This window comes from Curvibacter sp. CHRR-16 (assembly GCF_018474005.1).
Taxonomy (GTDB): Bacteria; Pseudomonadota; Gammaproteobacteria; order Burkholderiales; family Burkholderiaceae_C; genus Allorhodoferax.
The window spans coordinates 344,536-401,311 of record NZ_JAHCSH010000004.1; the positions used below are offsets into that span (position 1 = coordinate 344,536).

Annotated in this window: 54 protein-coding genes (1 of these 54 cut by a window edge); 38 read left to right on the forward strand and 16 right to left on the reverse strand. The window is 59.6% G+C overall.

Annotation, left to right across the window (positions count from 1 at the left end):
* A protein-coding gene (locus KIK84_RS11250) for a GNAT family N-acetyltransferase (protein ID WP_250207939.1) crosses the window boundary here: on the forward strand, positions 1–162 show its final stretch. Its footprint begins 303 nt before the window's first position; 162 of the gene's 465 nt are visible here — the last part of the coding sequence; the start codon falls outside the window, past its left edge; it ends in the stop codon at positions 160–162.
* 31 nt (positions 163–193) lie between these two features.
* Here the strand turns inward: KIK84_RS11250 and KIK84_RS11255 are convergent, their stop codons facing one another.
* Positions 194–1,780: an LA2681 family HEPN domain-containing protein gene (locus tag KIK84_RS11255; protein ID WP_214123186.1), complete on the reverse strand. Its 1,587-nt coding sequence runs from the start codon at positions 1,778–1,780 to the stop codon at positions 194–196.
* 106 nt (positions 1,781–1,886) lie between these two features.
* Positions 1,887–3,803: a glutamine--fructose-6-phosphate transaminase (isomerizing) gene (gene glmS, locus KIK84_RS11260; protein ID WP_214123187.1), complete on the reverse strand. Its 1,917-nt coding sequence runs from the start codon at positions 3,801–3,803 to the stop codon at positions 1,887–1,889.
* 151 nt (positions 3,804–3,954) lie between these two features.
* Here glmS and KIK84_RS11265 point away from each other — a divergent pair, with 151 nt between their 5' ends.
* The 3 genes from KIK84_RS11265 to KIK84_RS11275 are packed head-to-tail and all read left to right on the forward strand — an operon-like array spanning position 3,955 to position 5,518.
* Positions 3,955–4,437, forward strand: coding sequence for an Lrp/AsnC family transcriptional regulator (locus tag KIK84_RS11265; RefSeq protein ID WP_214123293.1), 483 nt, complete (start codon positions 3,955–3,957; stop codon positions 4,435–4,437).
* Positions 4,434–4,886, forward strand: a complete 453-nt coding sequence (locus KIK84_RS11270; RefSeq protein ID WP_214123188.1) for a PACE efflux transporter — start codon at positions 4,434–4,436, stop codon at positions 4,884–4,886. The genes KIK84_RS11265 and KIK84_RS11270 overlap by 4 nt, the downstream gene beginning before the upstream one ends.
* Positions 4,887–4,903: 17 nt before the next feature.
* The gene (locus tag KIK84_RS11275; protein ID WP_214123189.1) at positions 4,904–5,518 is read left to right on the forward strand and encodes an NUDIX domain-containing protein; all 615 of its coding nucleotides are present in this window, start codon (positions 4,904–4,906) and stop codon (positions 5,516–5,518) included.
* Here the strand turns inward: KIK84_RS11275 and KIK84_RS11280 are convergent.
* Positions 5,509–6,288 carry a sensor histidine kinase gene (locus tag KIK84_RS11280; protein WP_214123190.1) on the reverse strand — a complete coding sequence of 260 codons (780 nt, stop codon included), beginning with the start codon at positions 6,286–6,288 and terminating at the stop codon, positions 5,509–5,511. The genes KIK84_RS11275 and KIK84_RS11280 overlap by 10 nt on opposite strands.
* Before the next feature lie 28 nt (positions 6,289–6,316).
* Entirely contained in the window at positions 6,317–7,756 is a 1,440-nt protein-coding gene (gene glmU, locus KIK84_RS11285; RefSeq protein WP_214123191.1) for a bifunctional UDP-N-acetylglucosamine diphosphorylase/glucosamine-1-phosphate N-acetyltransferase GlmU, read from the reverse strand.
* 25 nt (positions 7,757–7,781) lie between these two features.
* Here glmU and KIK84_RS11290 point away from each other — a divergent pair, with 25 nt between their 5' ends.
* Together KIK84_RS11290 and KIK84_RS11295 are read left to right on the forward strand one after the other, a co-directional pair.
* A complete protein-coding gene (locus tag KIK84_RS11290; RefSeq protein WP_214123192.1) occupies positions 7,782–8,669 on the forward strand; it encodes a DUF6279 family lipoprotein in 888 nt (295 codons plus the stop codon).
* Positions 8,670–8,761: 92 nt separating this feature from the next.
* Entirely contained in the window at positions 8,762–9,904 is a 1,143-nt protein-coding gene (locus KIK84_RS11295; protein ID WP_214123193.1) for a GGDEF domain-containing protein, read from the forward strand.
* A 32-nt stretch (positions 9,905–9,936) separates the two neighbouring features.
* Here KIK84_RS11295 and KIK84_RS11300 read toward each other — a convergent pair whose 3' ends face one another.
* Complete coding sequence (locus tag KIK84_RS11300) at positions 9,937–10,533, reverse strand: 5-formyltetrahydrofolate cyclo-ligase (protein ID WP_214123194.1); 597 nt, start codon at positions 10,531–10,533, stop codon at positions 9,937–9,939.
* Positions 10,534–10,542: 9 nt separating this feature from the next.
* On the opposite strand from KIK84_RS11300, the gene KIK84_RS11305 reads away from it, so the two are divergent.
* A complete protein-coding gene (locus tag KIK84_RS11305; RefSeq protein WP_214123195.1) occupies positions 10,543–12,546 on the forward strand; it encodes a lytic transglycosylase domain-containing protein in 2,004 nt (667 codons plus the stop codon).
* Here KIK84_RS11305 and KIK84_RS11310 read toward each other — a convergent pair.
* On the reverse strand, positions 12,543–13,949 hold the full coding sequence (locus KIK84_RS11310) for an aminotransferase-like domain-containing protein (protein ID WP_214123196.1): 1,407 nt from the start codon (positions 13,947–13,949) through the stop codon (positions 12,543–12,545). The two genes, KIK84_RS11305 and KIK84_RS11310, sit on opposite strands and share 4 nt — an antisense overlap.
* A 96-nt stretch (positions 13,950–14,045) precedes the next feature.
* Between KIK84_RS11310 and KIK84_RS11315 the strand changes: the two genes are divergently transcribed.
* From KIK84_RS11315 to KIK84_RS11355, 9 genes are all read left to right on the forward strand, one after another.
* Positions 14,046–14,282, forward strand: coding sequence for a hypothetical protein (locus KIK84_RS11315; RefSeq protein WP_250207922.1), 237 nt, complete (start codon positions 14,046–14,048; stop codon positions 14,280–14,282).
* A 9-nt stretch (positions 14,283–14,291) separates the two neighbouring features.
* Positions 14,292–14,663: a TfoX/Sxy family protein gene (locus KIK84_RS11320; protein WP_214123197.1), complete on the forward strand. Its 372-nt coding sequence runs from the start codon at positions 14,292–14,294 to the stop codon at positions 14,661–14,663.
* A gap of 27 nt (positions 14,664–14,690) precedes the next feature.
* Positions 14,691–15,281 carry a GNAT family N-acetyltransferase gene (locus tag KIK84_RS11325; RefSeq protein ID WP_214123198.1) on the forward strand — a complete coding sequence of 197 codons (591 nt, stop codon included), beginning with the start codon at positions 14,691–14,693 and terminating at the stop codon, positions 15,279–15,281.
* 30 nt (positions 15,282–15,311) lie between these two features.
* The gene (locus tag KIK84_RS11330) at positions 15,312–15,995 is read left to right on the forward strand and encodes a glutathione S-transferase family protein (protein WP_214123199.1); all 684 of its coding nucleotides are present in this window, start codon (positions 15,312–15,314) and stop codon (positions 15,993–15,995) included.
* Positions 15,996–16,144: 149 nt separating this feature from the next.
* Positions 16,145–19,750, forward strand: a complete 3,606-nt coding sequence (locus KIK84_RS11335; RefSeq protein ID WP_214123200.1) for an ATP-binding protein — start codon at positions 16,145–16,147, stop codon at positions 19,748–19,750.
* Between the two features lie 13 nt (positions 19,751–19,763).
* A complete protein-coding gene (locus KIK84_RS11340) occupies positions 19,764–21,131 on the forward strand; it encodes a multifunctional CCA addition/repair protein (protein WP_214123201.1) in 1,368 nt (455 codons plus the stop codon).
* Between the two features lie 28 nt (positions 21,132–21,159).
* A complete protein-coding gene (locus KIK84_RS11345) occupies positions 21,160–21,855 on the forward strand; it encodes a response regulator transcription factor (RefSeq protein ID WP_214123202.1) in 696 nt (231 codons plus the stop codon).
* Positions 21,852–23,249 (forward strand): sensor histidine kinase, encoded by a 1,398-nt coding sequence (locus KIK84_RS11350; RefSeq protein ID WP_214123203.1) that lies wholly within the window; start codon positions 21,852–21,854, stop codon positions 23,247–23,249. Before KIK84_RS11345 ends, KIK84_RS11350 begins: the two co-directional genes overlap by 4 nt.
* A 47-nt stretch (positions 23,250–23,296) precedes the next feature.
* The gene (locus KIK84_RS11355) at positions 23,297–25,933 is read left to right on the forward strand and encodes a bifunctional diguanylate cyclase/phosphodiesterase (protein ID WP_214123204.1); all 2,637 of its coding nucleotides are present in this window, start codon (positions 23,297–23,299) and stop codon (positions 25,931–25,933) included.
* A gap of 9 nt (positions 25,934–25,942) precedes the next feature.
* Here KIK84_RS11355 and KIK84_RS11360 read toward each other — a convergent pair whose 3' ends face one another.
* From KIK84_RS11360 to KIK84_RS11375, 4 genes are all read right to left on the reverse strand, one after another.
* Complete coding sequence (locus KIK84_RS11360) at positions 25,943–27,016, reverse strand: ABC transporter ATP-binding protein (RefSeq protein ID WP_214123205.1); 1,074 nt, start codon at positions 27,014–27,016, stop codon at positions 25,943–25,945.
* 5 nt (positions 27,017–27,021) lie between these two features.
* The gene (locus KIK84_RS11365; protein WP_214123206.1) at positions 27,022–27,876 is read right to left on the reverse strand and encodes a carbohydrate ABC transporter permease; all 855 of its coding nucleotides are present in this window, start codon (positions 27,874–27,876) and stop codon (positions 27,022–27,024) included.
* Between the two features lie 19 nt (positions 27,877–27,895).
* On the reverse strand, positions 27,896–28,774 hold the full coding sequence (locus KIK84_RS11370; RefSeq protein WP_214123207.1) for a carbohydrate ABC transporter permease: 879 nt from the start codon (positions 28,772–28,774) through the stop codon (positions 27,896–27,898).
* Positions 28,775–28,852: 78 nt separating this feature from the next.
* Positions 28,853–30,103 carry an ABC transporter substrate-binding protein gene (locus KIK84_RS11375; RefSeq protein ID WP_214123208.1) on the reverse strand — a complete coding sequence of 417 codons (1,251 nt, stop codon included), beginning with the start codon at positions 30,101–30,103 and terminating at the stop codon, positions 28,853–28,855.
* A gap of 193 nt (positions 30,104–30,296) precedes the next feature.
* Here KIK84_RS11375 and KIK84_RS11380 point away from each other — a divergent pair, with 193 nt between their 5' ends.
* Entirely contained in the window at positions 30,297–31,658 is a 1,362-nt protein-coding gene (locus KIK84_RS11380) for a diguanylate cyclase domain-containing protein (protein ID WP_214123209.1), read from the forward strand.
* A gap of 16 nt (positions 31,659–31,674) precedes the next feature.
* Here the strand turns inward: KIK84_RS11380 and KIK84_RS11385 are convergent, their stop codons facing one another.
* The 3 genes from KIK84_RS11385 to KIK84_RS11395 form a co-directional block, all read right to left on the reverse strand.
* Entirely contained in the window at positions 31,675–32,658 is a 984-nt protein-coding gene (locus tag KIK84_RS11385) for an ROK family protein (protein WP_214123210.1), read from the reverse strand.
* Positions 32,659–32,660: 2 nt separating this feature from the next.
* Positions 32,661–33,029, reverse strand: coding sequence for a phosphomannose isomerase type II C-terminal cupin domain (locus tag KIK84_RS11390; protein WP_214123211.1), 369 nt, complete (start codon positions 33,027–33,029; stop codon positions 32,661–32,663).
* A 104-nt stretch (positions 33,030–33,133) separates the two neighbouring features.
* Positions 33,134–34,279, reverse strand: a complete 1,146-nt coding sequence (locus KIK84_RS11395; RefSeq protein WP_214123212.1) for a class I SAM-dependent methyltransferase — start codon at positions 34,277–34,279, stop codon at positions 33,134–33,136.
* 72 nt (positions 34,280–34,351) lie between these two features.
* Between KIK84_RS11395 and KIK84_RS11400 the strand changes: the two genes are divergently transcribed.
* From KIK84_RS11400 to KIK84_RS11415, 4 genes are all read left to right on the forward strand, one after another.
* Complete coding sequence (locus KIK84_RS11400; protein ID WP_502757554.1) at positions 34,352–34,768, forward strand: dihydroneopterin aldolase; 417 nt, start codon at positions 34,352–34,354, stop codon at positions 34,766–34,768.
* A 26-nt stretch (positions 34,769–34,794) separates the two neighbouring features.
* Complete coding sequence (gene ttcA / locus KIK84_RS11405; RefSeq protein WP_214123213.1) at positions 34,795–35,739, forward strand: tRNA 2-thiocytidine(32) synthetase TtcA; 945 nt, start codon at positions 34,795–34,797, stop codon at positions 35,737–35,739.
* Between the two features lie 89 nt (positions 35,740–35,828).
* Complete coding sequence (locus KIK84_RS11410; protein ID WP_214123214.1) at positions 35,829–36,401, forward strand: DUF4136 domain-containing protein; 573 nt, start codon at positions 35,829–35,831, stop codon at positions 36,399–36,401.
* A 29-nt stretch (positions 36,402–36,430) separates the two neighbouring features.
* Positions 36,431–37,099, forward strand: a complete 669-nt coding sequence (locus tag KIK84_RS11415) for a histidine phosphatase family protein (RefSeq protein ID WP_214123215.1) — start codon at positions 36,431–36,433, stop codon at positions 37,097–37,099.
* Here KIK84_RS11415 and KIK84_RS11420 read toward each other — a convergent pair.
* Positions 37,083–37,916, reverse strand: a complete 834-nt coding sequence (locus KIK84_RS11420; protein WP_214123216.1) for an undecaprenyl-diphosphate phosphatase — start codon at positions 37,914–37,916, stop codon at positions 37,083–37,085. The two genes, KIK84_RS11415 and KIK84_RS11420, sit on opposite strands and share 17 nt — an antisense overlap.
* Before the next feature lie 169 nt (positions 37,917–38,085).
* Here KIK84_RS11420 and KIK84_RS11425 point away from each other — a divergent pair, with 169 nt between their 5' ends.
* The 3 genes from KIK84_RS11425 to KIK84_RS11435 are packed head-to-tail and all read left to right on the forward strand — an operon-like array spanning position 38,086 to position 40,812.
* Positions 38,086–39,249: a branched-chain amino acid ABC transporter substrate-binding protein gene (locus tag KIK84_RS11425; RefSeq protein ID WP_214123217.1), complete on the forward strand. Its 1,164-nt coding sequence runs from the start codon at positions 38,086–38,088 to the stop codon at positions 39,247–39,249.
* Between the two features lie 40 nt (positions 39,250–39,289).
* On the forward strand, positions 39,290–39,880 hold the full coding sequence (locus tag KIK84_RS11430) for a DEAD/DEAH box helicase family protein (RefSeq protein WP_214123218.1): 591 nt from the start codon (positions 39,290–39,292) through the stop codon (positions 39,878–39,880).
* Positions 39,877–40,812 carry a glutaminase gene (locus KIK84_RS11435; protein ID WP_214123219.1) on the forward strand — a complete coding sequence of 312 codons (936 nt, stop codon included), beginning with the start codon at positions 39,877–39,879 and terminating at the stop codon, positions 40,810–40,812. The genes KIK84_RS11430 and KIK84_RS11435 overlap by 4 nt, the downstream gene beginning before the upstream one ends.
* Positions 40,813–40,834: 22 nt before the next feature.
* Here KIK84_RS11435 and KIK84_RS11440 read toward each other — a convergent pair whose 3' ends face one another.
* Positions 40,835–41,251: a hypothetical protein gene (locus KIK84_RS11440; protein WP_214123220.1), complete on the reverse strand. Its 417-nt coding sequence runs from the start codon at positions 41,249–41,251 to the stop codon at positions 40,835–40,837.
* Positions 41,252–41,562: 311 nt separating this feature from the next.
* Between KIK84_RS11440 and KIK84_RS11445 the strand changes: the two genes are divergently transcribed.
* Positions 41,563–42,510: a hypothetical protein gene (locus KIK84_RS11445; RefSeq protein WP_214123221.1), complete on the forward strand. Its 948-nt coding sequence runs from the start codon at positions 41,563–41,565 to the stop codon at positions 42,508–42,510.
* 7 nt (positions 42,511–42,517) lie between these two features.
* On the opposite strand, the gene hutC is transcribed toward KIK84_RS11445, so the two are convergent.
* Positions 42,518–43,252 (reverse strand): histidine utilization transcriptional repressor HutC, encoded by a 735-nt coding sequence (gene hutC / locus KIK84_RS11450; RefSeq protein ID WP_214123222.1) that lies wholly within the window; start codon positions 43,250–43,252, stop codon positions 42,518–42,520.
* 107 nt (positions 43,253–43,359) lie between these two features.
* Here hutC and hutU point away from each other — a divergent pair, with 107 nt between their 5' ends.
* From hutU to KIK84_RS11515, 13 genes are all read left to right on the forward strand, one after another.
* Positions 43,360–45,063 carry a urocanate hydratase gene (gene hutU / locus KIK84_RS11455; protein ID WP_214123223.1) on the forward strand — a complete coding sequence of 568 codons (1,704 nt, stop codon included), beginning with the start codon at positions 43,360–43,362 and terminating at the stop codon, positions 45,061–45,063.
* 20 nt (positions 45,064–45,083) lie between these two features.
* Positions 45,084–46,628 (forward strand): histidine ammonia-lyase, encoded by a 1,545-nt coding sequence (hutH, locus tag KIK84_RS11460; RefSeq protein ID WP_214123224.1) that lies wholly within the window; start codon positions 45,084–45,086, stop codon positions 46,626–46,628.
* The gene (locus tag KIK84_RS11465; protein WP_214123225.1) at positions 46,616–47,290 is read left to right on the forward strand and encodes a HutD/Ves family protein; all 675 of its coding nucleotides are present in this window, start codon (positions 46,616–46,618) and stop codon (positions 47,288–47,290) included. Before hutH ends, KIK84_RS11465 begins: the two co-directional genes overlap by 13 nt.
* On the forward strand, positions 47,287–48,567 hold the full coding sequence (gene hutI, locus KIK84_RS11470; protein ID WP_214123226.1) for an imidazolonepropionase: 1,281 nt from the start codon (positions 47,287–47,289) through the stop codon (positions 48,565–48,567). The genes KIK84_RS11465 and hutI overlap by 4 nt, the downstream gene beginning before the upstream one ends.
* A 6-nt stretch (positions 48,568–48,573) precedes the next feature.
* Entirely contained in the window at positions 48,574–49,596 is a 1,023-nt protein-coding gene (gene hutG / locus KIK84_RS11475; RefSeq protein ID WP_214123227.1) for a formimidoylglutamase, read from the forward strand.
* Between the two features lie 148 nt (positions 49,597–49,744).
* Complete coding sequence (locus KIK84_RS11480) at positions 49,745–51,397, forward strand: methyl-accepting chemotaxis protein (protein ID WP_214123228.1); 1,653 nt, start codon at positions 49,745–49,747, stop codon at positions 51,395–51,397.
* Between the two features lie 44 nt (positions 51,398–51,441).
* Complete coding sequence (locus KIK84_RS11485; protein WP_214123229.1) at positions 51,442–53,277, forward strand: glutamine--tRNA ligase/YqeY domain fusion protein; 1,836 nt, start codon at positions 51,442–51,444, stop codon at positions 53,275–53,277.
* On the forward strand, positions 53,274–54,638 hold the full coding sequence (locus tag KIK84_RS11490) for a serine/threonine-protein kinase (RefSeq protein ID WP_214123230.1): 1,365 nt from the start codon (positions 53,274–53,276) through the stop codon (positions 54,636–54,638). The genes KIK84_RS11485 and KIK84_RS11490 overlap by 4 nt, the downstream gene beginning before the upstream one ends.
* Positions 54,631–55,335, forward strand: coding sequence for a PP2C family protein-serine/threonine phosphatase (locus tag KIK84_RS11495; RefSeq protein ID WP_214123231.1), 705 nt, complete (start codon positions 54,631–54,633; stop codon positions 55,333–55,335). The genes KIK84_RS11490 and KIK84_RS11495 overlap by 8 nt, the downstream gene beginning before the upstream one ends.
* Positions 55,336–55,390: 55 nt before the next feature.
* Complete coding sequence (locus tag KIK84_RS11500) at positions 55,391–55,537, forward strand: hypothetical protein (protein WP_214123232.1); 147 nt, start codon at positions 55,391–55,393, stop codon at positions 55,535–55,537.
* Positions 55,538–55,644: 107 nt separating this feature from the next.
* On the forward strand, positions 55,645–55,863 hold the full coding sequence (locus KIK84_RS11505; RefSeq protein WP_214123233.1) for an addiction module protein: 219 nt from the start codon (positions 55,645–55,647) through the stop codon (positions 55,861–55,863).
* Positions 55,860–56,162: a type II toxin-antitoxin system RelE/ParE family toxin gene (locus KIK84_RS11510; protein ID WP_214123234.1), complete on the forward strand. Its 303-nt coding sequence runs from the start codon at positions 55,860–55,862 to the stop codon at positions 56,160–56,162. The genes KIK84_RS11505 and KIK84_RS11510 overlap by 4 nt, the downstream gene beginning before the upstream one ends.
* Positions 56,163–56,376: 214 nt before the next feature.
* Positions 56,377–56,724 carry a nucleotidyltransferase domain-containing protein gene (locus KIK84_RS11515; protein ID WP_214123235.1) on the forward strand — a complete coding sequence of 116 codons (348 nt, stop codon included), beginning with the start codon at positions 56,377–56,379 and terminating at the stop codon, positions 56,722–56,724.
* Positions 56,725–56,776 lie beyond the last annotated feature (52 nt).

Here is a 56,776-nt window from a genome sequence, read left to right on the forward strand (position 1 = left end):
GCAGGGCGAATGCTTGTAGAGCAAGTCATCCGATTTGCGCGGGAACAAGGCTGCATTGACCTGCAGTGGCAAACACCGCACTGGAACACTGGCGCTATCCGCTTTTATCATCGGCTAGGTGCCGGTTCGCAGACAAAGGAGCGATTTACGTTGGGGCTGTGAATCAGGGGTGCTGCGAATTGCGAAAGCCAAACTAGTTTGGGTCCCGCCGCTTTCGCCTATCGTTGAGGCCGAAGATTGGCATAGAGCCAATGAGCTGCGGCGGCATTGCGAGTCGCTTCCTCCGCTCTTCGACGCCAATTGCCATGGAAACATAGAACAGCGCGGATCGAGCCATTTGCATGACACGTATTGTTTTGGCTTCGAGCTCATCACTGCCGATGGATATACCGAATCCGCTGCTGCTCTCCCCGGTAATCATGAATGGCTTAGCCCAACCTTCGCTCACACGCAGATAGGTGTGTTCTAGGGCATTGCGGATGACGTGCAATTCACGAGCATCAGCAGCAGTGGTCTGTTTGAGCTGCTCGTCGAACAACTCCTTCGATAGCCAGTACAAGCCACGCAATGGCAGGTTATCCAATTGGTCGAACTGAGGTAACAGGCGTGCTTTGCCCTCGACCATCCACACGTTCTTGAAGCTAATCTTGTCTTGTGTCTTCCCCAGTTTCCAGTAGCGATCAACGAGAAAGGCGACCTTATCAAGCAGAGAATACGCGACGCGAAAGGCCGTACGGACCCGCTCGCTTGCCAGCGAATAGAGCGGATAGTCGAGAGTGTCAGTAAGTGCGACATTGCGATCAGAGAAGTGCACACGTGTACTGCTCAAACCGTCGAACAGCATGAAGCGTGCAGACACGTACTCCTGCTTCATCTGACTGAAGAAGCCAACGATTGGCGGGGGAAGGTGCCCGTCCGAACGATCACCAATTCGTTCGATCAGAGGCGGCAACATAAGGTCATCGGTGGATGCGGCAAGATGCGGGCCCAGGTCGTTCAATGGGCTCAAAAAGAGACGGTGTTTCAGACACCATCGGCGATAAGCTCGCTCACTCTTTGATCGGCCTTCGTTGCCTTGATCAAGGCACTGAATCGCCCGAACCGCATCAACATCGACCGCGCGACCGAGTGTCATTGCCTGATCAGCAAAGTAAGCAGTTGCGCCTTGCGAATCAACTGATTCGAAAAATGAGTCCCTGCCCAGCGCCAGATGGAGGCTGTCTACCGCATGCAAAGCAAGGATCGCTCGCTCTCGGTCATCCATCAACATTCCAACATAACTTTTGAGGCCACAGCCTCTGTTTCCCCAAGCCTTCGCAAAGTTTGGGATGATCTGTAAGGCGGCGTCCCATACTGCGATTGCATCAATTGTTCGCCCAACCATGTTCAGTAGATTCGCCTGATTGGTGAGAATCTGGCACCGACGAACCTTATCGAGGCTTGCAAAGCCGACGTGATTTGCAGCACGGGAGAGAGCAAGCAACTCTGCTTGCCGTTCCTTCGACTCCCAAGACCATGATTGGCGAACGTTTGCTATGAGCGACAGCGCGGCCCAGGCGTTAGCTCGAAAGTACTCGATCAACGCACCGTCTGTGGCGATGAGTTCACGGTCTGCGAGTTCGTCAAGCAGGTAGAGAGCACGTTTGGCGCCGCGCTCGAAGGACGCGTCAGTGGCATCGTCTATCAACTGGCCGATATGCTCCAGTGCCTCTGCAGCACTCATTTTCGCTATGCTGCGTTCGCACAGCTTTTTGAGTTGATTGAAATCTGGATGGGTCATTACCTTGGACGCTTCATCAAGGGCTATTTTTCCTAGCACTCCGCATAGTCCCAAGGGCTACTACCGATAGCAATAGTAGATGGCGAGATCACAGTACCCCATCCCCTCACTCCACCGTCACACTCTTAGCCAGGTTCCGCGGCTTGTCCACATCCGTGCCGCGCGCGCAGGCGGTGTGGTAGCTCAGCAGTTGCAGGGGCACTACGTGCAGCAGGGGCGATAGCGCGCCGTAGTGTTCGGGCATGCGGATGACGTGCACGCCCTCGCTGCTCTCGATGCGGGTATCCGCATCGGCCAGCACGTACAGCACGCCGCCACGGGCGCGCACTTCTTGCATATTGCTCTTGAGCTTTTCCAGCAGCGCGTCGTTGGGGGCAACGGTGACCACGGGCATTTCGCTCGTCACCAGCGCCAGCGGGCCGTGTTTGAGCTCGCCTGCGGCATAGGCCTCGGCGTGGATGTAGGTGATCTCTTTGAGCTTGAGTGCACCCTCCATGGCGATGGGGTAATGCAAACCACGGCCCAAGAACAGGGCGTTTTCCTTGCGGGCAAAGTCGTCGGCCCAGGCCATGATTTGCGGCTCCAAAGCCAGCACGGCTTGCAGGGCGGCGGGCAGGTGACGCAGGGCTTTGATGTGCTCGGCCTCTTGTGCATCGGTCAGGCGGCCTTTGGCTTGGGCCAGACACAGCGTCAGCAAAAACAAGCCTGCCAGCTGGGTGGTAAAGGCCTTGGTCGATGCCACGCCGATCTCCACCCCGGCGCGGGTCACGTAGGCCAAACTGCACTCGCGCACCATGGCGCTGGTGGCCACGTTGCAGATGGTCAGCGTGTGCTTCATGCCCAGGCTCTGGGCGTGGCGCAGCGCGGCCAAGGTGTCGGCGGTTTCGCCGCTTTGGGTGATGGTGACGACCAGCGTGTTGGGGTTGGGCACGGACTCGCGGTAGCGGTATTCGCTGGCTATCTCCACCTGCGTGGGCACTTTGGCAATGCTCTCCAGCCAGTACTTGGCCGCGCAGCCGCTGTAGTAGCTGGTGCCGCAGGCGAGGATGAGCACCGAGTCGATCTGCTGGAACACGCGGGCGGCGTTCTGGCCGGGGGCGTGGTTCATGGCGGCTTCAAACAGCTCGGGCACGATGCCCTCTATGCCTTCCAGCGTGTCGGCAATGGCGCGGGGCTGCTCGAAGATTTCCTTTTGCATGTAGTGGCGGTACGGCCCCAGCTCGGCTGCACCGCTGTGGGCTTGCACGGTGCGCACGGGGCGCTGTGCGGGGGCCACGGCCTTGTGCTCTTTGTCCACCAGCCAGTATTTGCCCAGCTGGATGTCCACCACGTCGCCCTCTTCCAAGTAAACAATCTGGTCAGTCACGCCCGCCAGCGCCATGGCGTCACTGGCCAAGAAATGCTCTTGCCCGTCTTGGCCCACGCCCAAAATGAGGGGCGACCCGGCGCGTGCGCCGATGAGGCGGCCCGGCTCGTCCTTGTGGAACACGGCGATGGCATACGCGCCGTGCAGTTGGGCGGTAGCGGCCTTCACGGCCTCGAACAAGTCGCCGCTGTACAGGCTGTCCACCAAGTGGGCGACGACTTCGGTGTCCGTCTGGCTGGCGAACACATAGCCCTTGGCCTGCAGGGCAACGCGCAGTTCTTCGTAGTTTTCAATAATGCCGTTGTGCACCAGTGCCACACGGCCAGCGCGGCTGGCTGCGTCTGCGCCCGCGCCGTGGCTGAAATGGGGGTGGGCGTTGTGCACTGCGGGTGCGCCGTGGGTGGCCCAGCGGGTGTGGGCGATGCCCAGTTGGCCTTGCAGGCCGGTGGAGTTGATCTGCTCTTGCAACTCCGCCACGCGGGAGGTGGAGCGGGCGCGCTGCAGGCCAGCTTGTGCGCCGCCTTGTGTGCCGTTATTGCCTTGGGCATACACGGCCACGCCGCAGGAGTCGTAACCCCGGTATTCGAGCCGCTGCAAACCCTGCACCAGCACGGGAACCACATTGCGCGTTGACACTGCACCGACGATGCCACACATAGCCACTCTCCTTGAAATACGTTGACCAAGCCTATTAGCGATGGGCTCCATGCTAGCCACGCCAAAAGAAATTAATTTTTGTTTTTCTTTTATTTTTGTTTTTATATTTCACAAATAACTGCGATTGAAATTTTCATTCAAAATGCTGCACATGAAGGAAGAAATAACACTGGATGCCATAGACCTGCAGTTACTGGCCGTGCTGCAGCAAGACGCCTCGCTGAGAAACCAAGCGCTGGCCGAGCGGGTGCATACCTCGCCCCCCACCTGCCTGCGCCGCGTCAAGCGCCTGCACGAGGCCGGGCTGATAGAGCGGCAAATCGCCGTCCTACAACCCGAGCGCGTGGCGGCGGTGGTCGGCCACGGCATCACCGCGCTGGTGGAAGTCACGCTGGATAGGCAAGACGCGCAGAGCATGGATGCCTTCGAGTCCCTGGCCTGCGCCGAGGCCACCGTGCAGCAGTGCTACCGCGTCTCACCCGGGCCGGACTTTGTGCTGGTGGTGCACAGCAGCGACATGCCGGCCTACCAGCAGCTATGCCAGCGCCTCTTTACCGCCAATGCCAACGTGCGCAATGTGAAGAGCTTCTTCAGCCTCAAACGCGCCAAGTTTGGTGCCACACTGCCGCTATGACTGCTCCCCTCCCCTCGCACCGCAAAAGCCTGCGCGAGCGCATCGTCCACGCACTGCTGTTTGAAGTGATTGCCGTGTGCCTGTGCTCCCCGCTGTTCGCGTGGTTTACCGACCATGGCGTACTGGACATGGGCTTGCTCAACCTCGCCATATCGCTCATGGCGCTGGTATGGAACATGGTGGTGACCCGCGTGCAAGACGGGCTACTGGCCACCTATATGCTGGACAAAACTTGGCGCGTGCGCATTGCCCACGCACTGGTGCTAGAGGGCGGGCTGGCCGTGGGCTCCATCACGCTGGCCGCTTGGTGGCTGGACATCAGCCTGTGGCAAGCTTTTGTGCTGGACATGGGCATCTTGCTGTTTTTCATGCCCTACACGGTGGTCTACAACTGGCTCTACGACCGCTTGCGCCACCACTTTATTAGCCCCTCTACCGCCTCTCACTAACCCATCTTGCCCCCACCATGAAACCACAAGCCGCCCCCATTCCAGCCGATACGGATCGCGTGCGCATCGTGCGCAGCGAGTTGCTCTCCGACAGCTGGTACACGTTGAGAAAAACCACCTTTGTTCTGCGGCTGCGCAATGATCAGTGGCAAGAGCAAGTGCGCGAAACCTATGACCGGGGCAACGGTGCGACGCTGCTGCTGTTCAACCGTGCGCAGCAGACAGTGGTGCTGACACGGCAGTTTCGCTTTCCCAGCTTTGTGAACGGCAACAGCGACGGCATGCTGATAGAGACTTGCGCGGGCCTGCTCGATGGCGACGATGCCGAGAGCTGCATCCGCCGCGAGGCCGAGGAGGAAACGGGCTACCGCATCCGCGCACCCCGCAAGGTGTTTGAGGCCTATATGAGCCCAGGCTCCGTGACCGAGAAGCTGCATTTTTTTGTGGCCGAGTACGAGGCGGCGGACCTCGTGGGAGCGGGTGGCGGCCTGCACCATGAGGGTGAAGACATCGAGGTGCTGGAACTGCCCCTGCAAGACGCACTGGCCATGGTGCGCGATGGCCGCATCCAAGATGGCAAAACCATCATGCTGCTGCAACACGCAGCGCTGATGGGCTTGGATCAGCTCTGAACCGACTCGGTAGCTGCGGCAGGCAGTAGCTCCAGCGTGGCGGTGAAGCCCGCATCGGGCACACCGTGCAGGTGCAAACTAGCGCCCATGCGCTGCAAAGCCTTACGGGCTATGGCCAAGCCCACGCCTTGGCCTGGGTAGGCAGTGGCAGAGTGCGCACGCGAAAACACCTTGCCCAAGCGCACGCAGGCTTCGGTAGGGCAGCCAGCGCCGTTGTCTTGTACCAGCAGCTTGATAGTGTCTGCATCTGCATCCACCGTGATGCGCACCCACGCGTGGGGACGGCCTTGGGTGAATTTGACTGCGTTGTCTAGCACCGCTTGCAGTGCGGTGCGCAGCATGCCAATGTCAGCTTGCACCAACAGGTCTGCAGGCACTTGCACCTGCCATTGCACAGCGGGACTAGCGCCGTGCTGCAGCTTGTCAACCAACTCGGCCACCAGCACGGCCAAAGGCACAGGATGAATGTCCAAGTCAGCGGTGCCAATGCGGCTAAAGGCCAACAGACCATCGAGCATGCCACCGAGCTTGTGGGCTGAATCGGTAACGGTGCGCAAAAAGCTTTGGTGCTCGGGGTCGAGCGTGGGACCGGCCTCGTCTTGCACGATTTGGGCAAACGACACAATGTGCCGCAACGGCGCACGCAAGTCGTGCGAGACGGCGTAGGCAAAGTCTTGCATCTCTTGCCGCTGGGCTGCCAATTCGGCTTGCAAGTCGGCCAAGGCTTTATGCAACGCAACGGTGTCAAGGGGCTGCTCTACTGCACTCATGCTCACACTTTCAGCTAGGGTTAAAGCCTTATTTGCGCACTTTTTGTGGTCGTTGCCAATTGGGAATGCTGAGCTGTTTGGCCCGTGCCACAGTCAAAGCCCCCGGCTCGGTGCTCTTTGTCACGGTAGAGCCACCGCCCACCGTACCACCGGTGCCGATAGTTACAGGAGCCACCAGCACACAGTTGCTGCCCACGTGCACATCGGCCTCGATCACGGTGCGGTGCTTGTTGGCACCGTCGTAGTTGGCTGTGATGCTGCCTGCGCCATAGTTCACGCGCTCGCCCACCGTGGCATCGCCAAGGTAAGCCAAATGGTTGGCTTTGGCACCGGCGGCGAGGCTGGAGTTTTTCACTTCCACAAAATTGCCAATATGCACCTCTTGCCCCAAATGCGCACCAGGCCGCAGGCGGGCAAAGGGCCCCACCAAAGCACCGGCCCCCACAGTCACGCCGAGCTTTTCCCCGTCGATGTGGGTGAAAGGGTGGATCACCGCGCCATCATGGATCACACAGTTGGCCAGCACACAGTGCGCTCCTATGCGCACGCCTTGCCCCAAGGTCACTTGCCCTTCAAAGACGCAATTGACATCGATGCTGACATCGCGCTCGCACAGCAAATCACCGCGCACATCGATGCGCGCAGGATCGGCCAAGCGCACACCCTGCTCCATGAGGCGGTGGGCTTGGCGCAACTGGTAAGCACGCTCCAACTCGGCCAATTGCACAGGGCTGTTCACTCCCGCCACTTGCAGCGCATCGTCAATCTTGTAGGCCACTACTGGCGCGCCCTCTTGCACGGCAAAGCGCACGATATCGGTCAGGTAGTACTCGCCTTGGGCATTGTTGTTGTCCAACTGGGCCAGCCAGCGCTTCAGGTCTACAGCCGGAACGGCCATGATGCCGCTGTAGATCTCGGTGATGGCACGCTGTTCTTCGGTCGCATCCTTGTGCTCCACAATGGCCTGCACTTGACCATCGGCACCACGCACGATGCGCCCGTATCCGGCTGGGTTGGGCTGCTCCAAGGTAAGCAAAGCCATGTGCTGGCCATCGGTGGCCTTGAGCACGTGGTACAGCGTATGGGGCATGGTGAGCGGCACATCGCCACTGAGGATAACGACCATGCCGTCGTCGGCCAAATGCGGCAAAGCTTGCTGCACCGCATGCCCAGTACCCAGTTGAGGCTCTTGGCGAGCAAACTGCAAATCAAAGTCGGCTGCAAAGCCAGTTTTATTGGCGCAGGCTGTCTCCACCTCGGCAGCTCCATGACCAGTAATGACTACCACCTTGCGCGCCAACAATTCCGCCGCTGTATCCAGCACGTGGTGCAACAAGGGTTTTCCGGCCAGCGCGTGTAGCACTTTGGGCAAAACACTTTTCATGCGTGTGCCTTTACCCGCCGCCATAATGACCACATCCACGGCAGGTGCCGCTACTACATAGCTTGCTTGTTGTTTGGTGTTCATAAACCTATCTACGTTGGTTCTATCTATGGTGCTTTCCAAACGGCTATCTAACCACTGGCTGCACGCTGCCCGCATTATCAGCCTGCTGACTGTTGCATCTGTACTGGTTGCCTGCAGCGCCACACGCTATGCCTACAACCAAGCCCCCCCTTTGCTCAATTGGTGGATAGATGGTTGGTTTGACTTTTCAAACGAGCAAGAAGCCAAGGTCAAGGACAGTTTGGTGCAGTTGCACAACTGGCATCGCACCCAAATGCTGCCCCAGTGGGGAACCATGCTGCAGCAACTGGCAGACGATATGCCAAACAACATGACGCCAGAACGCATTTGCTACTGGGGCGATCAAATGCAGCAGCAAATCGACAAGCTGGCCCAGCAAGCCATTGTGTATGCCACACCGATTGTTCCGACCATGGGTCCACGGCAGTGGAAGCAGCTTGAGAAAAAAATTCGCGAGCGCAACGAAGATTGGCAAAAGGAGTGGATGCTTCCCACCTTACAAGCCCAATTAGACCATCGCTACACCACCTTGTTTGAGCAAGCAGAAAAGTGGTATGGCCCCTTGGACAAAACACAGCAGCAACTCATGCGCAGCAGCTTGGAGCAGTCGGTCTGGAATGCCCAACAACAGCTCGATCAAGTCATGCAACGGCAGCGCGATTTGCAAAAAACCCTGCGCAGCCTACAAGGTGCTACGCCACAAGCCAGTCAGCAAGCCCTGCAAGACTTGTGGGCACGCAGCCAGCAACCTATGAACGACAACGACCGTATCTATACCGAAAAATTGCGCCAAGAGATGTGCCAAACCATCGCTAAATTCCATAACAGCACCAACGCCGAGCAACGCCGCTTTGCCCAAAAGGTGTTATTGGGTTACTTAGAAGATGTACAAGCACTGGTTTCGCAACGCTAGTTACAACCACACCACCCCCAGCCTCTTCGCACATTGCATTCCAGAGCACCATGTTGATCGATTTGCGGACATTCATGATTCTGGGCTGCACCATGTCTGGCGTCGTAGGGGCTGTGCTCATGGTGGCTTACTACAGCTTTCCCAAGCGCATCCAAGGCATTCAGTACACCGCATGGGGTAATTGGTGCATGTTCATCGCAGGACTGGGTTTCGGTTTGCGTGGCATCGCGCCCGATTGGCTCTCCATCGTCGTGGCCAACGGCATTTTCACCATCGGCTACTGGTTCATGCTGGCAGCCGTGCGCAGTGTGAAAGGACTCGCTCCACTACCCCAAAAGCCTGCCTTAGTCGGGTTGCTGATTTTCTCGCTACTCATCACTTACTGGACCTATGCAGAGCCCAGCTTTGATAAACGCACCATATTGGCAGCGGGTGTCGGCCTGCTGCACTTCATAGCCCAAACCATCACCAGTTGGCGCACGCACCAGCGCATGACAGACTATTTCTTCACAGGTCTGATGGTGCTAGGAATCGCTGTAGCCGGTACCCGTGTAGCAGGCAGCGCTTGGCAGCTACTGCACAACGGTGCTGATGCTGGCTTTTTCACCCCCAACACAGTGCAACTAATTTATCTCAGCGGTTTCATCTTGCTGTCGTTCTTGCACGCATTGGGTTTTTTGCTCATGGTGACGCAAAAGCAGCAAAACGAACTGGTGTGCCAAACCCATATCGACCCCCTCACCGGTGCCTACAACCGACGCGCCCTTACCGAAGTACTGCCACAGCAACTGCGCAAGCCCGACAGCACCAGCGTAGAAGTTGCCGTCATCATCTGCGACTTGGATCATTTCAAATCCATCAATGACGCCTACGGCCACGAGGTGGGCGACCAAGTGTTGGCCCACTTTGCCCAACTGGCAAGCGAACTCAAACGCAAAAACGATATGCTGGTGCGTATGGGTGGTGAAGAGTTTGCCTTGGTGTTACCAGAAAGCACCCGCACCCAAGCCATGGCGCTGGCCGGACGCTTGCATGCTGCCCTGAACCAACGCCAAGCAGACTTGGTGCCCCACTACACAGCCAGCATGGGCGTGTATGCAGACACACTGAACAACAACGACCTGGTCAATGCAGCTAGCAGCATTCGCGAGCTTTTGCGGCACACCGACACAGGCACCTACTTGGCCAAGCAGCGTGGCCGCAACCGCATAGAGATTGTGCAATTTGCCGCCTGATAGCCTAGGCGGCCCATGGCTCATACAGCCCGCTAGACAGGCCAGACCACGCCGTGGTCGTTGAGAATCGCATCCAGCGGCACATCGTGTGCTTCAGGCTCCAAATCGTCCACAAAGCCCGACGCAAACCCCAGCCCCACAGTAAACGGCTTGGGATTCAAACTGCCCAACATGCGGTCGTAAAACCCGCCACCATAGCCCAAACGGTAGCCACCGGGGCCATAACCCAAGCAAGGCACAAACAACAGGGTGGGAAACAACAGCTCGGTGTCTTTGGGCTTAGGGATACCGTAGGCATCTTCTTCCATGGGGCAGCCCGGATACCACGCATGGAAGGTCATGGTCTTGTGCTCGCGATTGACCACTGGCAAACCAATGCGGCGGCGCTGCGGCTGATCCATCAGCTCGCCATCTTCTTTCCAGCGGTGCAGCGAGGGCAAGGGATCGAACTCACCTTTGATGGGCCAATAGGCCCCGATCACCGTGTCGGGACGCGTAACCAACCAAATGCGCATCACGCTTTGCAGCAACTCCGAGCGCTGCAATCGGTCAGGAATATTTTGGCGAATTTCCAGCAGTTGTTTGCGAAGGGCTTTTTTCTGATCGGCTTGGGGCGAAGACTTGTCCATAATTCCGTCATGCAGTTTTCAGCCATTCTGACATCAGTAGCGCTTGCCAGCGCCTTGGTGTTCCCGTTTTATTCGTCCGCCGCAGCCCAAACCCGCGATGCTGTGGCATTGACCCAGCAAGACCAAACTTTTTTGGACATGGCCCAGGCCTACCGCAACCGCGATGCGCGGCGCATGGCCAACCTGCTTGCGGCATTGCAAGGCCATCCGCTGGAGGTATGGGCAGCCTACTGGGAGCTGTCCAGCCGCCTCAATGACGCGCCAGCGGCTGACATAGAGGCCTTTATGACGCGCTACAGCGGCAGCTACCTCGAAGACCGCTTGCGTGCCGAATGGCTGCAGCAGTTGGGCAAAAAGCAAGACTGGGCCACCTTTGAACGCGAGTTGCCTGCCTACCGCATGAACGACGAGCGCGCCATCCGCTGCTACACATGGCAAGCGCACAGCGTGCGCGGCGTGGACACCAGCCAAAGTGTAGCCACCGACTGGCTGGGTGCCAAAGACAACGACGATGCCTGTGCCCAAGCGGCAGAAGCCCTGGTGAAAGCACGCAAACTCAAACCCTTGGTGGTGTGGCAACGTGCCCGTTTGGGCATGGAAATGGACCGCTTGCGCGTCAGTACCCAAGCCTTGGACATGCTGGACAAAAGCTGGAGCAAAACGGCCAGCAGCATCTACGACAACCCCAAGCGCTTTTTGAACGACAAAGTCACCGCCCTGCGCCTGCAAACGCGCGAGTTGGTGTCGCTGGCCCTGATCCGCTTGGCCTACCAAGACCCCGATGCCGCGGCCACCGAAATGGACAAACTGCGCTGGCGTGCCCAGCTCAGCCACGAAGAACGCAACTGGCTCTGGGGCGTGATTGGCAAGCGCGCTGCGCAAAAACTCTCCCCCAAAGCGCTGGGCTATTTCGAGCAAGGCCAGTGGGTGGAAATGCACGAAGACCACCTCGCTTGGGCTGCCCGCGCCGCCCTGCGCGCCGGGCGCTGGGACGCCGTTCTCACCATCATCAGCAGCATGAACCCCGCCCAACGCAGTGACCCGGCTTGGGCCTACTGGCTGGCCCGCGCCCAACTGGCGCGCGCCAGCAGCAGCCCCACCGACCCGCTGCGCGTAGAAGCCCAGCGTAGCTTGAACAGCTTGGCCAGCACCAAAGGCTTTTACGAAATGCTGGCACTGGAAGAAACCGGGCAAAAAATCACTGTTCCACCCAAGCCTGCACCGCTCACAGCCGATGAACGCCAGCTAGCCGCCAACAGCCCCGGCCTGCAACGCGCCCTCTACGCCATCCGCTTGGGCCTGCGCACCGAGGGCGTGCGCGAGTGGAACTACTCCGTGGGCCGCAACTTGGACGACCGCAGCCTGCTGGCCGCTGCCGAACTGGCTTGCCAAGCCGAGATTTGGGACCGCTGCATCAACACCAGCGAGCGCAGCAAAGCCATCTTTGACGCGCAGCAACGCTTTCCCATGCCGCACAAAGCCGCCGTGCTGGCGCGCACCCAGCAAATCGGCCTAGACCCTGCGTACGTGTACGGGCTGATCCGGCAAGAAAGCCGCTTCATCATCGACGCCCGCTCGGGCGTAGGAGCGGCAGGCCTTATGCAAGTGATGCCCGCCACCGCCAAATGGACAGCCAAAAAACTGGGCATGACCGACTACGGCAACCACCTCATCCATGACCGCGACACCAACATCGCTATCGGCACGGGCTACCTCAAGCTGGTGCTCGACAGTTTTGAGGGTTCCATGCCGCTGGCCGCTGCAGCCTACAACGCTGGCCCCAGCCGCTCACGCACATGGCGCGGCCAAGATGGTGCTCCGACACTGGAAGGTGCCATCTGGGCTGAAAATGTGCCTTTTACCGAAACGCGCGACTACGTGAAAAAAGTACTGGCCAACACCACGCTGTACGCCGCCCTCATCACTGGCCAACCCCAGTCACTCAAAGCCCGTATGGGCATGGTCGGACCACGACCTGTGGGCAGTGCTGAAGCGGGTTTGGATTTGCCTTAAGGCCTGAGCAAAGCGCCAAGCTGCTGCAGTGCGGCAGCCAGTTCCGCCAAGTCATGAAACCCGTAGTTCAGGCGCAGGTGGTGGTGAAAGCGCTGGTTGGCTGAGAACAATTGCCCCGGCGCTACGCTGATTCCAGCGTCAGCCGCGCGTCGGTGTACATCAAGGGCGTTGATCTCGGGTGGCAACTCCACCCACAAAAAATATCCACCCTGTGGTCGGGTGACTTTGGTACCCATGGGGAAATAGCGGGCAATACAACGCAAGGCGGTATTGGCGTTGTCCTCCAGACGCAGGCGCATTTGCCGCAAATGCCTGTCAAAACCACCGGTTTCGAGATAGGCCGCAATGGCCAACTGCGAGGGCACAGCGGTTGCCAGACTGGACATGAGTTTGATACGCCCGATAGCCTGGGCAAACCGACCCGCAGCCACCCAACCTACCCGGTAGCCGGGAGCCAGGCTTTTGGAGAAAGAGCTGCAATGCAGCACAAGTCCCTCTGTATCAAAAGCCTTGGCAGGGGGCGTGCGGTGGTGGCCGAAATAGAGTTCGCCATAGACATCGTCCTCGATCAAAGGCACCTGGTGCTGTGCCAGCAAACGCACCAGTGCCTGCTTGGCCTCTACCGGCATAAGACTGCCCAAAGGGTTTTGAAACTGCGGCATGAGCCAGCAGGCTTTGACCGGGTGCTGGCGCAACACGTTGGACAAAGAGTCGAGGTCAACGCCAGTGCGCGGGTGGGTAGCCACCTCGACCGCCCGAAGCTTCAAACGCTCCAGAACCTGTAGCGCGGCATAAAAGGTTGGCGACTCCAGCACGACTACATCACCAGGCTGCGTGATGGCTTGCAAAGACAGGTTGAGGGCTTCCATCGCCCCGTTGGTGATGACCAGTTCGTCCGGCTTTAAGCGATGGCCTGCAGAGCCATAGCGCAAAGCGATCAGTCTGCGCAAGGATTCATCGCCAGCCGTGAGGTGCTCTATGAGCCGGGCCGGCGGCAGATTTCTCATCTGCGGGGTGAGTGCCTTGGCCAGCTTATCAAGCGGAAAGAGGTGCGGTGATGCAAAAGCTGACCCCAAAGGCGCCATGTTCACGTTGCGGCTACTGCCCAGCACGTCAAACACCAAGCCACTGATAGCCACCGGATGTGACTCTGCAGCGGGCGTGGCCGTATGGGGCTCAGGGGCTTGGGGGCCTGTGTGCTCGTTGACGTAGTAGCCCGAGCGCGGGCGGCAGTGAATCAGGCCGCGCGACTCCAGAAGGTTGTATGCCTCAAACACGGTGGAAGCACTGACCTTGCGCTGCTGCTTGGTCTGGCGCACCGATGGCAGGCGTGCGCCCGGGGGCAGTACGCCCTGCCGGATCAGATCGGCGATTTCATCGGCGTATGCTTCGTAGAGTTTCATGACCAAACTGATATGGTATTTTTCCCATTATCTGAGTCTTTCATATCAGATGCAGGTGCGGCATAGTCGAACAAAGCGCCAAACAACATTCCGGAAATGCTCAAAATGATCGATTTAGTCCCCGTCTTTTTCATCGCGTTCAAAGCCATTGTTTTTGGCGTGTGCATGTTTCTTGCCATCAAATGGCACTATGACCAGGACAGGAAAAGCAAAGCGGCGCGCGCCCTGCTGCTGACCGGTGCCAAAGTGATTGCCGTGCTCACACTCTTGACCATAGTTCTTGTCTACGCAACCCTCACACTCGGGCAAAAGCTGGGGCTCAATTTGATGTAAAAATCACCCATGCCCACCGCCCAAGCGACCATAGATTTTTTGCAGGATCAGCTCTCAAGCTTGCCACTGGTGAGCACGCACAAGATGTTTGGCGAGTACTGCCTGTACGTAGCAGGCAAGCCCGTGGGCTTGGTGTGCGACAACCAGCTCTTTCTCAAACCCACCGACCCAGGCACCGCCTTGCTGCACGCGGTAGTGCATGGCCACCCATTTCCCGGTGCCAAGCCGCATTTGCTGATCACCGCCGACCAATGGGAAGAGCGCGACTGGCTGTGCAGTGTGGTGCAGGCGACGGACCAAGCGCTGCCAATGCCTAAACCAAAATCCCAGCCCAAAGCGCCGAGATCGCCTAAGGCCAAGCGGTTCAAGATGGCCCCGTAAGTCGCCTCGCTTGCACACCGCCATACCATGCCCCATGCGATTCTTCGTGAGATACCCAGCGTATTGCAATCGCAGCGGCTCATCTTGCGCTGCCCACAAGCGGGTGATGGTGCATTAGTCCACTTAGCCATTGTGGAATCCCTCGTCGCGTTGCGGCAATTCCCTGCCTCACTGCCATGGGCGATGCGTGAACAGTCCATCGAATCCTCTGAGATTTTTTGCCGCACGGCCCACGCAGACTTTCTGGCCGGTAAAGGCTTTGCTTACTTGGTGCTTGATAAGACGGACTCCAAGCTGATCGGTTGTGCTGGCTTGCACCGCCCCGACTGGGATATGTCGCAGATTGAAATAGGTTACTGGTGCCGCAGCTCACAAACGGGTCATGGCTACATCTCAGAAGCAGTGCGAACACTGACAGACATCGCCCTGCACCACCTCCCCATCACCCGAGTCGTACTGGTTACGGACGAACACAACCACCCATCCATGGCTGTTGCCCACCGCACGGGTTTTACGCTGGAGAGCACGCTGCCAAGTGTCATTCCAATACCTGACTCCAACCTGCGCACAGACATCCGGCGCTATTCTTATGTTTATCATGGTGGGCTCCCCCCCTGAACCGACGCTACCCCACAAGAAAGTTACCCCATGCTCAAACTCTTCATCGGCAACAAAAACTACTCCTCTTGGTCCATGCGCCCCTGGGTGCTACTCAAGCAAACAGGTATACCGTTTGAAGAGGTGATGGTGCGTTTTGATTCGTTTGCGGCCGATTCGCGCTTCAAGACCACGCTGCAGGGCGTCAGCCCCACGGGCAAAGTGCCGGTACTGCAAGACGGTGACTTGCTGGTGTGGGACACGCTGGCCATTGCCGAATACCTGGCCGAACGCTATGCCGACAAATTGCTCTGGCCCGCCAGCAGCGAGCGCCGCGCCGTGGGGCGCAGCATTTGCGCCGAGATGCACAGCGGCTTTACCGCCCTGCGCTCGGCCTGCCCCATGAACATTGAAGCGCATTTGCCCGACGTGGGTGCCCTCATCTGGCGCGACAAGCCCGCAGTGCGCGCCGATGTGCAGCGCCTGCACAGCATGTGGGAAGGTCTGCTCGCCCAATACGGCGGCCCGTTTTTGCTGGGTGACTTCAGCATTGCAGACGCTTACTACGCCCCGGTGTGCACCCGGCTGCAAACCTACGGGTTGCCCCTGTCTGGCACCGTGAGTGGCTATGTGCAGCGCGTGCTCAGTGCCCCCGGCGTGCAAGCGTGGGTGGCAGAGGCTTTGGGGGAGAAAGATTTTCTGGACTTTGAGGAACCCTACCGCCTGCAGCGTTGACCGCAGGCGGCAGGTTTCTCTGACTGACATGACGGAGGGCCCTGGCTTGTTGGGTCTCTCCCCGCCTCCCTGATCTTGCAGCGTGACAGATTCAGTGGTGCGTATAGTAAGCAGCTTGCGTTCACACACCGTTCACTACTGCCACATAAATGCCCGTTTTGCCTGCGTCTACCGAGCACCCCACACCGCCTTCGCGACACGGCCTGCATGTGGGCGTGCTGGGGCGTTTGGTCGTGCACTACGACGGACAAGCCTTGCCCGACTTTGGCTATGACAAAGCACGTGCCCTGCTGGCCTATTTGGTAGTGGAAAGTGGCGAGCACGGTCACAGCCGTGACAAGCTGGCCAGCCTGTTTTGGCCTGACAGCAGCAGCGCAATAGCCCGCGGCAACCTGCGCCGCACCCTGCATCAAGTGCGCAGCGTGCTGGCAGACACCCGTCATGAGTGGCTGCCCAGTGACCGCCAACATCTGGGTTTTGACCACCGCAGCCCCTACCACCTAGACCTAGAGCAATTTCTAGCCCCCCTCCCGCCCTGCCCAGCCGACAGCCCCTACACCGCTGACGTGGTTGAACAGTTGGAGCAGCGCCTCTGCCTGTACCGAGGCCCTGTGCTCGATGGCCTGCACTTGCCCGACACCCCCGACTTTGAGCACTGGCTAGAGAGCCAACGCCAGCACTGCCACCGCCAGCGCCAACAGCTGCTGGCGACCTTGGCCCAACTGCACGAGCAGTTGGGCCAGATCGAACGTGCCCACGCCTTGCTGCTGCAAGAGATAGAACACGACCCGTGGGCCGAAGATACACAGCGCCGCCTCATGCGCTTGCTGGCACGCCAGCAACGAACCAGTGCCGCGCTGGCCCAGTTTGAGCAATACCGCGCCCAACTGCTGCGTGAGCTGGACTTGGAGCCCGAACCGCAAACCCTGGCCTTGGTGCAAGCCATACGGCGCGGTGAGCTGAGCACCCCCCCTGCCACACCCGTGCGCCGCCCAGCCCCCATGCAGCGCCGCCAAGTGTGCGTGCTGGCCTGCGAACTGCAAACCGACGAACCACACGATGAACTGGCCGCCGACTGGCTGGCCGAGCAGCACAGCCTGTGCATGGACACCATGAGCGAACACGGCGGCCAAGGCTATGCCCTGCGTGCAGGCTGGGTCATGGCGTACTTTGGCCACCCACAGGCGCAGGAAAAAGCCCCCATCAAAGCGCTAGAAGCCGCATTGGCACTGTGCCAACGCCTGGGCCAGCAGGCTGGCCTGCGCCTGCACATCGGCGCGCACAGCGGCTGGATGCTGCACGACCCACGTGTGCAACTGCCCGACACCACCGGCATCATCACCCGCCACGCCAGCGAGTTGGCCTTGCACAGCCCGTGGGGCCGGGTGGCGGTCAGCCCCGAACTGCAGCGGCAAGTGGAAGGCTACTTCCGCTTTGAACCGGCTGCAGAAACCACCAGCCCCAAAAGCAGCCCCCACTACCAATTGCTACAAAGCCGCAGCCCCGCGCGCGATCGGCTACAGGCACGCAGCCAACTCAGTCCACTGGTGGGCCGCCAACGCGAAATGCGCCTGCTGCAAGCGCTGTGGGAGCGCAGCCGCCAAGGCCTGCGCCAGTGCCTGCACATTGGGGCGGAACCGGGCATGGGCAAATCGCGCCTGATCCACGAACTGGCACAACGCATCATGCAAGCGGGAGGCCACTGCGTGGTGCTGCACTGCCAAGCCGAGTTGCAGCACACGCCCTACCACCCTTTTGCCGACTGGCACCACCCCCAGCAAGACCTGCTACTGGCCAAAGCCAACGCCTTGGCCCACCACCGCCCCCTGCTGTTGGTGCTAGAGGACATCCACTGGGCCGACCAAGCCACACTGGACTGGATACAGGCATGGCTGCAGCAGCGTGGCACGCCGCACTTGCTGCTGCTCAGCAGCCGCTCGGTGCAAGCACCATGGCCCGGTATCAAAACCTTGGCCTTGCCCCCCCTGCAGCCCCGGCAGGTAGAGCAACTCATACGCCACACCGCTGGTCGCCAAAGCGTACCCGCCCAGCAGCACAAAGCCATCGTGCAGCGCAGCGACGGCGTACCCCTGTACGTAGAGGAAATGGTGCGCAGCCTGCAACTTGGCAGCCCTCCCAGCGGCCTCGGCACAGGCACGCTGGCCAGCAACAGCGTGCCCAACAACATCTGGCACCTGCTGGCCATGCGGCTGGAATCGGTAGGCAGCGCGTTGCCCGTAGCCCAGCAGGCCGCCGCCATAGGGCGCGAGGTGTCCCCTCCACTGCTGAGCGCCCTGCACGCAGCGCTGCATGGTTTGGGCCACGATGCCGCCCAAGCCAGCGTGCAGCAAGCGCTGCAGCAACTGGAGCAAACCCAGCTCATGGAACGACTGGAACACCCCAGCGGCCACTACCGTTTTCGCCACGTGCTGCTGCAAGACGCGGCCAACCACACCCTGCCCGTGCCCCTGCGCCGCAACCTGCACAGCGCGCTGGTGCAGCTGTACCAAGGGCCATTTCAGGCCATGGTGCAAGACCAACCCGAGCGCTTGGCCCACCACTTGGCGCAAGCCGGCCAAGCACTGGCAGCTGCCCAATGCTGGCTGCAAGCAGGGCAATGGGCCGTGCAACGCTCCTCGTACGCCGATGCCATCTTCCACTACCAAGCCGCGCTGCAGCAGCTACCCGCGGCCAGCAAACCGCATGCGCCCGAGACCGATACCACCAGCCTAGAGCTGGCACTGCAAACCGCGCTGGGCACGGCACTGGCCTGCACCCAAGGCTACGGTAGCCCGGCAGCGCATGCCTGCTTTGTGCGCGCCCAGCAGCTCAGCCGCCTGCACCAAGATGAACTGGCCAGCTTCCCCATGCTCTGGGGGCTGTGGCTGGGCAGCAGCTCCAACCCTGCCAACGGCGCGCCGCTGGAGTACGCGCAGCGCCTGCTGCAACTGGCGCAAACCGCCAACGATGCCGAACTGCTGATCCACGCCCACTACGCCTGCGGCAACAGCCTGTACCGTTTGGGGCACTACGACCAAGCCCTGCACCACCTGCAGCAGAGCATGGCACGGGGCCAAGAACGCCCCTGCACCCAGTACCCCGAACGCCTGCGCCAGTACGGCGAAGACAGCGCCCTCTCGGCCCAGTGCTTTGTGGCGTGGATACTGTGGCTACAAGGCCATGCCGAGCCTGCCCTGCAGCAGGCACAGCAGGCCGTGGAGCAGGCCCGCGCGCTCAAGCATGCCCACACGCTGTGCTTTACCTTGGCCTGCCACGCAGTGCTGCTGCGCATGCAACATGACGCTGAAACCACCCAAAGCGTCGCCCAAGAGCTGCTGCACTGGGGCAACGAACACCAACTGGCTCTGTGGCAAGTGGCCGGCACCGCCTTGGCGGGCTGGGCCAGCGTGTACTTGGGTGACCCAGCTGGCCTGCCCTACATAGAGGCCGGATTGGCCGGCTGCCGCGTGGCCATGCCAGGCATTGAAACCATCTTCCAAGGCATCTTGGTCGATGCGCTGTGGCAACTGCAGCGCTGGAGCGACTGCGCTACCCAAGCGCAGCAAGCCATTGCCTGTTGCCAAGCCCAAGCGGATCACCACCTCGAACCCGAATTCTTGCGCCTGCTGGCCCTGTGCCATCTGCGCATGGGCCACAGTGCCACCGGCCCGGTGGCAGACTGGCTGGCACAAGCGGCCCAATTGGCACGCCAGCAAGGTGCGCAAGCCTGGCTTGAGCGCCTAGACTTGGCCTAAAGAGTATTTCCCCATGACGCACAAGCACGATCCGCATCCATCCCCAGCACCCCAGCACGCCCCTGCTGGTGCAGTGCAACACGCCTCTGTGTTGGTGCCCGGTCAAGCCTATTTGGTGGGTGGTGCCGTGCGCGACGCACTGCTGGGCTTGCCCGTGCAAGACTGCGACTGGGTGGTAGTGGGCAGCACACCGCAGGCCATGGAGGCTGCGGGCTTTGTGCCCGTGGGGCGGGACTTTCCCGTGTTTTTGCACCCCCACAGCAAAGAGGAATACGCCTTGGCCCGCACCGAGCGCAAACAAGGCCACGGCTACCGCGGCTTTGTGGTGCTGGCCGCTCCCGACGTGACCTTGGAGCAAGACCTGTCGCGGCGCGACCTTACTATCAATTCGATAGCAGCCCCAGCTTATCTGGCAAGCTCTACAGGCCAATTTGATGCCCAAACCCTGCGCCAGCAGCGTGACCAACTGGTAGACCCCTACGGCGGCCAAGCCGACTTGGCGGCCAAAGTGCTGCGCCACGTGACCGAGGCCTTTTCCGAAGACCCGGTGCGCATCTTGCGGCTAGCGCGCTTTGCCGCCCGTTTGAGCGACTTTAGCGTCGCCCCCGAAACCCTGGCGCTGATGCAGCGCATGGTGGCCGACGGCGAGGTGGACCACCTCGTGCCCGAGCGCGTGTGGCAAGAGCTGGCCCGCGGCCTGATGGAGCACCACCCCTCGCGCATGCTGCAGGTGCTGCGCGACTGCGGTGCCCTGCAGCGCCTGCTGCCCGAGGTGGATCGGCTCTGGGGCGTGCCGCAACGCGCCGACTACCACCCCGAAGTGGACACTGGTGCCCACCTGCTGCTGGTGCTAGACCGCGCGGCCACGCTCAACGCCCCACTCCCGGTGCGATTGGCTTGCCTCACGCACGACTTGGGCAAAGGCACCACGCCCGCCGATGTGCTGCCACGCCACATCGGCCACGAAGAGCGCAGCGCCAAGCTGCTGCGCCCCCTGTGCCAGCGCCTGCGCGTGCCCACCGACTGCGTGGAGCTGGCCGAGGTGGTGGCGCGTGAGCACGGCAACATCCACCGCAGCTTGGACCTCTCGCCTGCCGCCACCGTGCGCCTGCTGGAGCGCTGCGACGCCTTTCGCAAGCCCGAGCGCTTTGCTCAGGTGCTGCTGGCTTGCCAATGCGATGCCCAAGGCCGCTTGAACCTGCACGACAGCCCCTACCCGCAAGCGGCGCGCCTGCAAACAGCGCTGGCCACCGCTTTGGCCGTTCCCACCGACACCCTAGCGCGCGACGCCATCGCCCGTGGTGCCAAAGGGCCACAGATTGGCGAGGCGATCAGTAAAGCACGGGTTGCTGCTATAGCGCAGCAACGCCCTGCTTGTTAAGCTGGCACATCACCCGTTTTTTGTACTTATGGCTCACCTGTTGATAGTGGAAGATGACGAGTTGCTGCGCGATGCGCTGCAAGCCCAGCTGGGCCATGCAGGCTACACCCTGTCGGTAGCCAGCGATGGCGAGCAAGCCCAGCAGATACTGCTAGCCCAGCGCTTTGATGCCGTGGTGCTCGACTTGGGCTTGCCGGGCATAGACGGTCTGCAAGTGCTGCGCTGGATACGCCAGCGCTTGGCCGCGCTGCCGGTGCTGATACTGACGGCCCGCGATGGTCTGGACGACCGCGTACAAGGCCTTAACGAAGGCGCGGATGACTACCTGACCAAACCCTTTGACTTGGCTGAACTGCTGGCACGCCTGCAAGCCATGCTGCGGCGCGCCCGCTTACCCGCTTTCGGTGGCAGCTTGCAAGTGCAAGCCCCCGGTGCAGCGCGCCTGCGCCTAGACCCCGACAAACCACTGGCATGGTTGGACGAACAAGCACTGGATGTGACACACCGCGAATGGTCGCTGCTGCGTTTGCTGTTGGACAACATGGGCCAAGTCATCAGCCGCGAAGATGTGCTTACTGTGTGGCAAACCGTGCCCTCTGAAGGTGCCACGGGCTCGAATGCGCTGGAGGTCTATATCCACCGCCTGCGCCGCAAGCTGCAGGATTCGGGCTTGAACATCCGCAATGTGCGCGGCTTGGGCTACTTGCTCGAAACCACCCCATGACACCAGCGCCCCTGCGCCCCCACACCACCAACCAACGCTTATCCCTGCAGCGCCAGTTGCTGCTGTGGCTGCTGTTACCGCAGCTACTGCTGTGGTTGGTGGGCGGGCTGCTGGCTTTCAGCGTGGCGCTGCGCTATGCCGAAAAAGTCACCGACCAATCGCTGAGCCAATCGGTTCGCTCACTGGCACGGCAGGTCAAGCCCATAGGGTCGGGGCTGCTGATTGACTTTCCCCGTGCCGCACAAGCCATGCTCGAGCAAGACCCACAAGACCGTGTGGTGTACATGGTGTCCTCTCCACCGGGGCAGTTTTTGCTGGGTAACCTCTCGCTGCCCGGCCCCCCACCGGGCCATAGCGTGCCTGACGACCAACCGTTGCTCTACGAGACCACCATCCAAGGCAAAGCCATGCGCGTGGCGTCCATCGAAACCGAATTTGGCGATGAACCCAACCCGCAGCGCCTGCGCGTGCAAGTGGCCAAAAGCCTGACCGAGCAGCAGCGCATAGCCCAAGAACTGGTGCGCGACGTGTTTGTGCCCCTGCTGGGGGTGCTGGCTTTGCTCAGCGTACTGGTGCATGCCGGCATACGGCGTGGCTTACAACCCCTGCAGCGACTAGAAGCCCAGCTAGCCCACCGCACGCACACCTCGCTCTCGCCACTGGAACTGCAAGAAGCGCCGCAAGAGGTATCGTCACTGGCCACCACACTCAACACCCTGCTGGCCTCTTTGCAACGCAGTCTGGGACAAGAAAAACGCTTTTTGAACGATGCCGCACACCAGTTGCGCACCCCCTTGGCCGGGCTGATCAGCCAGACCGAACTGGCCCTGCGCGAGCAAGACCCACAGGCGCTGCACGAACGTTTGCTCAAAGTGCACAGCGGTGCACAGCGCAGCGCGCATTTGGTGCACCAGCTCTTGTCGCTGGCGCGCACCGAAGCCGACATTGAACTGCAAAGCACCGACTTGGCAGCCTTGGCCCGTGAAGTGGCCCGCGAGTGGATTCCACGCGCTTTGGCAGCAGGCATGGACTTGGGCTACGAGGGAGAACAGCACCTGGTCGTTCCGGCTAACCGTCTGTTACTACGCGAAGCACTGTCTAACTTGTTAGATAACGCGCTGCGCTATGCTGGATCTGGACACAGCGTCACACTGCGTGCCAGCCAACAGGCAAAGCAGGCTGTATTGGAAGTGGAAGACGATGGTCCTGGCCTGAGCAGCGAACAGTTGGAACACGTGTTCGAACGTTTCTGGCGGGCCAGCGAACAACCCCAAGGCTGCGGTCTAGGACTGGCTATCGTGGCAGAGATATTGCAACGCCACCGTGGCAGTGCCCAAGCCCAGACGGTGTTGCCGCATGGTTTCCGGGTGAGCTTGCGCTTACCAATGGCTTAGGCCCGTACGGCTCTGTAACAGGATTGACTCACAACAAGCGAGACACTGTGCCACCAAACACTACACCCACCGAGTTTCAGCACTGGCAGCTGGCGCTGGACAGTGTGCATGAAGGCATTTGGAGCTGGGATCTGACCACCGATGTCTACTGGGCATGCGAACGCTGGCACAGCATGCTGGGCTACAGCCGCACTGAACTGCAACTCAGCCGTGCGGAGCAGCTCCAGTATTTGGTGCATGAAGACGACTGGCCTGTGCTGCAAAGCAGCCTGTTGGAATACGTGAATCAACGCCCCCCCATGTTGGTAGTGTCCATGCGTTTGCGGTGCAAAAACGGGCGCTGGAAACGCGTGCTCTGTCGTGGCAAAGCCACCCTGTGGAGTGAGCGGGGTCAAGTATTGCGCCTGCATGGACTGCACACCGACCTGGAAGCCTTGCACAACGCCATGCCCAGTTTGGTCGTTCCGCTGCACAACCTGCCCAACACCACGGTACTGCCATCCCCTCCCACGCTCAATTGGAGCGGGCCAGAGCAGCGCTTCTCCGATTTCTCAGAACTGAGCAAGGCACACCATGGAAGTGGCCTGATGGATGCCATGCTCAATGACTTGCAGCACATTGCCCGTGTGGGGTGTGCCGTTGCCGATTACGAAACCGGCGAAGTATTCTGGACTTTGGGGGTCTACTTGGTGGTAGAGGCTGATCCGGCTACTTTTGTACCGAACACCCAATCGATACGGCAATTCCTGACTGCCCACAGCCGCAAAATGCTGCTGCAAAGCTTCAAAGACCCACAGCAACCGGAGCGGCATGAAGGGATTTATGAGCTGCTCACAGCCACTGGTCGCCTTATCTGGGTGCGCTCCATCGCCCACATGACATGGGCCGATGGCCGCGTTGCCACCCGCACCGAGGTGCTCCAAGACATCACCGAGCAGGTGCTGCTGGAACGCATGCTGCGAGACAGCGAAGCCACATGGCGCCATGCGCTGGACAGCTCGGGAGATGGTATTTGGGAGTGGCACATCCAAACATCCACCATGATCTACTCCGAGCGCTTACTGGCGCTCTACAACTTGGACGTCCAAGAACTGGGCTCCTCGGTTGAGGAGATGTTGGCCTACATCCATCCCGATGACATTGGCCCCATGCAGCAAGCGCTGCGCGACCACTTGCAAGGCAAAACCCCGCGCTACCACTGCGAACATCGGGTACTGACCAAGAGTGGTTTGTGGAAATGGGTACAAGCGCTGGGCACAGTGATCAGCCGCGATGAACATGGCAAGCCACTGCGTATGGTGGGAACACACACTGACATCAGCACCCGCAAAGAGGCCGAAGAAGCGCTGCGCCACCAAGCACTGTATGACTCCCTAACGGGCTTGCCCAATCGCGTCTTGCTGCGCGAGCAGTTGAGCCAAGCCATGCAGCAAAGCCAAATAACCGGGCAGCAACTGGCTTTGATGTTCATCGATTTGGATTATTTCAAAGAGGTCAACGACACCTTGGGCCATGACCACGGCGATGCCCTGTTGGTCAAAGTAGCGCACCGCTTGCTGAGCTGCCTGCAATCGCAAGACACACTGGCCCGCATGGGCGGCGATGAGTTCACCATCTTGGTTCCTAAAGCCGACGATCTGGAAGAACTGGAAAAGGTGCTGAAAAACCTGCTCATGAGTGTGATGCAAGGCTTCAAGCTGGGGGATGAGTACCGTTTCATCTCCGCCAGCATCGGCGTCACCCTCTACCCCCGTGATGGCAGCGACATTGAAACCCTGCTGCGCAACGCCGACCAAGCGCTGTACTTGGCCAAAGGCGCGGGGCGCTCGTGCTACCGTTTTTTCACGGCCAAGATGCAGGAGGATGCACAGCGTCGCGCCCGCATCGCCAACGATTTGCGCATTGCCTTGCACGAGGAGCAGTTCCATCTGGTCTACCAGCCCATCGTCGATTTGGACAGTGGCCGCGTCTACAAAGCCGAGGCCCTGCTGCGCTGGAAACACCCACGCCATGGGCTGATAGACCCCGAAGAGTTCACCCCTATCGCCGAGAGCAGCGGCCTGATTTTGGAATTGGGCGATTGGGTCTTTTTGCAAGTGACCCGGCAAGTGCAGCACTGGCGCCTGACGCTGGCAGAGGACTTCCAGCTCAGTCTGAACAAGTCACCCGTGCAGTTCCAGCGCGGCCATATGCACCACGACTGGGAAAAGTCCCTGCGCGAACGCCACATACCGCCGCAAGCATTGGCCGTAGAAATCACCGAGAACATCTTGGTGGACAGCGATAGCTCGGTATCACAGCAGTTGCACAACATGGTCAAGTGCGGCATGCAAATCGCACTCGATGACTTTGGCAAGGGCTACTCCTCACTGGCTTACTTGCAGCGCTTTGACATCCAGTACATCAAGATAGACAGGCAGTTTGTGCGCAACCTCAAGCCCGACTCCAAGGACTTGAGTCTGTGCCAAGCCATGATTGCCATGGCCCATGCACTGGGCATACGCACGGTGGCCGAAGGGGTGGAAACGCGCCAACAACTTGACCTGCTGCGGCTAGCAGGCTGCGATTTCGCACAGGGCTATTACCTCGCTCGACCCATGTCGATTGAGGCATTTGAGACCTTTTACACCACCTTGGAGGACGGGCTCATCGACCTCGATGCCCCACGTCCTAATGCCCACTAAAGCGCGCTTTCACAGCGCCAAGCGCACGCCGCTGTGGGCGTCAAACCAGTTGTTGTGGCGGCTGCTGATGGATAGGCCCACGGTATCGCCCACCTGCACGGGGGTGCTGGCCGCTTCGCGCACCGTCAAGGCACCGGCTTCGGTTTGCACCACCACATAGGTGTCAGCCCCGGTGGGTTCCACCAGCGTCACTTGGCCGCGCCATGCAGCGTCGTCTGCCAAGTGGATGTGCTCAGGGCGTTGGCCTAGGGTGACGGCATCCACTGCCGGGCATGGCAAATCGAGCGATCCGCCCTGGAACACAAAACGGCTTTGCTCACCTTCGCGCTGCACGCGGCCATTGATGAAATTCATGGTCGGTGAGCCGATGAAACTGGCCACGTAGGTGTTGGCGGGCTGGCGGTAAATCTCTTTGGGGGTACCAATTTGCTGCAACACACCGTCTTTCATGACGGCGATGCGGCTACCCAGCGTCATGGCTTCTACTTGGTCGTGCGTCACGTACACGCTGGTGATGCCCGAGGTCTGGTGCAAGCGCTTGATCTCGGCACGCATTTCCACACGCAGCTTGGCATCCAGGTTGGAGAGCGGCTCGTCAAACAAGAACAGCTGCGGATCGCGCGCCAAAGCACGGCCCATGGCCACGCGCTGGCGCTGGCCACCGGATAGCTGGGCGGGGCGGCGGTCGAGCAAGTGCTCGATCTGCAGCATGGCGGCCACTTCCTGGATGCGTTTTTTGCGTTCAGCAGCGGGCACTTTGCGCATTTCCAGCGCAAAGCCAATGTTGTCGGCCACGGTCATGGTGGGATAGAGCGCATAGCTCTGGAACACCATGGCAATGTCGCGCTGCGCGGGGGCCACACCCACCACGTTTTTGCCGGCAATGCGCAGTTCGCCTTCGGTGGGGTCTTCGAGGCCCGCAATGATGTTGAGCAAGGTGGACTTGCCGCAGCCCGAGGGGCCCACGAGGATGAGGAATTCGCCGGGGGCGACGTCGATATCGATTTTCTTGAGCACTTCGACGGTTTTGTCCGCCTTGCCAAAGACCTTGCGAATGCCTGCGATTTGGAGAGAAGCTGCCATGGGATTCATCCTTTCACCGCGCCTGCGGTGAGACCTTTCACAAAATATTGACCGGCCAGCACATACACCAGCATGGTGGGCAAGCCAGCGATCATGGCCGCAGCCATGTCCACGTTGTAGGCCTTCACCCCGGTACTGGTGTTGGCCATGTTGTTCAAACCGACGGTGATGGGCTTGCTGTCTGCGCCGCTAAAAGACACGCCAAACAGGAAGTCGTTCCAGATGTTGGTGAACTGCCAGATGAGCGTCACCATCAGGATGGGGGTGGACATGGGCACGACGATGCGCCAGAAGATGCGCCAAAAACCAGCACCGTCGATGCGCGCGGCGTTGACCAGCTCGCGCGGCACAGCGGTGTAGTAGTTGCGAAAGAACAGCGTGGTGCCCGCCATACCCGCCAAGCAGTGCACCAGCACCAAACCGGCGATGGAGCTGGACAGGCCCAAGAAACCCAGCACCTGGCTCATGGGCAGCAGCACGACCTGAAAGGGCATGAAGACGCCAAAGAGCAAGAAGCCAAACAGCACTTCGCTGCCCTTGAACTTCCACATGGACAACACGTAGCCGTTGATAGCACCCCATGCGGTGGAAATCAGCACCGCGGGAACGGCCATGAGGACGGAGTTCCAAAAGTAAGGCTGCAGGCCACGGCAGTCCACCCCAGTACAAGCGGAAGACCACGCAGCGACCCAAGAATCTAGGCTGAAGCTTTGTGGCAGGCTCAGCAGGTTGCCGTTGCGGATTTGGTCGGCGTCTTTGAGCGAGGTGACCAACATCACGTACAGCGGTGCCAAGAAGAACAGTGCGGCCACCAGCAAGATGCCGTAGACCAGCACGCGGGAGAGAATTTTTGCGTTCATACAGAAACCTTTGCTGTGCTCAGCGGTCGTGCGGCTTGCTGCGCAGCTCGCTGTACAGATAGGGCACCACCAAGGCAGCGACGGTGGCCAGCATCATGGTGGCGCTGGCTGCGCCCAAACCAATCTGGCCGCGGGTAAAGCTCATGGTGAACATGAAGGTGGCAGGTACATCCGACGAATAGCCGGGGCCGCCTGCGGTGAGCGCCATCACCAAGTCAAACGCCTTGATGGACAAGTGCGTGAGCACCAGCACGGTAGAAAACACCACGGGGCGCAGGATGGGCAAAATGATGCGCCAGTAAATGCGCGGCAAGCTAGCCCCGTCGATTTGCGCCGCTTTGATGATGCTGTCGTCAATGCCGCGCAAGCCCGCCAAAAACAAGGCCATGGCAAAACCAGCGGACTGCCAGATACCCGCCAGCACCACGCAGTAGATGGCGGTGTCCGACTGCACCAGCCAGTCAAACGAGAACGAAGTCCAGCCCCAGTCGTGCATGAGCTTTTCCAGGCCCAGGCTGGGGTTGAGAATCCACTTCCATGCGGTGCCCGTCACAATGAAAGACAGCGCCATGGGGTAGAGGTAAATGGTGCGCAGCGCGCCTTCGGCACGCACTTTTTGGTCCAAAAAGATGGCCAGCAACATGCCCAACAGCATGGAGCCACCCACATACAGGACGGTGAACAAGCCCAAATTCTTCAAGGCCACGTACCAACGGTCCATGTCCCACAGGCGGACGTATTGCTCCAAGCCTACGAACTCATCGTAGTTGGGCAGCATGCGGCTGCCAGTGACCGAGAGCACGCCGTTCCAGATCATGAAGCCGTAGATGAAGGCAAAGCCGAGGACGAAACCCGGAGCGATCACCAGCTTGGGCAGGATGTTTTCAAAGGTTTTCATGGAAAACTGAGCGAAAAAACAGCCACCCGGCCAGCGGGTGGCTAGAGCACACCTTGCGGTGTGCGTGAGAGGCGCGTTTTATTGCGCTTGAGCAGCCTTGGCGATGTTCTTGATACCGTCGGCAACGGAAATCTTGTCATCGTTCCAGAACTGGCTCACGGCGTCCTTGATAGCGCCTTCAGCAGCAGGCTTGACCGCCATGCCGTGGGCGATAGAAGGCTCCAGCGTGCCCGCCTTGGCGGTGTCCACGAAGTCTTTGGCCGACAGCTTGGCGCAATCGTCAAACTTGTCCATCTTCATGTTCAGGCGCACAGGGATGGAACCCTTGTTCAGGTTGAACACTTCTTGGAACTCTGTGCCCATGATGGAAGCTGCCAAGTCGCCCTGTGCCTTCTGGGCACCAGCGTCTTTGAGCTTGAACATGGCAAAGGAATCCACGTTGAAGGTGTAGGCATTGGCAGTGCCGGGAGCGGCGGCGCAGATGTAGTCCTTGCCAGGAACCTTGCCAGCAGCGGCGAATTCGCCCTTGGCCCAGTCACCCATGAATTGGAAAGCAGCCTCACCCTTGATCACCATGGCAGTGGCCAAGTTCCAGTCGCGGCCAGGGGCTGCGGGGTCGATGTAACCCTTGATCTTGCGGAAGGTTTCCAGAGACTTCTTCATGGTGTCGCTGGTCAGGGCCTTTTGGTCGAGTTTGACCAATGCGTCGTTGTAGAACTTGGCACCGCCCACACCCAACACCACCGATTCAAAGGTGGTGAAGTCTTGCCAGTTTTGGCCACCGTGGGCCACAGGAATCAGGCCAGCCTTCTTGATCTTGTCAGCAGCAGCAAAGAACTCGTCCCAAGTTTTGGGGGTGGATTTCACACCGGCTTTGTCCAACACGGCCTTGTTGGCCCACATCCAGTTGACGCGGTGCACGTTCACAGGGGCAGCCACGTAGTTGCCCTTGTACTTCATGATGTCAGCGACCACCTTGGGCAGCAGGGAATCCCACTTCTCAGCCTTGGCAGTGGCGTCCAAGTTGGCCAGCACGCCTTCTGCCGCCCATTCTTGGATGGCAGGACCCTTGATCTGGGCAGCAGCGGGTGGGTTGCCTGCCACGACACGGCTCTTGAGCACGGTCATGGCATTGTCGCCAGCACCACCGGCCACGGCAAAGTCTTTCCACGTGTGGCCCTTGCCTTGCATGATTTTTTTCAGCTCGGCCACCGACTTGGCCTCGCCACCGGATGTCCACCAGTGCAGCACTTCCACCTCGCCTGCCATTGCTGCAGAACCAGCGACCACCAATGCCACAGCAGTGGCCATTTGAGAAAGCTTCAACATCGTGTCTCCATTTCAGTGTTTGAATCCGGTAGCACCGCGCCACAACGGATTAATTAATTTTTAATTAAAACACGATGCAAGCACATGAGGGCTTTCCCTAGACCCCCTGCCCATGGTCGCTTGGCGAACTGCCGCAATAGAGATGTCTGTTGCTTCTTGTAGTATGGAGGGTTGCACCCCCTCTGCATGGCCCATGAGTCTCATTGCACGCAATCGGTTTTTTTCTTGGCGCTTTGTCGCCTTGTACAGCGCCTTGGCCGTGCTGGCTTTGTCCATTGCGGGAGGTGAGTTGGTGCTGCGGGCGCAAGAAAAAGAAAGCACCAGCCAGCAAGAAACACAGACCGTTGCCTATGCCGCGCGCTTGCGCAGCGTGCTAGAGCGCGAGCTCAATGCCGTGCTGGGCTACCACAGCGGTCTGAAGGCCTACCTGACCGTGCGCAACCAGCACGTGCAAACCCAAGAACTGATGGCCATCTTGAGCGAGATTTACCGCGACACCAAGTTTGTTCGCAACTTTGCCGTGGCCAAAGGCTTCACCATCAGCTATGTGTACCCGGTGGCTGGCAATGAAAAAGCCATCGGAGTGTCTTTCCAACAACTGCCCAACCAAATGCCCTTGGTGCGCAAACTGGCGCGCACCGGCCAACCCATACTGACCGGCCCATTTGAACTCGTCCAAGGCGGTATGGGTATGCCCTATCGCTTGCCGATTATGGTGCGCGGGCACTACTGGGGCATGCTCACTGCGGTGATCGATTCAGAGGCATTGTTCGCATACATCCACGGGCAATTGGTTGATGAACGCTTTGAATACGCCATCGTTGGCCGCGATGGACAAGGCATCAACGGCGATGCCATCTGGGGCGATGCAACGCTGCTCAAACACAACGGCGTCTATCTGCAAACCGTTCCTGTGCCCGGTGGGTACTGGGCTGTCGGGGTGCGTTACAAGAAACACGCACAAGAGAACCAAGCGCTGCGCTGGCAAATACGCGGTGCCGCCCTAGTGCTGGGCTTGCTACTGAGCAGTGTGCTGTATTTGCTGGTGCGCAACCGCATCCAATTTGCCGAACAAGCCATGTACGACAGCCTGACACAGTTGCCAAGCAGGCGTTTGTTTGAAGACCGCGTCGGCTTGGCTTTCCTGCGCCAGCGTCGGCAAGGGCCGCAGCCATGCGCCATTTTGTTTTTGGACTTGGATGACTTCAAAAGCATCAACGACCAATACAGCCACAAAGCGGGCGATGCCGTGCTGGCCACCGTAGCGGCCCGCGCCCGGCGCACCGTGCGCCCTCACGACACCGTGTCGCGCTGGGGTGGGGATGAATTCATCGTCCTACTGGAAAACATAGACGGCCCTGCTCTGCAAGCATTGGTAGAGCGCTTGCGCGAGGCGATTCAGCAGCCCATTTCCTACCACGGCCATAGCCTGCAAGTGGGCCTGTCAATTGGTCAGGCGCTATACCCCAGCCAAGGCCAAACGCTGGACGAACTGCTGCAAGCCGCTGACCAGCACATGTACGCCAACAAAACCGAGCGCAAAGCCACGCCATAAGGGTGGCGTTGCCCCTTTAGTCCATGACCAGCGCCAGGGCCGAGAAGTCGCCCACGCGCTCGCCTAAGCCTGCAGGCACCAGCTCCACACCGTCGGTCAGTGCGGCAAACTTGCCCTGCAAAAAGGCACGCAAGCGCGGCAGTATCAGGTCTTGGTTGTGCCAAAACACGCTGCCGCCCAGTGCAATGCGCTGCAAATCCAGCGTGGCAATCATGTTGAACAAGGTACGTCCCATGACCGTGCACAAACCATCCAATATGGCTGTAGCGCCCGCCTCACCTGCTCGAACCGCTACAAAAAGCGTAGCAGCATCGGTGTAGCCTTGACTGCCAAAACGGCGCGGTATCGCGTTGCCTGCAATCAGTGCTTCCACATCCCCGCGCAAGCCGCAGCCGCACAGCGTGTCGTCCAAGTCGGCCACAAAGGTGTGTCCCGCATGGCCCGCGTTGCCATTCTTGCCGCGCAGAATGCGACCATCCACACACAAGCCCATGCCAATGCCCGTGCTCCATGTCACGTAGGCGCAGTGGTCCACCCCCTGCAAGGCACCCCAGCGGCGCTCGGCTTCGAGCGCGCCCACACCATCGTTTTCCACCCGCACTTTGGGAAAGGCTGCGCGCAGTGGGGCTTCCAGCCAGGCGGTGGGCCAGTCGTTGGGCAGGCCACGTTCCTTGCCCGCCATGCCACCGCAAATATTGGGGGCGGCCAGTTCCACCAAACCTTGGTGGAGCACAAAGGGCCCGCACGAGGCCACGCCCACGGCGCTGATGCGCTCCACAGGCACACCCGCTGCGGCAGCACTTTGCCCTACCAAGCGGATGATTTGCGCTGCCAGCGCATCGCGCCCACCTTCTTTGGCAGTGGGTTCGCTCACCTTGCCGCGCACGCCGTGTTCATCGGCCACGCTCACGGCCACTTTGGTGCCACCAATGTCCACGCAAGCCACGGGAGCGGCCCCGGCTGGTAAACGCACAGAAATTTCAGGAGTAGGAAAGGACATGATTACTGGCGGCCGTAGTCGTCTTGCAAACGCACGATGTCATCCTCGCCCAGATAGGCACCGAACTGCACTTCGACGATCTCCACCGCCTCTTGCGTGTGGTTGGCCAAGCGGTGCACTTGCCCCACGGCGATGTCGATGTGCTGACCCACTGTCAGGTCAAAGGTCTTGTCGTCCAAGGTGATGGTGGCCACGCCCTGCGTCACCACCCAGTGCTCAGCACGCTGGTGGTGTTTTTGCAGGCTCAGCTTTTGGCCGGGCAATACACCAATGCGCTTGATCTTGTTGCCGGGCACTTCCGAAATGGACTCGTACCAACCCCAAGGGCGCTCGGTGCGTTCAATGTTCTCGGTGCGGTAGCTGGTACTCATACAAGGCCTCCTCGGGTACAGAAAAACGCGAATGCTATATGCAGATAGGGGGGTGCTGTTACAGCCCCAGTACATGGCCGGTACATGGGCATGGCCCATGCCCCTTATAAACGGTGCGTGCGGTCGCCCATGGCAAAGCCCAACAAGGGCTGCGGCACGCCACGGCCTATGGCCAGCACTTTGAAGATTTCCCCCATCTCGTGCTCATTGACCAACTTGGCCGCCGCAGCGCGGCGTGGCAAGTCCACCGCTTCCATGAGCGGTGCCAGCCCGCAGTTGAACAGAAAATGGCCTTGGTTGGTGTAACCCAGCACATCCAGCCCGGCGTCCTGCGCGGCCAATGCCACGCCGGTGAAGTTGACGTGCGCGGTGATGTCTTTGTCCCCCACGCCAGTGAGCGGATCGGGGTCGCTGCGGTGGCCTTGGTGGCACATCACGGTGCCCATGTGGCGCTGCGGGTGGTAGTACTCGGCCTCGGGAAATCCATAGTCCAGCAGCAGTGCGGCACCCAGCTCCAGCTTGTCGGCCAAGGTGCGCACAAAGGCCTCGCCTTGGGGGTGGATTTCGGTCAGGTAATCGTGCGCCCCGTCCACGTCCAGCGGTGGGCGCAGCTCGGTGGGGCGATCGGCCCAAGCAAAAGCGGGGGCTGCAGCATCCGATGGGGCCAGCACCACGCCACGCTCGTACCACTGGCCCTGCACGCGCGCTAGCAGCTGCACAGGCATGGCGTCCAGCACCTCGTTGCCCAGCACCACACCGCGCAGTTTGGCTGGCAACTCGGTAGCCCAGTGCACCTGCGCACCAAAGCGGGCCAAGGTCTCGCGCTGGCGCTGCTGCAAGCTGCCCGACAGATCGACGATGGTGTAGCGGCGCACGGCCACGCCCATGTCGGCCAGTGCACTGAGCACTTGCGCGGCCAAAGCGCCAGTGCCTGCGCCAAACTCCCACACCTCGTCCGTCCCCGTGGCTTGCAGAATTTGCGCCACTTGGCGTGCCAGCGTCAGGCCAAACAAAGGACTCAACTCGGGGGCGGTCACAAAGTCGCTGCCCACGCCGCGCAGTTGTCCATCGGTGCGCAAGCCGCCTGGCATGGCACCAAATTTGGGCAGATTGTTGGCGTAGTACCCCAAGCCGGGCGCGTACAGGGCTTGGGCCATGAAGTGGTCAAAACCCACCCAGCCACCCTGCTGGGCGATGGCATCCGCGATAATTCGCACTAGGCTGGCCGCAGAAACGTCGGCGTTGGACATGGGAACCTGGCTTTCCGTGTTGTCAATCGAGCCTTTGATTATCCCGTCCCCCAGTAGCTCTTCGCACCATCCATGTCTATGCCATCGCCATCGAATGCATCCGCTCCACGCCCTGCCCCGCGCGTGAGCACGGGTTTGCAAACCCTCTCGCTGTCCGGTCTGCGTTTCGATGCCAATTTGGGCATTTTGGAATCGGAGAAAACCGAGCCCCAGCCCATCCAAGTCGATGCCGAGCTGAGCCTGGGCACGCAGCCCCTGCTGCCGCACGACGACGAGATCAACCACGTGCTGGACTACCGCAAGGTGCGCCAGATCATCATTGCCGAGTGCACCGCCGAACACGTCAACCTGCTGGAGACGCTGATTGGCAAGCTGGCCCACCGCCTGCTGCAACTGCCCGGTGTGCTGGGCGTGCGCGTGCGCATCGCCAAGCTGGAAATTTTTGACGACTGCGAAGTCGCCATCCACATGGAAGCAGGCCAGTGGTAAGCGCGGCCTCACAAGGAGAAAAACACATGCAAACAAACCCCTGGTTGGACATCCACGAACAAGCCGACGAAACCAATGGCACAGGCGAAGACAAAGCGCTCAAGATTTACCGTGAGAGCATCAAGCTGGACAAGCGCCTGTGCCGCTTGGTGACCAAAGCCATCATCGACTTCAACATGATCGAAGAAGGCGACCGCGTGATGGTCTGCCTCTCGGGCGGCAAAGACAGCTACACCATGCTGGACATCCTCATGAAGCTCAAGGCCCGTGCGCCGATTGACTTCACGCTGGTAGCCGTCAACTTGGACCAAAAGCAGCCCGGTTTCCCCGCCCACATCCTGCCCGAGTACCTGTCCAAGCTGGGCATTGAATACCACATCGAAACGCAGGACACCTACTCCATCGTCAAAGAGAAAATCCCCGAGGGCAAAACCATGTGCAGCCTGTGCAGCCGCCTGCGCCGGGGCATTTTGTACACCGTGGCACGCCAGCTCCGATGCAACAAACTGGCGCTGGGCCACCACCGCGACGACATGCTGCAAACGCTGTTCCTCAACATGTTCTTTGGCGGCAAGATCAAGGGCATGCCGCCCAAGCTGACCAGCGACAACGGCGAGTTCATCGTCATCCGCCCGCTGGCCTATGTGGCCGAAAAAGACACCACCCGCTGGGCCGAGTACCGCCAGTTCCCCATCATCCCCTGCACCCTGTGCGGCAGCCAAGAAAACCTGCAGCGCAAGCAAGTGGGCAACATGCTGCGCGAGTGGGAAAAGAAATACCCCGGCCGCTTGGAAACCATGTTCACCGCGCTGCAAAACGTGGTGCCATCGCACCTGATGGACGGCTCGCTGTACGACTTCAAAAACATGCAGGTAACGGGCGAAGCCAACGACAACGGCGACAAAGCCTTTGACGCCGAAGAGTTTCCCACCCCCGGCCCGCTGCCCGGTGTGCAGGTGGTGACGCTGTAAACCCAAACACGCTGTCGATTCAGGAGGTTGCTATGGTTTTAATAGCTGCTCAAGCAATACCAGCGCGCTGTACAGCCATTTTTATGGCCATGGCACTGGGCCTTGGCCTGCTCACTGGCTGCGCCACCAGCCGCATGATTGACAGCGATGTGAGCAGCTTTAGCAGCATGGGTGACAGCCTCGTGGCGCGCACCGATGCCAGCTTTGCTATCGAGCACCTGCCCTCCCAAAACCAAGGGCTGGATGCCAGTACGCAAGCGCAGCTCGACACCATCACCACCCAAGCCCTCGAGGCCGTGGGCTTGCACAGTGCAGGTGACAAGGCTGCTGACTACTTGGCCCAACTGCAAGTGCGTGTGGACACCATTGCCAACCCGCATTACCGCCCCCGCTACCGAGACTGGGTACGCGATAGCAACGGCCAACTGGTGTACACCTTCCCTACCCTCCAGCTAGAACCCTCGTGGTATCGCCACCAAGTGCAACTGCTACTGCGCGACACGCACAGCAACCGCGTGGTCTATGAGGCACGCGCCACATTCGACGGCCCATGGCGCGATACCCTCAACCTGCTGCCGCCCATGCTGCAAGCAGCCCTGCGCGACTACCCCCACACTTTGCAAGGCAAGGTGGTGGTCGAGCTCCCTGCCCCGGCCCACTGACCCACGCTATCGACACCGCATTGCTGCCCATGCCCGATCAAATCACCCGCATATTGGCCATCCGCCACGGACAAACCGCGTGGAACGTAGACACCCGCATCCAAGGCCACACCGATATTGGTCTGAACGAACAAGGCCAATGGCAAGCCCAGCAAGCCGCGCAGGCCCTGCAAGGCGAAACCTTGGATGCCATTTACAGCAGCGACTTGCAACGCGCCCTGCACACCGCCCAGGCCATTGCACGCACCACGCTGCCAACACACGAAACGGTGCGCATCCACACTGGCTTGCGCGAACGGGGTTTTGGTTTGTTCGAGGGCAAGACTTGGGCTGAGATTGAAACCCACTGGCCCGAAGAATCGCGCCGCTGGCGCCAGCGCGATCCGCAGTTTGCACCCGAAGGTGGTGAAACCTTGTTGCAACTGCGCGAACGCGTGCATGCCACCTTCAGCGCCATAGCATCCCAGCACCAGGGGCAACACATCGCCATCGTCACCCACGGTGGTGTGCTGGATATGCTCTACCGCTTGGCCACCAGCCAAGAGCTATACGCCCCGCGCACGTGGGAACTGGCCAATGCAGGCTTTAACCGCCTACTCTGGACACCCGAAGGATTTAGCCTCATTGGCTGGGCCGACGTCGGCCACTTGGATAACCCCAGCCCCAGCACCGACGCCCCAATTACTCAGCCCAAGTAACCCACCCGAAATGGGCGGTGAGCAGCACCAGCACACCGAAGACGATGCGGTAGTAGGCAAATCCTATAAAGCTGTGGGTCGCAATAAAGCGCAACAACCAACGCACGCACAACCACGCGCTGATGAATGAGGCCACCAGTCCCACCGCAAACAAAGGCACGTCGGCCATGCTGAGCAGGGCGCGCTCTTTGTACAGGCTGTACACCCCTGCACCAATGAGCGTGGGCATGGCCAAGAAGAATGAAAAATCGGTAGCTGCTTGACGCGACAGGCCCAAGAGCATGCCGCCAATGATGGTGGCACCGCTGCGGCTGGTACCGGGCACCAAGGCCAAGCACTGCACCAAACCGACTTTGAGGGCATCGAGCAGGCCCATGTCGTCCATGGTCTGCACCCGCACAACCGCAGGGTTGTGGTGTTGGCGCGTCTCTACCCACCAAATCACCACCCCGCCCAAGATAAAGGTGCTGGCAACCACACTGGGAGTAAACAAATGCTCTTTGATCACTTTGCCAAACAGCAAACCCAAGACCACCGCCGGCAGAAAGGCCACCAGCACATTGAGCGCAAAACGCTGCGCTTGCGGCTGACTGGGCAAAGCCACCACCGTACTGCGGATGCGCTGCCAGTACACCGCCATGACAGCAAAAATGGCCCCAGTTTGGATAGCGATCTCAAACACCTTGGCCTTTTCCCCGGTGAAATTGAGCAAAGAGCCCGCCAAGATCAGGTGTCCTGTGCTGGAAATGGGCAAAAATTCCGTCAGCCCTTCCACGATGCCCATCACGGCAGCTTTGATCAGCAATGCAATGTCCACACACCCTCCAGCCAGTTCATGAGTGAAAGGTGTATTTTGCCTTTGCTCAAGATGTGCTCTGGTCACACACTCGCAATAAAAATTGGTCTTGCCCCAATCTGCCCCCTGCGATCTACACATCCTCTCTACAATGCTTACATCTTTACCTTTTTTTGCGGAGCAGTTGGAGATGCAAAACCAAAACTCACGACGTCGTTTGGTGTTGGGCATGCTGGGCGTACCTGCCTTGGCCTCCACCGGTTTGCTAGCAGCCTGTGATTCGGTGTCACCCAGTGTCAAGATTGGCGTAGCACAGCCCCTCTCCGGCCCCATTGGCTCATGGGGACAAGACATGCTCAACGGCGTGCAAATGGCCGTGGCCGACATCAACAAGGAAGGCCTGCGCGTCAAAGGCAAAGCTGTCACCCTAGAGGTAGTCTCTGGTGACGACAAATCCAATCCCGAAGAGGGCCAAAAAGTGGCCCAAACCCTCATTGATGCCGGTGTGGTCGCCGTCATTGGCAACCTCAACTCCGGTGTGAGCATTCCTGCCGCCCCGCTGTATGCACAAGCCCATGTGGCGCAGTTGGCCATCTCCACCAATCCCAAGTTCACACAACTGGGCTTTGACACGACCTTTCGCATCGTCGCCAACGACAACCTGCAAGCCAAAGCGATCGCCAGCTTCGCGATTGACCAAATTAAGGGGCAAGTGTTCACGCTGCTTGACGACGGCACCCCCTACGGCAAGGACTTGGCATCCCTGCTAGCGGCCACACTGAAAAAAGCCAACAAAACCATTGGTGTCCAACTGAGCCTGAACGACAAAAAGACCGATTTCAGCGATGTAGTGCCCAAAATCAAGGAGGCCAAATCGGACTGCTTGATCACCATCCTCAACGACTTTCAAATTGCCCCTTTTGTAGAAGCCTTGGTGGCAATCGATTACACCAACGTCACCATTTTGGGTGCGGACGGACTCAAAACCCCGCAGACGCTCAAAAGCGTGGGCCGGGTTAAACGCATTTACGCCTCGTCCAGCATTTTGGAAGCACCAGAGTTCAGTGCGGGTCGCCCTTGGCTAGAACGCTACCGCGTGCTGTTCAAAAAAGACCCCGTCTATGGTGGTCACTATGCATATGACGCCGTATTTGTGCTGGCTGCAGCGATGCGCCGTGCCGGCTCTACTGACCGCGAAAAAATTGTGGAGGCGCTGCACAAAATCGATGGGTTTGCCCCTATTACCGGTTCCATGAAATGGAACGATGATGGCGAGCAACGCTTTGGCGTGGTAGGTGTGTATGCCGCCACATCGAGCGGCTGGGAAAGCCTAATGCGCTCAGACGCATGGTAAATAAAAAAAACAGATAACACCTCACATGAGGAGACACAGCATGGCATTGCGCTATACGTTGGTGCCCAATGTTTTGCCCGAAAACAAAATGCGGATCTACCCCACCAAGGTTATCAATGTGATTGGTGGCCCGGGGTGTGACAAGTCACTGATTTCTTCGGCCATTATTTTGTTCTTGCATTTGCACCATAAAACGGTGGAAACCATCCCCGACTACGCCAAGTCTTTGGTCTGGCAACGCAACTTTGAAGTGCTCAAAAACCAGTACTTCATCGCCCAGCGTCAGTTTGAAATGCTGAGCCTGCTCGATGGTCAGGTGCAGTTTCTCATCACCGAGTGCGCCTTACCCCAAGTGCTGTACTACAACGAGAACTACGCCGACAACATCTGTGACATACAAAAAACCAGAAACCAAATTCTGGATTGGCATAAACAGTTCAATAACGTCAATGTCTTCGTGACGCGGGGCGACAAAAAATACGTTCACACGGGTCGTTTCCAAGACGAAGAGCAAGCGCGTGCCATTGACCGCGGCATACGCGGATTACTGGTCCGCGAACGCATTCCCTACACAGTATTGCCACCCGATCTGGAACAGATCAACGCCTTCGCCCAAAGCCTGATTGAATGAATTCCCTGCCAGAGATTCTGGCCAGTATCCACGCCCGCATCCCCCGCTACTGGGGTCAGGGCGCGGTGGCCAACTACATCCCCGCACTCGCTCAAGTCAACCCACGCCAATTTGGCATGGCTGTAGCCTTGCTTGATGGCAGTGTGCACACGGTGGGTGACGCGCATGTGCCGTTTTCACTGCAAAGCATCACCAAGCTATTTACCTTTGTGCTGGCGCTGCGCTCCGAGGGCGATGCCTTGTGGCAACGCGTGGGGCGCGAACCATCGGGCGCGGCGTTCAACTCCATCGTCCAGCTAGAAACCGAAAGCGGCATCCCCCGCAACCCGTTTATCAACGCTGGGGCCTTGGTCATTACCGATATCTTGACCACGCGCTACGCCCACTTGGACTACGCATTGCTCGGCTTGCTACGCCGCCTGTCCGATGCGCCCGACCTGCACTGGAACCCGCAGGTTGCCAAGTCCGAGCGCGAAACAGCCCACCGCAACATGGCCATGGCTTATTTCATGAAAAGCCATGGCAACTTCCACAACGAGCCCGAACTGGTGCTGGACAACTACTGCCGCCAGTGCGCCACCGAAATGAGTTGCGCCCAACTGGCACGCGCCAGCATCTTTTTGGCCAATGGTGGCCAAGACTTGACGCACAGCGGCACCCCGGGCGAGCGCCTGCTGCAACCCGAAGCGGCACGCCGCGTCAACGCCCTCATGCTCACCTGCGGTGCTTACGACGCTGCGGGTGACTTTGCCTACCGCATTGGCTTGCCCATCAAAACCGGCGTGGGCGGTGGCATGGTGGCCACAGTGCCCGGAGTAGGCAGCATAGCCGTGTGGTCGCCCGAGCTAGACGCCAAGGGCAACTCAGTGGCTGCACGCGCCGCCCTGGAAATGCTGGTCGATGCCACAGGCTGGGGTACCAAAGGCTTGTAACAAGCCTAGGCACCACCGGGCTCTAGAACTGAAAAGCCCCCGCCAGCGCCAAGGCCCACAAGGCCCCAAATACAAACGGCAAAGTACGGGCTGCCAAACTACCGTAGTTGCCAATACGCTGGCTGGGCGTTAACGGGCATAAGCGCTCCAAACCAGCCTCAAGGTACACCCGGTGCACCTCATCCAAAGCGATGAGGGCAGCGTAAATGCTGATGCCAATGACCGCCGCCACCGCCATGCCAAAAAACGGGAAACCAAAAACCAGCCAATGCAGCTTGGCAGTGGTTAGCGTGCCATAGGCGGTAAATAGCAAGCCTTGGGAGAGGATGAGCCACATCAGCCGGTGGTTGATGAGGTTGTCCTCGTGCGTCCATTGCTCGCGCAGCGCCCGGTAAATTTCCCAATCGGGCAAGGGTTGTGGGGGTGTTGTTGTCTCCATGGCGGCACATGGTAGTCAAACTGCAGACTTTGTTTAAGTCTCGCTACCACCTGCCAACACCAGTTGGCACCAACATTTACATCGGCAACACAAAAGAAACTAAAAGTTTTTTTCGTTGGTGTTTGCAAAAAAATTCAACACCAGTATCCAAGACCTGCTTGAGCATTCCTGCGTATTCACTCGCACAAAGAAATGTCATGCACAGTCGGCCACAGCTTATTTACCCTCTCTGGCTTTGTGTCGGCTTGGCGGCATGGCCTCTGTCTAGCCAAGCCCACGTGAAATGGTTTTCCCGCGAAGCAGATTGCGCCATGCCACCACTATCGGCACTGGACGTTTGGGCCGCACCCGAATTTGTGCTGTGGTGGCTGGTGTCTAGCGCTGCGATGCTGCTGGTCGCTTGGCTTGACGTGCATTTGGCACGCCCCCAATCAGCTTGGCAGCACACTGCGCAGCGCCTTGATGAACGGATAAGCCCTTTCGTGGCCCCTGCCATGCGCTGGTGCATGGCAGTCTTTTTCGTCACAGCGGCCTACTACTTTCATGCCCATCAGGTGTACCTAACCCCCGAACTGCGCACCAACGATGCCTGGGTACCCGTGGTACAGGTGCTCAGCGCTGTCGCCTTTGTGCGCCGCTCCAGTGCGTGGCTTGGGAGTCTGGGTATCGTGTGCCTGTATGCAGGAGCGATCTCTACCTATGGCTGGTTTCATTTGCTTGATTACCCGGTCTTCCTTGGCGTAGCGGCCTATCTGCTGCTGGACTCCATCTACCAAGGCAAACACCACGATCTGGCGCTGGGCATTCTGCGCGGCAGCGCGGGCTTTACGCTGATGTGGGCAGGTGCAGAAAAATGGCTATTCCCATGGTGGAGCTACGCCATGGTGGACAACCAGCTCAGTGCTTTGCTCATGGGTTTGAGTCACTATGCGTTCATGAATGCAGCCGGATTCATTGAATTCGGGGCTGCTTTCGCACTCACATTCGGCCGCGCAGTTCCCCAGCTGGCTGCGCTTTTCCTGCTGGTGCCATTTGTCGCTGCTGTGCCTGTATTTGGCAGTTTGGATTTGGTGGGGCATGCGCCCATCATCGCGGTGCTGCTGGCACTGACCCTTACCCGCACTCGCCTACCGTCTGTTGCCGCGCACAGACCCCGCATCCAACGCATCATGGGCTATGGCTGCGCCATGGCGCTTGGCTCATGGAGCCTTGTAGGCCTGTACTGGGGCTTGCACGCAATCGCTTACGGCTGGCACTAAAGCAGGCTTAAAAACTCCCCGTGAACTGGTAGCGACTGGCTGGGTGCCACATGGCCGCCACCGTCGCCACCTGGCCTTGGCTCAGGGTTTGGCGGCGCAGCACCAAGCAGGGCTCTGCCTCGGCCATGCGCAGCATATCGCGCACGGTGCTGGTAGGTGCACAGGCTTCAATGGCAAAGCGCACCCCTTGCAGTGGCGCCACCCGCATCAGGTAGGCATTAGGGGTTTGGGTGGTGAAGTCCTGCTCCAAATAATCGGGCGCCACTTTCGGATTCACGTACCGATCTTCCAACTGAATAGGCATGCCGTTTTCGCAGTGCACCACCAGCGAATGGAACAACGTTGCCTTGGGCCCCATGCCAAAGGCCTGCCCCAGCGCAACGCCCGCATTCACGCGTTCTAGCTTGTGCAACTCGCTGCGGTGGGTGTGGCCGCGTGCGGCAATTTCGTCGGCAATGTTGCGTATTTCCACCAGTGTGGCTTGGTACTTTTGCTGCGCCACATAGCTGCCCGAGCCTTGGCGGCGTTCGATGATTTGCTCATCACTCAACTCGCGCAGCGCCCGGTTCACCGTCATACGCGAAACCGCAAAGCTGCGCGAGAGCGCCTCCTCGGTCGGAATGGCATCGCCCTCTTTCCACACCCCGCTTTGGATTTGCTCCACCACGTGCTGCTTGATCTGCACATAGGCAGGCAAACGCACAGCGCTGCTGGGAGTGGCTACAGAAGGTTTGCTGACCATATTGGGGTTTGCTTGGATGGATGAAATTCATTATGGCCGCATAATTTGTATATACAACTTGGCTGTACACTCCAAACCAAGCCACTTCTCGACGAGGAACACCCACCATGAGCAACACCGCTACCAATCCCCGCATCGACCCCACCCGCGTGGTGCGTGCCCCGCGCGGCACCACCCTGCATTGCAAAAACTGGCTCACCGAAGCGGCTTACCGCATGATCCAGAACAACCTCGACCCCGAAGTGGCCGAGAACCCGCAAGCCTTGGTGGTCTACGGCGGCATTGGCCGCGCAGCGCGCGACTGGGCCTGCTTTGACCAAATCCTGAGCAGCCTGAAAAACCTGAACGACGACGAATCCCTGCTCATCCAGTCCGGCAAGCCGGTAGGCGTGTTCAAAACCCACCCCAACGCTCCCCGCGTGCTGCTGGCCAACAGCAACCTGGTGCCCAAGTGGGCCCACTGGGAGCACTTCAACGAGCTGGACCGCAAAGGCCTGTTCATGTACGGCCAAATGACCGCGGGCAGCTGGATTTACATCGGCAGCCAAGGCATCGTGCAAGGCACCTTCGAGACTTTTGTCGAAGCCGGTCGCCAGCACTACGGCAACGACCTGTCTGGCCGCTGGATACTGACCGCCGGCTTGGGTGGCATGGGTGGTGCACAGCCTTTGGCCGCCACGCTGGCAGGGGCATGCTCGCTCACCATCGAATGCCAGCAAAGCAGCATCGACTTTCGCCTGCGCACCCGCTATGTGGACAAACAAGCGCGCGACATTGACCACGCATTCGAACTGCTGAAAGAACACACCGCCAAGAAAGAAGCCGTCTCCATCGCCCTCTTGGGCAACGCTGCCGAGGTGCTGCCGGAGCTGGTACGCCGTGCCAAGGCCGGCGGCATGCGCCCTGACATCGTGACCGACCAAACCTCGGCACACGACCTCATCCACGGCTACCTGCCTCTGGGCTGGAGCGTGGCGCAGTGGAAAGCCGCGCAGCAAGACCCCAGCCAGCACGCCGCCCTGAAAACCGCCGCCGCCAAGAGCTGCGCCGTGCACGTGCAGGCCATGCTGGACTTCCACGCCATGGGCGTGCCCACCGTGGACTACGGCAACAACATCCGCCAAGTGGCGCTGGACGAAGGCGTGAAAGACGCTTTCGCCTTCCCCGGCTTTGTACCCGCCTACATCCGCCCTCTGTTCTGCGAAGGCAAAGGCCCCTTCCGTTGGGTGGCGCTCTCAGGCGACCCCGAGGACATTTACAAAACCGACGCCAAGATCAAAGAACTGTTCCCCAACAACCACCACACCCACCGCTGGCTGGACATGGCGCGCGAGCGCATCTCCTTCCAAGGCCTGCCCGCCCGCATCTGCTGGTTGGGCTTGGGCGAGCGCCACATTGCCGGTTTGGCCTTTAACGAGATGGTGAAAAACGGCGAACTCAAAGCACCCATCGTCATTGGCCGTGACCACTTGGACACCGGCAGCGTGGCCAGCCCCAACCGCGAAACCGAAGGCATGCGCGACGGCACCGACGCCGTGAGCGACTGGCCGCTGCTCAACGCCCTGCTCAACACCGCAGGCGGCGCTACCTGGGTCAGCCTGCACCACGGCGGTGGCGTGGGCATGGGCTACAGCCAGCACTCGGGCATGGTCATCGTGGCCGACGGCACCGATGCCGCCGCCGAGCGCTTGGCCCGCGTGCTGGTGAATGACTGCGGCAGCGGCGTCATGCGCCATGCCGACGCTGGCTACGAGCTGGCCGTGGCCACCGCCAAAAAGTTTGGCCTCACACTTCCCATGATCAGCGCCTGAACATTCCAACGAGTTACACCATGAGCAACACCACTTTCACCCTAGAACCCGGCAGCATGACACTGGCCGACCTGCGCCGCATTTGGCAGCAGCCCGTGCAGGTGAGCCTTGCTGGCAGCGCCCACGCCGCCATTGCGGCATCAGCCGCCACCATCCACAGCATCGTGGCCAAGGGCGATGCCGCCTACGGCATCAACACCGGCTTTGGCAAACTGGCCAAAACCCGCATCCCCGACGAGCAATTAGAACAACTGCAGCGCAACCTCATCCTGTCCCACTCGGTCGGCACGGGCGAACCCATGAGCGACGCCACCGTGCGCTTGGTCATGCTCATGAAGGCAGCCAGCTTGGCACGTGGCTACTCCGGCGTGCGCGCCGTGGTGGTGGACACGCTGCTGGCCTTGCTCAACGCGGGCATCATGCCCGTCATCCCAGTCAAAGGCTCGGTGGGTGCATCGGGCGACTTGGCCCCGCTGTCGCACATGACGCTGGCCCTCATGGGCGAAGGCCCGGTGCGCGTGAACGGCGCCACGCAAGACGCCAAAGCCGCCCTGCAAGCGGCAGGCATTGCCCCCATCAACCTGGCCGCCAAAGAAGGCTTAGCCCTCATCAACGGCACGCAGGTCTCCACCGCACTGGCGCTGCATGGTTTGTTCATGGCCGAGCGCTTGCTCGAAGCGGGCACCGTCATCGGCGCGCTGTGTGTGGACGCGGCCAAAGGCAGCGATGCCCCGTTTGACCCGCGCATCCACGCCGTGCGCGGCCAACCCGGTCAAATGGCCGTGGCAGCCGCCACCCGCACCCTGCTGGCGGGCAGCGCCATCCGCCTGTCGCACATGGAAAACGACGAGCGCGTGCAAGATCCCTACAGCCTGCGCTGCCAGCCGCAAGTCATGGGTGCATGCCGCGACATCATCGCCAACGCCGCCCGCACCCTGCTGCTTGAGGCCAATGCCGTCACCGACAACCCGCTGGTCTTCACCGACACGGGCGAAGTACTCTCGGGTGGCAACTTCCACGCCGAGCCAGTGGCCTTTGCTGCCGACACGCTGGCGCTGGCCATCAGCGAGATTGGCGCTATATCGGAGCGCCGCATCGCCCTGCTGATCGACAGCAGCATCTCCGGCCTGCCCGCTTTCTTGGTCAACAACCCTGGCCTGAACAGCGGCTTCATGATCGCGCACGTCACCGCAGCGGCCTTGGCGTCTGAGAACAAATCGCACGCCCACCCCGCCAGCGTGGACAGCCTACCCACCAGTGCCAACCAAGAAGACCACGTCAGCATGGCCACCTACGCAGGCCGCCGCTTGGCCGAGATGGCCGACAACACCGCCACCATCTTGGGTATTGAGTGGCTGGCTGCCGCCCAAGGCGTGGACTTCCATCGCCCCCTGCGCACCAGCGCCGCGCTGGAAACCACCCACGCCACGCTGCGCAGCCAAGTGCCGTTTTACGACCAAGACCGCCTGTTCGCCCCCGATATAGAAGCGGCGAAACAGCTGGTGCTACTGGGTGCAGCAAGCCACAGCCACGAGGCCACGCTGCAAGGCCTGTGGAGCGCGTAACCGCCCTTGCATCCATTGCGCCCACCCCGTGGCGCAATGGCGGCGGCACCACCCGCGAGCTGCTGGCATGGCCCAGCAGCGCCGACTGGCAACTGCGCCTGAGCGTGGCCGACATTGCCAGCGATGGCGATTTTTCGGCCTACCCCGGCGTGCAGCGCTGGTTTGCCGTGCTCAGCGGTGCGGGCGTGGTACTGCACTGGCCTGCACAGGCCAGCCAACCCGCCCACACCGAGACAGCTACCCCCACCAGCGGCGTACTGCAGTTTGACGGTGCCACCCCACCCTACGGCCAACTGGTAGATGGCCCGGTGCAAGACTTCAACCTCATGAGCCGCAGCGCCCACGCTGACTTGCTGCCTGTGCAGGCAGGCCAAGCGTGGCAAGCTCCTGCCAGTGCACCAAACACCATGCTGTGCGGCCTGTTCATCTGCCAAGACGGCGTGCTGCAGACTGGCGATGCCCAGCACCCCTCGCACAAGCTGCCCGCCATGAGCCTGTACCACCGCATCGTTCATACGCCCAGCCACGGCACTGCCGCGCAGGCGCTTGCACCTTGGGTGTTTGAACCCACCCCCATGCCGCAGCAGCATGGCTCCACCGGACACAGCAGTCCCCTGCTGGGCTGGTGGTTCTACTTTCAGCCCGCAACACAGCCCCTATGACCGCGCTCCACCTCTGGCACAACGCCACCGTTTGCACCCTGACGCCCGCCCCCGGCAACACCGTGCCCGATAGCCCCGCGCCAGATTGGGGCCTCATCCCCTACGGCGCGGTGGTGACCGAAGGCGACACCATCCGCTGGGTGGGGGCCTACAGCGACCTGCCCGCCCAGTACACCCCCAGCGCGGGCCAGACCGCCCAGCCCATCACCGCGCACGACTTGGGCGGCGCGCTGCTCACCCCCGGCTTGGTGGACTGCCACACCCACTTGGTGTACGGCGGCCACCGCGCCAACGAGGCCGAGATGCGCCTGCAAGGTGCCAGCTACGAGCAAATAGCCCGAGCAGGCGGCGGCATCCGCTCCACCGTGCAGGCCACGCGCAGCGCCAGCGAAACCGCGCTGCTGGAAAGCGCTCGCAAGCGGCTGCTGCAACTGGCCGCCCAAGGCGTGACAACGGTGGAGATCAAATCCGGCTACGGCCTGAGCTTGGAGAGCGAAGCGCGCAGCCTGCGCGTGGCCCGCGCTGTGGGCAGCGAAACAGGCCTGACCGTGCGCACCACCTACCTAGGTGCCCACGCCCTGCCGCCCGAATACGCAGGCACCCCGCACGAGGCCGATGCCTACATCGACGCCGTGTGCACCTGGCTGCACGAGCTGCACGCCCAAGGCTTGGTGGACGCAGTGGACGCGTTTTGCGAAACCATAGGCTTTAGCCCTGCGCAGACCGAGCGCGTGTTTGCCACCGCCCGCGCCTTGGGCTTGCCCGTCAAACTGCATGCCGAGCAACTGAGCAACCAAGAGGGGGCCGCGCTGGCCGCCCGCTACCAAGCCCTGTCGTGCGACCACCTGGAGTACCTGAGCGATAGCGGCATCGCCGCCATGCGCGCCGCTGGCACCGTGGCCGTGCTGCTGCCCGGCGCGTTTTACGCCCTGCGCGAAAAACAGCTACCCCCCATAGACGCGCTGCGCCGCGCTGGCGTGCCCATGGCCGTGGCCACCGACCACAACCCCGGCACATCGCCCACGCTGTCGCTGCCGCTCATGCTGCACATGGCGTGCACGCTGTTTCGCCTCACGCCGCTGGAAGCCGTGCTGGGTGCCACCGTGCACGCCGCCCGCGCTCTGGGCCTGCACGACAGAGGCCAACTGGCCGCTGGCCAGCGCGCCGACATGGCCGTGTGGCAACTGCAACACCCCAACGAGCTGGCCTACTGGTTTGGCAATTTGCCTTGCCAGCACACCATCGTGGGCGGACAAGTCTTTCACCCTGCGCTGTAAACCACCATGAGCCATTCCACGCCCCTGACCAACACCCCCGCTCCCTTCCACTGGCAAGGCCGTGTGGACTCGGAAGAAGTTGGCCCCTCTGCCCGCTGGCATCAGCGGGTGCAAGCGTTTGACGCTGCAAGCAGCCATGGCGGCAGCGCTGGTGGTGTGGCACATGGTGTGGCCCTCATAGGTTTTGCCAGCGACGAAGGCGTACGCCGCAACCAAGGCCGCCCCGGTGCCGCTGATGGGCCGCGTGCCCTGCGCCAAGCGCTGGCGGGCCTGCCCGTGCTGGGCGAGCCTGCGCTGTGGGATGCAGGCGACGTGGCCTGCACCGACGGTGCGCTAGAAAGCGCCCAAACCGCACTGGCCCAGCGCATAGCGCAGGTCAGCCAAGCGGGCTGCTTTCCGCTGGTGCTGGGCGGCGGACACGAGGTGGCGTGGGGCAGTTTTCAGGGGCTGATGCAGGCACACCCGCAACTCAAGCGCGTGCTCATCCTCAATCTGGACGCGCACTTTGACCTGCGCACCGCAGCGCAAGGCAACTCGGGCACGCCGTTTCGCCAGATACACGACTGGTGCCAAGCGCACAGCCTGCCCTTTGTGTACCGCGTGCTGGGCATCAGCCGCTTTGCCAACACAGAGGCGCTGTTTGACCGCGCCGACCAAATGGGCGTGCGCTACTGGCTGGACGAAGCCCTGCAAAGCACCGACCAACTACAAACCGCGCTGGACGCGCTGCAGGCCGACGTGCTGGCCGCCGACGCCGTGTACCTGACCATTTGCCTGGACGTGCTGCCCGGCGGCCAAGCGCCCGGTGTGTCCGCCCCCGCACCGCTGGGCGTGCCCCTGCACTTGCTAGAAATGGTGGTGGACTGGGTGTTTGCCCAGCGCAAAGTGCTGCTGGCCGACGTGGCCGAACTCAACCCCAACCACGACCGCGACAACCTGACCGCCAAAATTGCCGCCCGCTTGGTTGCACGCATGGCGCGGGTGGTAGCGCCCACAGGGAAATTCACGCGCAGTGCTTCAATCTTGTAAAGAATCACTCACCCGACGGGCCAACGGTCATTGAATTTGGTAAATAAAGGAAAATTTACCCGTTATTTATCGGTAACCATTCATTTAAATCATTTTCTTCAGTTAGATACTGTCACAAGCAAAGACATTCTTTCGGGAGATACAAGGTATGGGTCGGTTATCGAATTTGTCGGTTTCGAAAAAGTTAGCGTTGGGTTTTGCAGCACTGCTGCTACTTTCTCTGGGGGTTATTGGACTGAGTATTTCGCGCCTGAATGCCGTGGCTGATGCCACGCAGCAAATGCTGAAAAGCCCCATCAAAACGGAGCGACTCATCAGCGACTGGGCCCGCAATGTGCGTGCTAGCCTGACCCGCGCCACCGCCATTGCACGCAGTGCAGACAATTCCTTGGTGGACTTCTTCAAAGACGAGCAAACCCAGTCCAGCAAAGAGTCCGCTGAATACATGAAGGCTGTGCAAGCAGAAATGGACAGACCCGATGAACAAGCCCTCATGGCTGACATCGAAGTTCTTCGCAAAAATTATTTGCAAACGCGTGATGAGATATTTGCACTCAAAAAAGAGGGCAAAAACGACGAGGCCATTAAGCTACTAGAAGAGAAGTACACCCCACAAACCGGGCAATACCTGAGCAAGGTGCAAGCCCTGCTCATGGAGCAGCGCAAGCAAGTGGATCAATTTGCAGCCGACATCGATGCCAATCGCCAAGCCAGCAATCTGCTGCTCATGGCCTTAGGCGTAGTGGGTTTGCTTATGGGGGGACTATTCACTTGGCTGCTGGCGGGCACCATTACCAAACCACTGATCCAGGCCACCGATACGGCTGAGCGCGTGGCCTCGGGCGATTTGAGCACAGCCATCCACATCACCAGCAACGACGAAGTCGGCCGCTTACTGGCATCGCTGCAAAAAATGCAAACCAGCCTGATCACCGTGGTGGGCAATGTGCGCCGTGGATCGGATGCGCTAGCGCTGGCCAGCAACGAAATCGCACAGGGCAACCAAGACCTCTCTAGCCGCACCGAAAGCCAAGCCAGCGCGCTGCAACAAACCGCCGCCAGCATGACCCAACTGGGCAGCACCGTACGCCAAAACGCCGACAACGCCATGCAGGCCAACCAACTGGCGCAAAGCGCCAGCACCATTGCAGTGCAAGGCGGCGACATGGTCAGCGATGTGGTGGGCACCATGCGCGGCATCCACGAAGCTAGCAAAAAGATTGGCGACATCATCGGCGTGATCGACAGCATTGCCTTCCAAACCAACATACTGGCCCTGAACGCCGCTGTAGAAGCTGCCCGCGCTGGCGAGCAAGGGCGTGGCTTTGCCGTGGTCGCCAGCGAAGTGCGCGCCCTAGCAGGCCGCAGCGCCGAGGCAGCCAAGGAGATCAAATCACTCATTGGCAACAGCGTGGAATGGGTGGAAAAAGGCACCAACCAAGCCGATCAAGCAGGCCAGATCATGCAAGACGTGGTCAGCAGCATCAAACGCGTAACCGACATCGTGGCCGAAATCAGCGCCGCCAGCACCGAGCAAAGCGCTGGCGTGGAGCAAGTAGGCTCGGCTGTAGCCTCTATCGACCAAACCACCCAACAAAACGCAGCCTTGGTAGAAGAAATGGCCGCCGCTGCAGCCAGCCTACGCAGCCAAGCGGGTGAACTAGTGCAGGCGGTGGGCGTGTTCAAACTCAGCGCATCGGACAAAGTACACAGCGCCATAACCGCCGTTATCCCAGCGCCCAAACGGTTGCTGGCAGTAGCCAAGCCCGCTGGCGGTGGTGATGCGTGGGAAACCTTTTAAGCGCTGGCATTTATCGGGGGTCTGCACCGCATAAAATCGTTCAAATGAGCGCATCTACCCCCGACAACACCAACACCCCCACCACCCACGTCAGCAACTTCCTGCGCCAGATCATCGAGAGCGATCTGGCCAAAGGCACCTACGCCAGCCGCCGCTGGGCTGGGGAGCCCGGCGACGCTGCCCACCATGCCAAGGGCGAGCCCGACCCAGCCAAGATTCGCACCCGCTTTCCGCCCGAGCCCAACGGCTACCTGCATCTGGGCCATGCCAAGAGCATCTGCATCAACTTCGGCCTGGCGCGTGACTACGGCGGCGTGTGCCACCTGCGCTTTGACGACACCAACCCCGAAAAAGAAGACCAAGAGTACGTCGACAGCATCATCGACGCCGTGCGCTGGCTCGGCTTTGACTGGGTGCAAAAAGGCCAAGCCCCCGGCACGGCCAAGCCCTACCAAGCCAGTGACTACTTTGGCTTTATGTACCGCGCAGCGGTGTACCTTATTGAGTCTGGCAACGCCTACGTGGACGAGCAAACGCCCGAAGAAATGCGCGTGAACCGTGGCGACTTTGGCAAGCCCGGCGTGGACAGCCCCTACCGCAACCGCACCCCGGCGGAAAACCTGGCACGTTTTGAAGAAATGAAAAACGGCCAGCACGCTGACGGTGCCATGGTGCTGCGCGCCAAGATCGACATGGCCAGCCCCAACATCAACATGCGTGACCCGGCCATCTACCGTATCAAGCATGCAGAGCACCACAACACGGGCAACACCTGGTGCATCTACCCCATGTACACCTTTGCGCACCCCATAGAGGACGCGCTGGAGCAGATCACCCACAGCATCTGCACGCTGGAGTTTGAAGACCAACGCCCGTTTTACGACTGGCTGCTGGACAAACTGGTGCAAGGCGGCCTGCTGGCAGCCCCATCGCCCCGCCAGTATGAGTTTTCGCGCCTGAACCTGACCTATGTGATCACCAGCAAGCGCAAGCTAGCCCAACTGGTGAACGAGGGCAAGGTACACGGCTGGGACGACCCCCGCATGCCCACCATCGTGGGCCTGCGCCGCCGTGGCTACACGCCCGAAAGCCTGCAACTGTTTGCCGAGCGCATAGGCGTGACCAAGAGCGACAGCTGGATCGACTACAGCACGCTGGAAGGCTGCCTGCGCGAAGACCTGGAAAACAAAGCCCACCGCGGCATGGCCGTGCTGGACCCCGTGAAGCTGGTGCTGACCAACTGGGACGACGTATTTGCCGACAAAGGGGGAGCAGCCTACCTGGAGCCCTGCACCCTGCCCGCCCTGCCCCACCCGCCAGAAGGAACCGAGTCCCCCGTGCGCCACTTCACCATAGGCAAAGAAGTGTGGATAGAGCGCGAAGACTTCGCCGAAGTACCGCCCAAGGGCTACAAGCGCCTCTTCCCCGGCAACAAAGTGCGCCTGAAGGGCGGCTACGTGATCGAGTGCACCGGCTGCAACAAGGACGCCAACGGCACCATAACCGAAGTGCTGGCCACCGTGGTGCCTGACACCAAGAGCGGCACCCCCGGCGCCGACAGCGTGAAAGTGAAAGCCGCCATCACCTGGGTGGGCGTGGCCGACGGTAGACCAGCCGAAGTGCGCATGTACGACCGCCTGTTTAGCGACGCACACCCCGACGCAGGCGGCAAGAACTTCTTGGAAGCGCTCAACCCGAACAGTCTGAAGGTGGTAACAGCCATAGTGGAACCGACCCTAGCCAACGCGCAGCCCGACCAGAAGTTCCAGTTTGAACGGCACGGCTACTTTGTGGCCGACCGCAAAGACCACCAAGCGAACAAGCCGGTGTTTAACTTGGCGGTGGGGTTGAAGGATTCTTGGCAGGCTCCACAGAAATGACTGCCTTCATCTACAAAAATTTAAAGGACCTAGGAAGCGGCTCTTTTGGTCGGGTGTATCTTTCCAAGAACGAGTCTGGTGTCGAAGTCGCAGTTAAGACTTTTGAGCCAAGCCCCGGGGTTCGAGCAGCAATAGCTCAGAATCAAATTGCCGAAGCTGAACTCAAACGCAGATTTTTTGCAGAAGCGAAGTACCAAGCAAAGATCACGCACCCTAACGTAGTCGCGGTTCTAGACAGTAACTTGTCCGACGAACCACCGTTTTTCGTTATGGAGAGAGCGGCGAAGTCACTTGCAGAAGATCTGAAGCTCGATCGCACACTAGGCGGAAAACCAGAAAAAGCACTTTTCGATGTGCTTTCAGGTCTTGAAGCAATTCATGAGCTAGGCATCTACCATCGGGATCTGAAGCCACAGAACGTTCTGCGAATTGAGGGCGCTGATGGAAGTTCTCGTTATGCCATTTCGGACTTTGGGCTAATGAAGGCAACGACAGGCGATTCAACCACTCTCACTGCTACAGGGGCAATGGGGGGAACCGAACGATATGCTGCGCCAGAGTTGATGGGTGACTTCAAAAGAGCAACGGCAAGGTCAGATATTTTTTCATTTGGGGTGTTTTTGTGGGATATCTTCGTAGGGCCTGTTAACAGAGTTCCCTACACAGAAGTCCAGTTTGCTGGTCCGATTGGTCTTGTCGCGGCAAAGTGCACAAAACGCTTACCAGCCCGTCGTTTTGCTTCAGTTGCAGAGCTTCGCTCTGCCTTGTTTGAGTCTTTAGCGCAAGAGCCTCAGCTTTTCTCGTCGTCCAAAGAACAAGACGTATTAAATCTATTGAAGTCAGACGCTCCGCTAAGTGATCAAGAATGGGATCAAGTTTTTTTGGCGCTTGAAGATGCAGATCCAAAAGGAAAGCCGCTCGCAGCAATTCTGCTTGCGTTTACCAAAACACATTTGCATCAGTTGCGAAACGAAGCACCGGATTTACTCGCGGCGTTTTCTAGTTATTACTTAGATTATGTTGACAGAGGAGAAGGTAGTTTCGATTTTGATTATTGTGATGTGATCGCAGACAAGCTAAATTGGCTCTTTGATTTAGGAGAACGCGCGATAAAGGCCAAGGTAATTTTGTCGCTCTTGATTCTGGGCGCTTCACACAACAGATGGAAGGTTGAACACATGTTTATGCGTCTCGCAGGTGCAAACCTTGAGAGCCCGGTTGCGGATCGCATATGCACTGAAGTTGAAGTAAGTGGAATTGCATTTGAAAAATACATTGCACATGTAGAAGGTTCAATTGATGTTAGCCGCAAAAATTTGCATCCGCTGCTCCATCGAATCTGGGAAAAGCCAGATGCATAACCTGCTATCAGCGTTTTTCTCCATTCCTAGAAACGAAGGGTCGGAAAACGCAGATTCGATTGCGTTTAAACAATATGAGGAAAAAACGTTTTGCATCGCACTTGCTGACGGCGTTGGCAAAAGTATTCATGGGCCCGATGCATCTCGAATTGCAACAAATATCGCTACCTCCGAAGCGTTGACGAAAAGCATCCCCGCAATATTCGATGAAGCGCGTAGTGCATTGATTTCAGGTGCATCTAAGACACCAGGGGCTGTCTGGAGTACAACCCTCACAGTTTGCAAAGTTTCCAACTATCGCGCTGTTGTAGGGCATGTGGGAGACGCTCGCCTTTATCACTTGCGAGGGGAAGGAATAGTCACTAGAACTCGTGATCAAACAGAGCTTCAAGCCCTACTCGATGAAGGTGTGATATCCAAAGAACGGGCAAAAAAATATCCACGAAAGAACGTCCTCCTTTCAGCACTCAGCAGTGAATCGAACTACAACTTACAGGTGACTGAGTTTGAAGTCACGGTGGGGGATCGTCTCCTCATAGTTTCTGATGGCGTTTACAAGCAAATACTGCGTCGAGAAATTGCTGAGCTATCAGCTAAAGCGCCATTAGTAGATGTTTTCATTAACAGCTTATGTAGCCTACTAAAGGAGCGCGGAATCGTTGACGACAGCACTGCACTTTGCATTGAACTAGATTAGTTTCTAGTCACTTTGCGTGTTTAGTGTCTCAACTCAACGCGAGACTGAAGTAGTCATGCAATCCCAATCCATCCTCCACTTCTGGTTCACCGAGCTAACCCCCAAGCAGCACTTCGCCAATGACGCTACCTTGAACCAAGCCATCCGCCCCCGCTTCGGCGCCACGCTGGAGGATGCGGCTCCGTGTGAGTTGTTTGCCTAGCGCCCCTCGCCCGAGCGGCGGGAGAAAAGATGTGTACCGCGACACTGCACGCTCCTTTGCACAGGAGGCGCTAGCACAGTAAAGTAGCGCCTCTCGAAGGAGCATTCATGTCCAATACTCAAGCTCTGCAACAACAAATTGCACAACTGCCAGCGCTGGAACGCATCGCGCTGGTAGAAGAAATTCTTCAGGGTCTTGATGCGCCAGATCCCAGCATAGATGCTGCATGGGCAGCAGAAGCAGAGAAGCGCCTTGCTGCCTACCGCGCTGGCAAAGTCAATGCGATTCCCCTATCGGAAGTGATGGCTAAGTACAAGCTGCGATGAATTTCAAGCTGCTACCCGAAGCCCAGGTTGAGCTTGATGAAGCCTATGAATGGTATGCACTGCAAGCAGAAGGTTTGGGAGAGCGTTTCTTAGCTGAACTTATCCATACATTTGGCTTGATACAGCAGTACCCTACGGCATGGCATCCGCTTAGTACCAACACTCGGCGCTGCAGGCTCAAACGCTTTCCATATGGCGTGATCTACGCAATAGAAGCGCAAGAAATCATCATCATTGCAATTGCGCATTTGCACCGCAGACCCAACTACTGGATTGAACGGACTACTTCAGAACCATAAAGCAGTTGATGCCGTACATGCACAGCGAGTCCGCGCTGGTGCACGCGCAAGCCGTGGCCCTGTTTTCGCAGCCGGGCATGGAAGACACCCTGCGTTTTGAGCTGCACCATACTAGGCCGCACCTCCACCCCCGAGGAGCTGGCTTTCTTGAGCGAGCCGGGGTCTAGCTTTTAAGCCTAGCGTTGTTATTAGTTGGCACAGTAAACTCCTGCACATGCTGGCCAAAGACCTACCAACCGACACTTTGCAAGCCACGCGCGCATTCGCCGCGCGGGTAGCCAGCGTGTACCCCACACAGCGCATAGTGCTGTTTGGCAGCCGTGCACGGGGCACTGCACATGCTGAGAGCGATGCCGATGTGGCGGTGGTACTCAAAGGGGAGCCGGGGCACTTTGTCCACACCAAGATGGCGATGAACGACATTGCCTACGACATTTTGCTGGACACAGGTATCCGTATTCAGCCGCTGCCTGTGTGGGAGTCCGAGTGGGCTCACCCTGAAAACTATTCCAACCCCTACCTGCTGCACAACATTGCACGGGATGGGATTGCGGTTTCATGAACGCACAGCGGATTAATCAGCGCGTTCTCGTTGCACCTTGTCAAACCCGGCA

Bases quoted from the DNA above. Each gene is read 5' to 3' on its own strand.
- KIK84_RS11255 (WP_214123186.1), bottom strand. From the start codon at position 1,780: ATGACCCATCCAGATTTCAATCAACTCAAAAAGCTGTGCGAACGCAGC.
- glmS (WP_214123187.1), bottom strand. From the start codon at position 3,803: ATGTGTGGCATCGTCGGTGCAGTGTCAACGCGCAATGTGGTTCCCGTG.
- KIK84_RS11265 (WP_214123293.1), top strand. From the start codon at position 3,955: ATGAAGGAAGAAATAACACTGGATGCCATAGACCTGCAGTTACTGGCC.
- KIK84_RS11270 (WP_214123188.1), top strand. From the start codon at position 4,434: ATGACTGCTCCCCTCCCCTCGCACCGCAAAAGCCTGCGCGAGCGCATC.
- KIK84_RS11275 (WP_214123189.1), top strand. From the start codon at position 4,904: ATGAAACCACAAGCCGCCCCCATTCCAGCCGATACGGATCGCGTGCGC.
- KIK84_RS11280 (WP_214123190.1), bottom strand. From the start codon at position 6,288: ATGAGTGCAGTAGAGCAGCCCCTTGACACCGTTGCGTTGCATAAAGCC.
- glmU (WP_214123191.1), bottom strand. From the start codon at position 7,756: ATGAACACCAAACAACAAGCAAGCTATGTAGTAGCGGCACCTGCCGTG.
- KIK84_RS11290 (WP_214123192.1), top strand. From the start codon at position 7,782: ATGGTGCTTTCCAAACGGCTATCTAACCACTGGCTGCACGCTGCCCGC.
- KIK84_RS11295 (WP_214123193.1), top strand. From the start codon at position 8,762: ATGTCTGGCGTCGTAGGGGCTGTGCTCATGGTGGCTTACTACAGCTTT.
- KIK84_RS11300 (WP_214123194.1), bottom strand. From the start codon at position 10,533: ATGGACAAGTCTTCGCCCCAAGCCGATCAGAAAAAAGCCCTTCGCAAA.
- KIK84_RS11305 (WP_214123195.1), top strand. From the start codon at position 10,543: ATGCAGTTTTCAGCCATTCTGACATCAGTAGCGCTTGCCAGCGCCTTG.
- KIK84_RS11310 (WP_214123196.1), bottom strand. From the start codon at position 13,949: ATGAAACTCTACGAAGCATACGCCGATGAAATCGCCGATCTGATCCGG.
- KIK84_RS11315 (WP_250207922.1), top strand. From the start codon at position 14,046: ATGCTCAAAATGATCGATTTAGTCCCCGTCTTTTTCATCGCGTTCAAA.
- KIK84_RS11320 (WP_214123197.1), top strand. From the start codon at position 14,292: ATGCCCACCGCCCAAGCGACCATAGATTTTTTGCAGGATCAGCTCTCA.
- KIK84_RS11325 (WP_214123198.1), top strand. From the start codon at position 14,691: ATGCCCCATGCGATTCTTCGTGAGATACCCAGCGTATTGCAATCGCAG.
- KIK84_RS11330 (WP_214123199.1), top strand. From the start codon at position 15,312: ATGCTCAAACTCTTCATCGGCAACAAAAACTACTCCTCTTGGTCCATG.
- KIK84_RS11335 (WP_214123200.1), top strand. From the start codon at position 16,145: ATGCCCGTTTTGCCTGCGTCTACCGAGCACCCCACACCGCCTTCGCGA.
- KIK84_RS11340 (WP_214123201.1), top strand. From the start codon at position 19,764: ATGACGCACAAGCACGATCCGCATCCATCCCCAGCACCCCAGCACGCC.
- KIK84_RS11345 (WP_214123202.1), top strand. From the start codon at position 21,160: ATGGCTCACCTGTTGATAGTGGAAGATGACGAGTTGCTGCGCGATGCG.
- KIK84_RS11350 (WP_214123203.1), top strand. From the start codon at position 21,852: ATGACACCAGCGCCCCTGCGCCCCCACACCACCAACCAACGCTTATCC.
- KIK84_RS11360 (WP_214123205.1), bottom strand. From the start codon at position 27,016: ATGGCAGCTTCTCTCCAAATCGCAGGCATTCGCAAGGTCTTTGGCAAG.
- KIK84_RS11365 (WP_214123206.1), bottom strand. From the start codon at position 27,876: ATGAACGCAAAAATTCTCTCCCGCGTGCTGGTCTACGGCATCTTGCTG.
- KIK84_RS11370 (WP_214123207.1), bottom strand. From the start codon at position 28,774: ATGAAAACCTTTGAAAACATCCTGCCCAAGCTGGTGATCGCTCCGGGT.
- KIK84_RS11375 (WP_214123208.1), bottom strand. From the start codon at position 30,103: ATGTTGAAGCTTTCTCAAATGGCCACTGCTGTGGCATTGGTGGTCGCT.
- KIK84_RS11380 (WP_214123209.1), top strand. From the start codon at position 30,297: ATGAGTCTCATTGCACGCAATCGGTTTTTTTCTTGGCGCTTTGTCGCC.
- KIK84_RS11385 (WP_214123210.1), bottom strand. From the start codon at position 32,658: ATGTCCTTTCCTACTCCTGAAATTTCTGTGCGTTTACCAGCCGGGGCC.
- KIK84_RS11390 (WP_214123211.1), bottom strand. From the start codon at position 33,029: ATGAGTACCAGCTACCGCACCGAGAACATTGAACGCACCGAGCGCCCT.
- KIK84_RS11395 (WP_214123212.1), bottom strand. From the start codon at position 34,279: ATGTCCAACGCCGACGTTTCTGCGGCCAGCCTAGTGCGAATTATCGCG.
- KIK84_RS11400 (WP_502757554.1), top strand. From the start codon at position 34,352: ATGTCTATGCCATCGCCATCGAATGCATCCGCTCCACGCCCTGCCCCG.
- ttcA (WP_214123213.1), top strand. From the start codon at position 34,795: ATGCAAACAAACCCCTGGTTGGACATCCACGAACAAGCCGACGAAACC.
- KIK84_RS11410 (WP_214123214.1), top strand. From the start codon at position 35,829: ATGGCACTGGGCCTTGGCCTGCTCACTGGCTGCGCCACCAGCCGCATG.
- KIK84_RS11415 (WP_214123215.1), top strand. From the start codon at position 36,431: ATGCCCGATCAAATCACCCGCATATTGGCCATCCGCCACGGACAAACC.
- KIK84_RS11425 (WP_214123217.1), top strand. From the start codon at position 38,086: ATGCAAAACCAAAACTCACGACGTCGTTTGGTGTTGGGCATGCTGGGC.
- KIK84_RS11430 (WP_214123218.1), top strand. From the start codon at position 39,290: ATGGCATTGCGCTATACGTTGGTGCCCAATGTTTTGCCCGAAAACAAA.
- KIK84_RS11435 (WP_214123219.1), top strand. From the start codon at position 39,877: ATGAATTCCCTGCCAGAGATTCTGGCCAGTATCCACGCCCGCATCCCC.
- KIK84_RS11440 (WP_214123220.1), bottom strand. From the start codon at position 41,251: ATGGAGACAACAACACCCCCACAACCCTTGCCCGATTGGGAAATTTAC.
- KIK84_RS11445 (WP_214123221.1), top strand. From the start codon at position 41,563: ATGCCACCACTATCGGCACTGGACGTTTGGGCCGCACCCGAATTTGTG.
- hutC (WP_214123222.1), bottom strand. From the start codon at position 43,252: ATGGTCAGCAAACCTTCTGTAGCCACTCCCAGCAGCGCTGTGCGTTTG.
- hutU (WP_214123223.1), top strand. From the start codon at position 43,360: ATGAGCAACACCGCTACCAATCCCCGCATCGACCCCACCCGCGTGGTG.
- hutH (WP_214123224.1), top strand. From the start codon at position 45,084: ATGAGCAACACCACTTTCACCCTAGAACCCGGCAGCATGACACTGGCC.
- hutI (WP_214123226.1), top strand. From the start codon at position 47,287: ATGACCGCGCTCCACCTCTGGCACAACGCCACCGTTTGCACCCTGACG.
- hutG (WP_214123227.1), top strand. From the start codon at position 48,574: ATGAGCCATTCCACGCCCCTGACCAACACCCCCGCTCCCTTCCACTGG.
- KIK84_RS11480 (WP_214123228.1), top strand. From the start codon at position 49,745: ATGGGTCGGTTATCGAATTTGTCGGTTTCGAAAAAGTTAGCGTTGGGT.
- KIK84_RS11485 (WP_214123229.1), top strand. From the start codon at position 51,442: ATGAGCGCATCTACCCCCGACAACACCAACACCCCCACCACCCACGTC.
- KIK84_RS11490 (WP_214123230.1), top strand. From the start codon at position 53,274: ATGACTGCCTTCATCTACAAAAATTTAAAGGACCTAGGAAGCGGCTCT.
- KIK84_RS11495 (WP_214123231.1), top strand. From the start codon at position 54,631: ATGCATAACCTGCTATCAGCGTTTTTCTCCATTCCTAGAAACGAAGGG.
- KIK84_RS11500 (WP_214123232.1), top strand. From the start codon at position 55,391: ATGCAATCCCAATCCATCCTCCACTTCTGGTTCACCGAGCTAACCCCC.
- KIK84_RS11505 (WP_214123233.1), top strand. From the start codon at position 55,645: ATGTCCAATACTCAAGCTCTGCAACAACAAATTGCACAACTGCCAGCG.
- KIK84_RS11510 (WP_214123234.1), top strand. From the start codon at position 55,860: ATGAATTTCAAGCTGCTACCCGAAGCCCAGGTTGAGCTTGATGAAGCC.
- KIK84_RS11515 (WP_214123235.1), top strand. From the start codon at position 56,377: ATGCTGGCCAAAGACCTACCAACCGACACTTTGCAAGCCACGCGCGCA.